Source organism: Christiangramia aestuarii, from assembly GCF_009735585.1.
Classification (GTDB): Bacteria; Bacteroidota; Bacteroidia; order Flavobacteriales; family Flavobacteriaceae; genus Christiangramia; species Christiangramia aestuarii.
On the sequence record NZ_VJVW01000004.1, the window covers coordinates 1 to 57,671 of the forward strand.

The window sequence follows — 57,671 nt, forward strand, 5'->3', positions numbered from 1 at the left end:
TTCTACCTCGCCCCAAACGGCTGTTTTTATTAACTCTCAATCTGTTACTGTGAACGCTTGCTCTGTCTCAAAGCGGGTGCAAATATACAACGCTTTTTCTTTACCAACCAAAACTTTTTAATAAAATTTTTAGTTTCTTTTTAAAAGCTTCAAACTCAGTTTGATCACCCTCAAATCCTTTAAAGAACATCGCTTCGTTTCCAAAGCGGGTGCAAATATAAAACGACTTTTCTTCTCCAACCAAATAAAATTCAAAAAAATTTTATTTAATTTTTAATGCCGCATTTGCCTCGCAAGCCTTATCAGTAGTACTTTCAGTGAACTTCTCGCCTCCCCTCGAAAGCGGCTGCAAACATACGACGACTTTTCCCTTCCAACCAAATAAAATTTAAAAAAATTTTTTAATCGGTTTTTAAAGCTTTCATCGCCCCGTATTCCCTATCAGTACTCATGTCAGTGAACTTCCGCCTTGCTCTCAAAGCGGCTGCAAATATACAGCTGATTTTTGATTGCACAATAGTTTTTCAAATTATTGGTCACTTTTATCTGAAGAGTATATTTTTCAGTAAAAAGAAGAGAAAAAAGCAATGTTTAAGCCCAGCAGTAAAAGAATCTTTCAGCAATAAAACAGTAATAAGAAGAATTCAGCAAGGGTAAATCCGGTTTTCTAGAGAAAAAGATCCCAAACCAGGCCAAATCTTACCATAAAATCGGTGTATGGATAGCCGGGGGCAGTGAAATTATCATTTCCATCAAGCAGTTCATTTAAATGCTCCAGCTTAAAAAAGATCCTGGCCTTATCCACCTTTGCATTAAAGAAAAAGTCTGCTACGGGGAATCCACCTAATTCCTGATCGTTCTGAACATAGAATTCTGCCAGCACCGGATCGTAAGCATTCATCTGATATTTGAAAAAATAATTAAAAGTAAAACCTGTTTGCAAGTACAAAGCCTGGTCGAACCAATAGTCCTTATAATAAAAGGAGTTCCTGGTAACAAATTCCGGAAGGTTCAAAACACCCACTCCCTGCAGGACATTCTGGTACATTACCGTATTAGCCAAACCGAATAAACCGAAATCAAAATCCTTTTCGGCTTTAAGTTTTAAATAACGAACCTGCTCACCTGCCTGGAAGGGCTTCACCAGGCTATCTTCGCCCAGCGCGAAATAAGTATAATTCTCGACCTGGGAAAGACTTGCAAATAAATCAACGATCTTTTCAGACTTAAAATAGGCGAATAGCCTTTGCGAGATGACATTATCAAAATCATTTCGCCAGTTGTAATTCTTATAATCGCTTTGATATAGAAGGAAGTTAAAATTAGGAGCCGTACTGTTCTGATTTATCCCAAAACGAATCAAGTTCTCCTTATCAAATTCATAAGAGGCAGTAGCGGCAAGATAATTTCCTGAGAAATCATCAGCTAGATTCAACCTGCCCTCTCCTTCAACTTTAAAGCCTCCAATTTGTTTCTTATAAGCACCACCTATATGTAGTAAATTTCCTTTAAGCTGATTACCGATGGTATCACCGGGACTTATAAAGACTGAATTATAGTAATAGTCATAATTGGTATGCCCCACTTTGAAAGAAAGATCACCGGCGATATTATTGGAATAATTCACTCCAGCTTCATTATATAGGGTTTTAAGCCTAGTTTCATCTTTTAAATCCGAGCTTTCAAAAGACTCCCCGAATATCTCGTTGACTGCATTATCCTGTTTAAACAGGAATTTCTTGTAACTATAATCGAAAGTATGCACAAGACTAAGCCTGTTAAGTGAATCTGAAGGTTTGGTGATCACATATTCATGATCAAGAAAAAACCGTTTCCCGAACAAAGTGCTCTCGGCATTTTCGAAATTCACTTCCAGTACCGACCTATCATCGAATTCAGGTTCTTTAGCAATATACTGCTCTATAGCCAAGTCAGTTAAACCGCCATTTTCCTCATTCAGCAGGTCCTGAGAAACAAAATGACCCTTGGCGTGATACCTACCGTTATCTGAATCATAACTAAAACCCATTCTCAGGTTACCCGTACTGGTTAAAATATGTTGATACTTACCAAGTGCCCTGGTACCTTTATAAGCGATGAACATGTTCAGGTTTTCTGAAGTATTGATCGTAAAAAAGGCATCCAGTTGCTGACCCTGCTCCGGTACAGTTTTGAAATAAAGCTCTGTCCACGGCGTAGGCACGTGATAATAGTAAATATCCTCGACTTCCATAAAGTTGAAATGCCTGGCACGCGCACCAAATTCGGGAAATGCTTTTTTATAATCTTTTCGTAGACTCAGGCTATTATATGTTTGCCCGGTATTAGAAAAAGAAAGCAGTTCAAAATTATCTTTTCTAAGGTAATTGAATTTATAATCCTTACGAATGCTAAGGGTGGTGTCGAGGGATATGGTATCCTTATGAATGGAAATGATCTTATACTCCTTTACTTTTGGCATGCTGTCTTTGCCAGTTTTCACCCCTTCTTCTGAACGAGACTGGTTTCCCGGCTGCCTATTTGGAGAAGGCCTTTCTGAAGGTGACGGGCTCTGCGGTATATCCGGTTCCTGAGCCCAGACATTAGAAATACTACATAAAACCAACAGCAGGAAAAGTATGTTTTTCATATAAGAAGTAATCTCCCACAAAAATATAATAATTAAATAAAGCTGTAGGAAGTTTATGAAAACAAAAAAAGCCACTTCTTTCGAAGTGGCTTTTGTATACTAAAGCATAAATTATTTAGTAACCTTCATTCTGCTCTAGGTTCGCATTTACATCAACTTCTGCAAATGGAATTGGTAAAGCAAAGTTATAGCTACCGTAGGCAGGACCTCCATGCGTTTGAAGAATTGAATCTGGAGCAGGGATATCCATTTCAGTTCTAGCAAGATCATGGAATCTAAATCCTTCAAAGGCTAATTCTTTTCTACGCTCTAAAAGGATATTATCTTTAGTTGCTTCAGAGTATGAAGAAGCACCTCTGTTCTCAGGGATCATATTTAACCAGGTAAGTGCTTCTGCAGCATTTCCTGTTTCAAGAAGAGCTTCAGCATAAACTAAAACCATCTCTTCATATCTAATCACCGCGATGTTATCTTCGTAAGGTGCAGTAGATGGGAACTTCCCAACATTTCTTAAAGCACCATCAGGATGAAGACCGATCACAGTCTCAGGAGCTAAGGCAGTTGCAGGATCATAATCTGAAACTCCTCTAATATCTCCATCTTCGTAGATAGCAGCAAGGTTAGGCAAAGCTACCACATCCCCGTATGAACCAGTTTGATAGATATTCGCTAAACCATTGATACCAGGGTTATCGGTTGGTGTATTTGCAATTTCGAAAATCGCGCTTACATCAGAATCAGTATCAAAAGCAGGAAGGAACTCATCTCTGCTTAGTACATCAAATTGTCCTGAATTAACAACAGCCTCAGAAGACTCAAGTGAAATTTGCCAGTCCTCGAAATAGTTTGCGATTCTAGCTTTAACAGCAAGAGCACCCCAGGTAGTCATATACTCTTTCGAAGGAGCATTTAGACCTTCAGACATCAGGCTTACAGCCATGTCTAGATCGTCATATGCAAATTGCTTAACTTCTCCAGCAGTATTTCTAGCTGGGAAAAGATTGTCGTTATCACGGAAAGCAGTCACATAAGGAACACCTAAAGCAGATTCTCCGCCACCACTAACGTTTTGCTGACCGTAAAACTGCAGCAGGTTAAAATGTGCTAAAGCACGTAGAGCGTAAGCCTGACCTTTGATATGGTTGATACGATCCTCGTCACCAGATAATCCCTCTGCACCAATAACAACATTGGCAGAACCAATAACGGTGTACATTCTAGCCCAAAGCGTTTCAGCAATTCCAGATTCTGAGTTAAGGTCCATCTGAGCCTCGATCACAAAACGGTTTGAGTTTGCATTCGAATAGGTATTGTCGCTCATTACCTCACCAAGGATGATAAAATCCCTACCGTAGTAATCTGAAAGAGACATACGGTTATACGCTCCGTTCAAAATTACTTCAATATCGCCAGCTGTACTAACGCTGGTTTCAATACTCTTATCCTGAGCCAGGGTAGGATCGAGATCCTCCTCGGAACAAGAGGTCATTAATCCTAAGGATAATGCCGATATTATTAGATATTTATTAAATTTCATAGTCAATTATTAAAAGTTTACGTTAACACTAAAAGAGTAAGTTTCTACAGGAGGAGTAGTCAACCTGGTGAATCCATCAGCTCTTACTTCAGGATCAAGTAGTAATCCGTCATCCTTTACCCATGTAGCAACGTTAGTTCCTCTTAAGGTCAAAGATAATCCATCTACTCCTAAATCCTCAGCCCATGTGCTTGGAAGATTATAACCAATAGCAACATTCTTAAGTCTTACATAATCCCCATCGTACAGGTGTCTTGAACTTGTAGCGTGGAAGTTATTATTCTGACCATAAGATAGTTTTGGAACATCGGTAACGTCTCCAGGCTGTTGCCATCTATCTTGTAATTCAGTAGCTCCGTTAAATGTACCTAAAGTAAAGCTGTTTGTTCTTAGGTAGAACTGAGCATATTGCTCATAGATCTTGTGTCCACCAGCGAAATAAGCATTAGCCTCTGCGAAGAAACCTTTGTACTGAATTCTGGTACCAAGACCTCCTGAATAAGTTGGAAGAGGGTTAGCTCCCTGCTCAACTCTTTCTGCCTCATTATAGTTAGAGGTAACTTCACCATCTACACCATTTAGGTACCATGTTGGAAGTCCAGTCTCAGTATCTACACCTGCCCAGGTTCTCATGAACCAGGTATCTGCAGGAAGACCTACCTGTACTGTTCTATATGAACTACCCGCTCTTAAATCGAGCTCTTCTCCGTCTGCACCTCTTGCAAGATCAAGAACCTCGTTCTCTACCGTAGAGTAGTTAGCATTCACGCTCCAAAGGAAATCCTGAGTTCTGAAGATATCTACAGAAAGCTGAGCTTCAAAACCTTTGTTCTCCATTTCTCCAACGTTTCTATCTTGGTTATCAAAACCAGTAGTTAAAGAAAGTGGAACAGGCTGAAGAAGATCGTTGGTTACCCTTCTATAGTATGCTAAGGAACCAGAAACTCTGTTATCCCAAAGACCATAATCAATACCTACGTCTAAAGACTCACCTTTTTCCCAGGTAAGATCTGGGTTACCAAATTGAGATGGGAAAGCTGCCCCCATATTGTTATAATCTGCAGAATAAGATAGAAGTGCCTGGTAAGCATTCAATCCTACAGAGTTGTTACCAGTGATACCGTAAGAACCTCTAAGTCTTAAAGTGTTGAATAAACCTCCACTCATAAAGTCTTCTCTATGTAAGTTCCAAGCAACCCCTACAGAACCAAAATCTCCAAAACGGTTTCCTGGTGCAAACCTAGAAGATCCTTCTCTTCTATAAGTAGCATCAAATACATAACGACCGTCATAGTTATAGTTCAATAGACCCAGGTAAGAAACATTGATCCAGTCTGAAAACTGTGAATCTGCATCAAAGTTCGCACTAGCAGAGTTGATATTGATCAAACCATCTGTTGGAAAGTTTTCTCCATATCCGTACAGGTAAGAATTCTGGTTGTTCTGGTATTCAAAAAGACCAGTTAAGTCAAAATTGTGATCTCCAAAATTAAAAGCGTAGTTAAGAGATCCCTGGTAAACCCAGTTGTAGTTCTTCTCATCACTAGCCTCAGACCATCCGTTAAGATCATCTGCATCACCTTCAATTCTGTTAACAAAACTCTTATATTCAGTCAACTGGTAATCAAGACTAATTCTGTTCGAGAAAGTAAGTCCATCAATAAGCTCCCAGTCTAATTTTGCATTACCAATAGCACGTGTTAACATGTTACGGGTAAAGTTATTATCTAAAACATAGAATATGTTAGGCAGGAAACCATAAGTAAGATCTGTATTTTCAGTTCCATCATCATTGAATCTCTCATTGAAAGGGTTCATAAGAGTTCTGGTGATGAAAGGGTTAGAGAAGAAAGACCCCTGCTCTAGGATAGGGTTCTGCTTTACGTTAGAAACGTTAGTAGAGAAAGAGAAATCTACGTTATCTCTTAATTTACGATCAAAATTGAAACTTCCAGTTACTCTTTCAAAATCCAGGCTATAAACTGTAGCTTCAGTGTTGTTATAACCTAAAGAGGCATAAAAACTAGATTGCTCATCTCCACCGCTGGCAGTGAAAGTATAACTTTGAGTTAGTGCATCTTCATTTTTAATATTCTGATCCCAGTTGTAACCATCGGTAGCAGGATCAAAATCTAAAATAGCTGAAGGAGCAAGACCAAAGTCTGCTGCAAGTTGGATAGCGTTATCCTGAGTAAACCCAAAATCACCATTGTCACCGTTCGCTCCATAAGAATTCACTAATGACTCAACAACTAGAGGGTATCTCTGAGAAGCTGTTAAAAAGGATCTTTTGTTATAAGCATCATTTGAGAAACCAACATTGGTGTTAAAAGAGAACTTAGTCTCTCCAGAAGCACCATTCTTAGTAGTGATCACGATAACACCATTAGATCCTCTAGCTCCATAAGCTGCAGTAGCAGAAGCATCTTTAAGTACCGTAATGCTTTCGATATCCTGACTGTTGATAGTAGACAATGGGTTAAGTGAACTAATGTTATCACTACCTGCATTGTTATTATTTACAACCGGCACACCATCGATTACGTAAAGCGGCTCGTTACTCAAAGTAAGGGAGCTGATACCACGAATACGAACATCCTGGGTAGAACCAGGAGTACCAGAAGACATGGAGATCTGTACACCGGCTACCTTACCTTGAAGGGCCTGCTCTACAGATGGAACTGGAATATCTGCCAGCTCTTCACCACCTACACTAACAGAAGATCCTGTCACCTCATCAACTCCTTTGGTGCTGTAACCTAATACAACAACCTCATCAAGGGCAGCAGCATCTACTTTTAAAGTAACATTAATCACACTGGAATCACCTACTTGTACTTCCTGTGTTTTAAAACCTACATAACTAAAAACAAGCGCTCTAGACTGGTTCATAGTTATCGAGTAATTACCATCAAAATCGGTTTGTGTTCCGTTTGAGGTTCCTTTGACAATGACGTTCACCCCTGGAATAGGCAAGCCATCACTGTCAATAACCGTCCCGGTGACGGTCCTGTCCTGTGCAAAAGCGATTTGCACTACTAACACTAGCAAAAGTGTCAGCAATCCTTGTAATCTTTTTTTCATTATTTGTTAAATTTGAATTAGCCAGCGCCAAAAATCATAATAAAAACTTAATAATCCAAACAGATATTAGCTTTAAAAGATCAATTCTTTAACATTATCGGCTGAATATCCAAAATTTAACGTTTGTCCTAGGAGAAAAACCTTGCAAAAAATCTTAAAAAAAACCTTTTATGTTAACCCCATATAATACCGCGCTAGTAGTAGCGGGCACCGACGAAGCAGGACGAGGTTGCCTAGCCGGACCCGTTACGGCAGCGGCTGTAATTTTACCAAAAGACTTCAAAAGTGAAATTTTGAATGATTCTAAATTAATGAGCCTGAAAAACCGGAACAGCCTTAAAAACACAATTGAAGATTACGCAATCGGTTTCGGAGTCGTGCATGTTTATATGGAGGAGATCGACCAGATCAATATTTTGAATGCCTCTATTCTGGGAATGCACAGGTCTCTGGAAAAATTAAGCGTGACACCAGAGATGATCATTGTAGACGGGAATAAGTTCAAGAACTACCTCGACATACCGCATGAATGCATCATCAAAGGTGACGGTAAATATCTAAGTATTGCTGCCGCTTCGGTCCTGGCCAAGACCTACCGGGACAGCTACATGGAACAAATTCATGAAGAGTTTCCCATGTACAACTGGAAGCAAAACAAGGGCTACCCTACCAAGGAACACAGGAAGGCCATCGAAGAATTCGGAACTACCAAATACCACAGGAAAAGCTTTAAACTCCTGCCAGATCAATTGAAAATTGAATTTTAAGTTTCTATTTTTGTCCTAATCCTAACCTGCTTCTATGAAAAAACTGATCTTCGTGGCCTTAGCCATATTCTTTTTTGCCTGTTCCGGAAACAAAGAGACCAAATTCAGTTTAATTGATCATATCCCCGCTTCTACCGAAGTCTTCCTATTTTCAGAGGATCTGTCCAGCTCCCTTTCTGAATTACAGAAAAACGATTTCCTATCAAAAAGCAACTTCAGCTTTAAGCAAAAACTAAATAAACAACTGGCATTTTTTAAGCATCTAGAACTGAAGCAGCCTGCCGGTATCAGTTTTTCCAACCTGGATAGTGAAACCTTCACTTATATATTGATCACCAAAAAAGATTCTTCGCTCCTTCAACTGGATTCCTTAAAAAATAAGAGCGTAGAGACTATTAAAGAAAACGGTATCAGCTTTCGGAAAATAGGGATAGATGACCAAAAATTCTTTTTTCGTGAAAAAGGGTCTTCAGCCTTTATAAGCAATTCCAAACAAAGCATACTTGATATAGATGACCAGGAGAAACTATTGGAAGATGAAAATTTCAAAAAAGCATTCAATGCTTCAGATGCAAGTAAATTATCTGTGATCCTAAGGCACGGCACCACGCAAGGACTTAACGAGATTTTTAAAAAGTTACATTTTACCGGGTTTAAAAATTTTGCCAGCTGGAGTTCTTTGGACCTTGATATCACCAAATCTTTCATAAAGATCAATGGGCTTAGTATTTCAGAAAATACCGATCAAATTGCCAGCCCCTTTTCCGGGACACAAGCCCGCAATATAGAAAGTGCGAAGGTTTGTCCCGAAGATTTCTTAAGCATGTCGGCAATAGGTTTTTCCTCTTTTCGGCAGATTCAAGACAATATAAGTAAGGCCCGAAAGGATAGCACCAGGGTGGAATACCCTAAGATCCTTGATCATACCCGGGAAATTTCCCTTATCCAACTAAAAGAAGGGACTACGCTGGTGTTAAATGCCATAGAGATTGAAGCCGCCAGGGAAAAACTGGCGGGTATGGGAAGTGTCTCGGAAAACTTTCGTGGATATGATATTATTGAACTAGAGCAGAAAATTGATTTCCAGCCTGCGCTGAATTCCCTGATGCATACCGGTGAGTTCACATTTTATACGGTCATAGAACATTTCGTGATCTTCTCACAGGATGCCGAGACTTTAAAAAAACATATTTCAGATTTCCTGAATTCTGATATTATCGCGGAGAAGTCTTATTATTCTGAAGTTATGGCTTCGCTATCTTCAGAATCATCCATGATTTTTATAACCAGGCTACCCGAATTCATCGACTCCCAGGATAAACACAATAAGACCAGTCTGAAATTTGAAAAGAACAGCCTCGCAGCCCTGCAGTTCATCAATGAAGATGGCTATTCCCATATTCATGGGGTGTTTTCAAACTCCAAAGAAGCCGCCATGGCCAGTAACGGAGCGGAGCAGGCAGCTTCTTTTAAACTGGATCATCCTCTGATTACAGATCCGTTATTCTTCAGAAATCACCGTACAGACCAGATGGATATTGCTGTTCAGGATGAGAACAACCAGCTTTACCTGCTTTCTAACAAGGGGAATATTTTCTGGAAAGAAAAGCTGGACAGCAAGATCACCAGCCCTGTTTACCAGGTAGACCTGTTCAAGAACGGAAATCTTCAGCTCGCATTTTCTACGGGTTATAATATGGAGGTACTTGACAGGAACGGGAACAAAGTAAAAGGTTATCCCATTAAATTCAATAGCCCACTTACCCAGCCTCTTTCAGTTTTCGATTACGATAATAACAGGAACTATCGTTTTGTGCTCACCCAGGATAAAAAGGTTTATATGGTAGGACCAAAAGGCAAGGCAATCAAGGGATTCGATTTCAATGCTGCATCGTCTGAAATTGTCAAGGCACCGAAACATATCAGGTTGGGCAATAAGGATTATATACTGATCGCAGAAAAATCTGGCAAGCTGAACATCCTGAGCCGACAGGGAAATATCAGAGTTCCCTTAAGCCAGACCTTTGATTTTTCAGAGAATGAGTGGTACGGACATGACAATAAATTCATTTCTACAGCGCCAACTACCGATCTAATTGAAATATCCCAACAGGGTAAGGTTTCGAAAAAAGATCTGGAACTTGCAGAAAACAACCGAATTGTAGCCAATGACCGGCACCTGGTCTACCTGAATGAAAACCTGCTGAATATTGACGGCAAAAGCATCAATCTTGATTTTGGATTATATACAGATCCCCAATTGTTCCAATTTAGAAAAAGGACACTAATAGCCCTTACCGATACCCAGACCCAAAAGGTTTATGTTTTCAATGATAAGGCAGAGCTGCTGGATGGATTCCCGGTTTACGGAACTTCTAAAGTAGATATCGCCAATGCCGACCTGGACTCCAGGCTGGAGATGCTGGTGAAGGGAGAGGAAAATGAGATCCTCCTATATAAGCTTTAGTAATTACTTACTCAGTTTCATTTCGGCTTCAAAAAGCTCGGCGAAATGCTTTAAAAGCTTTTCCTCCACTTCTTCTATGCTGATTTCCTTTCTGCCAAGTTCCACATTAAGGGAAGTAACCGCTTTTCCCTTGATTCCGCAGGGAATGATGTTATCGAAATAACCAAGGTCTGCATTTACGTTCAGGGCGAAACCATGCATGGTCACCCAGCGACTGGCCCTAACACCCATCGCACATATCTTCCTGGCAAAAGGAGTACCCACATCAAGCCAAACTCCGGTTTCTCCGGGGCTTCTTTCGGCTTTCAGGCCATATTCGGCCAGAGTAAGAATCACCATTTCTTCCAGCAGTCGCAGGTATTTATGTATATCTGTAAAGAAGTTATCCAGGTCTAGAATGGGATAGCCTACGATCTGTCCTGGCCCGTGATAGGTAATATCGCCTCCCCTGTTAATCTTATAAAAAGTGGCATTCTTTGCCTTAAGCTCCTCATCTGAGATCAATAGATTCTCTTTATCACCGCTTTTCCCCAGGGTGTAAACATGCGGATGCTCAACAAACAAAAGGTAATTATGGGTAGGAATATCGCTTTCTTCTCTCCGGTTCTTGATCTTAAGATCCAGCGTTCCCTTAAAAAGTTCTTCCTGGTAATCCCAGGTTTCCTTATAATCTTTAACTCCTAAATATCTAACTTCTACTTCTTTATTCATAACTAGGATCTGGGGTTATTCAATATAATTAATGCGGCGATCACTCCGGGCACCCAACCCAAAAGGGTCAGGATCAATACGATCAAAATAGAACCGCAGCCTTTATCGTATACTGCCAGCGGCGGAAATAATACCGAAAGGATCACTCTCCAAATACTCACTGAAAACTAATTTTTATCTGTTTGGATTTACTCTTTTAAAAAGCCGGACGTCTGTTTCAACAGCCTGCGTTCACTTATAATTCCTAATGCAAAACGGCTTATTAGCTGCAAAGATAGAATTAATATTTCGGCTTTTAATTGCGTTGTGTGGGAGGTTGATTGTCACTATATTTGCAACCGCATTTTGTTGAATGCAAAATATAATTATATGCAGCAGTTATCAGAACAGGAACAGATTAGACGAGAAAAATTATCGGCCATAAGAAAGGCCGGTATAAATCCTTATCCGGCAGAACTTTTCCCGGTAGATCATACTACCGTGGGAATCAAGGAAAGTTTTGAGGATGGAAAAAAAGTAGTGATCGCAGGAAGACTGATGTCACGAAGAATCCAGGGAAAGGCATCTTTTGCCGAACTTCAGGATTCTAAAGGTAAGATCCAGGTATACTTTAACAGAGATGAGATCTGCCAGGGCGAGGATAAGTCTAAATACAATGATTTCTATAAGAAATGGCTGGATATAGGTGATTTTATCGGGATTGAAGGAGAGCTATTCAAAACCCAGGTGGGTGAAATGACCGTAATGGTTAAGGATTTCCATTTATTAAGTAAATCCATTCGCCCGCTTCCCCTACCAAAAACCGATAAGGATGGGAATGTACATGACGGATTCAATGACCCCGAGCAAAGATATCGCCAGCGTTACGCCGATCTTGCGGTGAACCCGAAGGTTAAGGAGGTATTTGTAAAGCGTACCAAGCTTTTCAATGCCATGCGAAATTTCTTTAACGAGAAGGGATATTTTGAGGTGGAAACACCTATCCTTCAATCCATTCCCGGAGGTGCAGCGGCAAAACCTTTCGTTACCCACCATAATGCGCTGGATATTCCATTATACCTAAGGATCGCGAACGAACTTTATTTGAAGAGACTTATCGTTGGTGGTTTTGACGGGGTTTATGAGTTTTCCAAGAACTTCAGGAACGAAGGGATGGACAGGACACATAATCCGGAATTTACGGCCATGGAGATCTATGTTGCCTATAAGGATTACAACTGGATGATGGATTTCACCGAGAAGCTTCTGGAACATTGCGCGATCGCAGTAAATGGAACTACCGAGGCTACCTTTGGAGAGCACAAGATAAATTTCAAAGCTCCATATAAGCGTCTAAGCATGACCGATGCTATCAAGGAGTACACCGGTTTCGATATTACCGGAAAATCCTTGAAAGAACTTTACGATGCCGCTAAAGGAATGGGCATCGAGGTAGATGATACTATGGGGAAAGGAAAGCTGATCGACGAGATCTTCGGCGAAAAATGTGAAGGCAACTTCATTCAGCCAACCTTTATTACAGATTATCCTAAGGAAATGAGTCCGCTTTGCAAAGAGCACCGCGATAATCCAGAACTAACCGAGCGTTTCGAGCTAATGGTCTGCGGAAAAGAGATCGCGAATGCCTATTCCGAGCTTAATGATCCAATCGACCAGAGGGAAAGATTTGAGGAGCAGCTGAAGCTTTCAGAAAAAGGAGATGATGAAGCTATGTTCATAGATAATGATTTCCTTAGATCCCTAGAATATGGAATGCCTCCTACTTCTGGACTTGGAATTGGAATGGACAGATTGATCATGTTTTTAACCAATAACCAGTCTATTCAGGAAGTATTATTCTTTCCGCAGATGAAGCCGGAGAAAAAAGCGGTAGAACTGAACGATGATGAAAAGAACGTTTTCAAACTATTAAAAGACGATGAAGTTCATGAACTAAACGAAATCAAGGAACAATCTGGCCTTAGCAACAAAAAATGGGACAAGGCAGTAAAAAGCCTTAGGAAACATAAGATGATAGATGTGTTTAAGGAAGGTGAAGTGTTTAGCATTAGAGCCATCTAAATATTATCTAGCAAAAATCATATCGCTAAGCCCTGCAAATGCTGTAGGGCTTTTTTTATTATATTAGTTGGATGCAGCGAAGAATCCTCCCAAGACAGCCATCCCCAGCGGTTTCCTACCTTAACGTAGGAAGAATGCTGTACCTGGGACTTTCCCTCTTCTTTATTCAGTCTTATGTCTATTTCCAAATGCTTAAAAAAGCCATAGCAGAAGAGGATTCGGTAATGGTAATAGTCTGGCTGGTGAGCTTTATCTTTTCTTTTATCCATATTTTTTTGGTGCTTATGGATGGATGGTCGAGATTTCAGAATTATAAACGCATCAAGGACCAGTTCTACGTGCATGGGTTTGATGTACGCCTGGCGGCAAATTTCGAAGGATCAAAATGCCAGCGACAGGCGGCTCTCGTAGCAGCTACCGAACTGGGAATGGATAAAGACTTAAAGAAGTTCTTCAGGAAACGCGGAGTTAGATATTATCATTTTATCCCGTATTTCATGATCCGCGATCCTTTCTTTCCCTTTAAAAGATATTTCTGGTCACGAACCTTCCTGGAGAAAGCTTACACTCCTAAATTCGATTATCGCCAGATTTCAGCAGAGCAGGAATTATTACGCCAGGGTTTAACAAATAAGATTTAAACCATTTAAAGTTTTTTTAGTCCAAGAACTGCCGAGTGGCGGTTTTTTACTTTTCATTAAATGAAAATCCCGCCTTTATTCAAATCTATAATAACTAAAAGATAAATTATGATCAAGAACCAGAGCCTGAAGCTTTTGCTTTTAGCCCTCTCTTTATCGATGTCCAGCTGCGCTGTTTTTCAGAAACAGGAAGAAGCCCCTGCAACTGCCGATAAGGAATCCAAAAAAGAAAAAAATGGAATTAAGCCTTACGACAAGGTGATCACCAAGGACGCTAAGAGTGACAAAGGTCTCTTTACTGTCCATAAGGTCGAAGACAAATATTTTTACGAAATCCCAGATAGTCTCTTCAACAGGGAAATGCTTACCGTAACCAGGATCGCTAAAACAGCCAGTGGAATAGGATTTGGAGGTGGAAAACAGAACACCCAGGTACATCGCTGGCAGAAAAAGGATGATAAGGTTTTGCTTAGAGTAGTTTCTTACGAGATCTATGCAGCAGACTCCCTACCTGTGCACGAGGCAGTGGTAAATTCTAATTTTGAGCCTATCATCCAGTCTTTCGACGTAAAAACAACAGGAAAGGACTCTATTAATAAGACAACGGTGATCGAGGTGACCGATCTTTACACGAAAGATGTACAACCTTTGGGTCTTCCAGATCGCACCCGTAAAGAATATAAGGTATCAAGACTTGATGAAAGCAGGTCTTATATAGATACTATAAGAAGTTATCCAGAGAACATAGAAATTCGCCACGTAAAGACTTACAATGCAGGTGAACCGCCTTCTAACGAAAGCATGGGTTCTATTTCGATGGAATTCAGCAATTCCATGATCCTGCTTCCAAAGGAGCCTATGGAAAGAAGATATTACGACGAACGTGTAGGCTGGTTCACTACAGAACAAACAGATTATGGTCTGGATGCTCAAAAAAGCAAGACCGTGGAATTTCTTGACCGTTGGAGACTCGAGGTGAAAGAAGAGGATATGGAAAAGTTCAAGAATGGGGAACTTGTAGAACCAAAGGAACCTATAGTCTACTATATAGATCGTGCCACCCCGGAAAAATGGAGACCATTTATCAAAGAGGGAATTGAAGACTGGCAGGTAGCTTTTGAAGCTGCCGGATTCAAAAACGCGATCATCGCCAAGGACGCTCCCACCATGGAAGAAGATCCAGACTGGAGCCCGGAAGACGTTAGATATTCTGTTGTAAGATATCTTGCTTCACCAATTCCAAATGCGAATGGGCCTCATGTAAGCGACCCACGTTCCGGAGAGATCCTGGAATCTGATATCAATTGGTATCATAACGTAATGACCCTTTTAAGAAACTGGTTCTTTGTACAGACTGCTGCTATTAACCCCGAGGCACAGGATGTAGAGTTCAAGGACGAAGTGATGGGTAGACTTATAAGATTCGTTTCTTCACACGAGGTTGGGCATACGCTGGGATTACCGCATAACATGGGATCCAGTGTGGCTTATGCTGTAGAGGACCTGAGAGATCCTGAATTCACCAAAAAATATGGTACCGCACCTTCGATCATGGATTACGCCCGTTTCAACTATGTGGCCCAGCCAGAGGATGGTGACGTGGCCCTAATGCCGAACATTGGTCCTTATGACAAGTATGCTATTGAGTGGGGATACCGACCAATCCCTGGAAAAGAAGGAAAAGAGGAAAAAGAGATCCTTGACGAATGGATCCTGGAACATGCCGGCGACCCAATGTACCGTTTTGGAGCACAGCAAGGCGGCGGTGTGATAGATCCAAGCTCACAAACCGAAGATCTTGGAGACGATGCGATGCTTGCCAGTGAATATGGTATAGAAAACCTGAAAAGGATAGTTCCTAAACTTATCGAATGGACTGCTGAAGATGGAAAGGACTATGATGATCTTGATGATCTTTACGGCCAGGTTCTGTCTCAGTACAACAGGTACATGGGACATGTGGCTGCAAACATTGGGGGAGTTTACGAGAATTACAAAACCTACGATCAGGAAGGTGCTGTTTATACTCATGTAGATAAAGAGACTCAGGAAAGGGCAATGGACTTTCTTCAGGAGCAGCTTTTCGAAACGCCCGAATGGATGATCAACCAGGAGATCTTCAATAAGATCGAATTCGACGGAAACATCGAAAGAATCAGAAAGATGCAGCAAAGAGCCCTGAATAACATTCTTGATTTCGGAAGAATGGCCAGGCTTATGGAGAACGAGGAGATCAACGGAAAAGAGGCCTACACCCTTCTGGATATGATGACAGAGCTGAGAAAAGGAATCTGGAGCGAAGTTTATTCAGGACAGAGAATAGATCGTTACCGAAGAAACCTTCAGCGTGCTTACATTGAAAGAATGGAACATCTGATGAACGAGGAACAGGATGAGATCCCGGCAAGGTGGAGAGACTGGATCACCCGAAGCAATATTGATGTTTCCCAAAGTGATATCAGGCCTTTGGTAAGAGGTGAACTTAGCACACTGGAAAGACAGATCAAAAATTCACTTTACAGATCTGGAGATACGCTTACTCGATACCATTTACAGGATATCTTAAAGAGAATAGACCTTATCCTGAACCCTATAGAATAGGAAAAAATTAATTCAGATAGCAAAAAGCCAGCCTTGTTAAAAGGCTGGCTTTTTTCTGTTAAAGCATATTCATTTAAGGCCTTCATGTTTTAACTTTAAGTAAGTATAAACCAATAATTTCCGAGTCATGAGATACATAAGCTTATTATTAATCGCGTTATGTCTTTCCTCCATGGCGATAGCCCAGGAGAAAGAAAAAATGAATAAGTCCCATCAGCATGATATGATGGAACAACAAATAGATCATGAAGCCCGTGCTATGGTCTATGCAGATAAGATGTCCACGAGGCTTGGACTTAACATCGAGCAAAAGGAAAAGGTCCAGCAAGCCGAAATGAAGCGACTGGAAGATGAACAGGACCTGATGGCCGAAATGATGCACGAAACCGGTTCTAAAATGAAAGAGCAACATAAAAAGGTCGAACAGAATTTCAGGGAAGACATGAAAGAGATCCTTACCGATGCCCAGTATGCAAAGTGGAAACCTATGTACGAAAGAGAAATGAAGATGCATAACAGGACCGCTTATAAAAAAGGAAGTAAAAAATAAATCGGGATCAGGTCAATATAAACAGGGCGAAAGCCCTGTTTGTTTTTTATCTTATTGTCAGTTTTAAAGTTTAAATTAAACCTACTTTTAAAAACCAGCTCATGAAAAAGTATATTACGATCCTCCTAATCGCACTGGCCTCCACCGCATTTTCCCAACAGGCAGAGCAGGCAAAGGAAAAATTAGCAGATGAAGAAATTGCCGGAAGGCAGGCAAGATCAATGGCCATGCAGCTGGATCTGAATGAAAGTCAGCAGGAAAGCCTTAAAGCACTTTATATTGAAAAGCTCAGACTCAACAGAGAAGAAGATCTGGATCAAAAAGAAATGAACCAGCAACGCATAGCCGAGCTCAAGGAGATCCTAACCCCAAAACAGCTCGAAAAATGGGAGGGCTTGATGGAAAAACGCCGGAAGGGTTTTACACCCAGGTTAAGTAAAAATGAAAATAATTAGAGCATCCTAACTGGCTCCTACATTATTGTACAAAGAATTTTACGATAAGCCCGCCGGCCAACCAGATATAACAGGCGAAAGCCAGGTATTTTAGGGTTTTCTCAAGAGCCTTGCTCTTAGGTGCCATCTCTTTCATGAACATCACATCATCCCTTTTAAAGAATCCAAGATATACCAGGTAACCCGAAATTGCCAGGAAGGCCATATTCAACCAGAAAGTATAATCTATTTTAAAGTATTCGCTATCCTGTATCTTGACAGAAGAAGGATCTGGTAACATATCAAAAAGATTGAATCCATAATGCAAGGCCAATGAAGCTCCAATCAAAGAAGTAAACAAAAGGAAAAGGATAAAAAAGCTCATTTTCCAACCATAATATTTCGCATTGATCCGAAGGATTGGAAACACTACAAGATCGCTAAAAATAAAGGCCATCACCCCGGCAAAACTCACTCCTTTACTAAATAACAGAGCCGCCAGCGGAATATTTCCCATAGAACCAATAAAGGTCAGGAACGCGGCTACCGGGCCAACTACGATATGTTCCATGATGGTGAAGAATCCGAAATCAGTAGTTCCCTGTCCGCTATTGATGAACAGAGTTTCAAAAAAAGAATCAGGAACGAAAGCCGCCACGATCCCCGCTACGGTAAAGCCTACACTCACATCTTTCCAGACCATCTTCCACTCCATCCCGTATTGCTGAGCTACCTTGGCCCAACCGGTCTCCGTCTTTATTTTCTTTTTCCACGACTTGGAACTATCATCTTCATCGTCCTCACTATCCAGTCTTTCTCTGGCCTTTTTAATAAGTTTTTTAGGATCGATGATCCTTACCAGCAGCCAGCTGATAAGAATTAGAATAAGTCCGCCCACATATTCACCTACAACGAATTGCCAGCCAAGAAAAATGGAGATGATAATACCTAGTTCGATTACCAGGTTGGTCGAGGCGAGCAGGAAAGCAATCGAAGAGATGAAGCTCGCTCCTTTTTTAAACAAACTTTTGGTAGAAGCCAGAGCTGCGAAACTGCAGGAGCTACTAATAAAACCGAAAAAAGCACCAAGCAGCACTCCTTTCCCTTCACCTTTTCCCATGGTTTCCTGCATCTTCTTCTCGGTCACAAAAACCTGGATACAACTACTTATCACGTAACCCAGTGCGAAAGCCCATAAGGCCATCCAAAAAAATCCGCTGGTCGTGTATGCGGCTTCTCCCCATTTGCTTAAAAAATCCTGCATAAATAAAATTCTCTAATTTTTATTGTTTTCCCAAATAGATCTCTCACTGCGTTCGAGATGACTCCGTTTTTATTTATATCAGATCCTGAAACAAGTTCAGGATGACGTTTTTACTGAATTTGTCCTTTCGAAAGAGTCCGGCAAATTCGGGACTATTGAGAAATCTCAACTTCTCTCGGATCTCTCAGGTAGTTCGAGATGACATTTGCACTCTCATAGACCCTGAAATAAATTCAGGGTGACGTTATTAACTTTGTTGTCATTAAATTAGATTCCTCACTTCGTTCGGAATGACATATTCTTTTTACAATTTCGCATTTCTCAACCTCAGCGCGTTGCCGATCACCGACACCGAGCTAAAACTCATCGCCAGCGCAGCGATCATGGGCGAAAGCAGTAATCCAAAAAACGGATAAAGCACCCCTGCTGCGATTGGCACTCCCAGAGTATTATAAATCAGCGCGAAGAACAGGTTCTGCTTGATATTCTTCATCACCTTTTCACTAAGCCTAATCGCTTTTAAAACACCTTTTAGATCGCCTTTCACTAAGGTGACCTCTGCACTTTCAATAGCAACATCGGTCCCCGTTCCCATGGCAATTCCAATATTTGATTGGGCTAGTGCCGGGGCATCATTGATACCGTCTCCGGCCATGGCGACTTTTCTACCTTCGGCCTGAAGCCTTTTTACCTCATCCATTTTATTCTGCGGAATCATTCCCGCTTTGAAGTCGGCAAGGTTTAATTCTTTAGCCACCGCAGAAGCAGTTTTCTCATTATCCCCGGTTAGCATGATCACTTTAATTCCTTCTTTCTGAAGTTCATCCAAAGCTTCCCGACTTGTCTTCTTGATCTTGTCTGAAATGGTTACAAAGCCAACCACTTTAGAATCTACCGACAGGTAAGAAACGGTTTTCCCTTTTTCCTGTTCTGCCGAAACCTTTGCCAGAACCTCTTTAGAGATCTCCGCATTCTCGACTTGCATTAGTTTGTCATTTCCCAGCGCCAGTGCCTTTCCTTCAAATTTCGCTTCCACCCCTTTTCCAGTTACCGAATTGAAATCTGAAGCTTCTCCATACTCAATATTTTCCGCTTTCGCATAATTCACCGTCGATGTTGCCAACGGATGTTCACTTTGAGCATTCACCGAAGCAATAAGACGTATGATCTCTTTTTCAGTAAAATCTGGAGATACTGAAACAACTTTCTCCACAGAGGGCTTTCCTTCGGTGATGGTTCCCGTCTTATCAATGATAAGCGTATCGATCTCGTTCATTTCTTCCAGCGCCCGGGCATTCTTGATCAGCACCCCGTTCTTCGCGCCTTTCCCCACTCCTACCATTACCGACATTGGAGTAGCCAGACCCAGAGCGCAGGGACAGGCAATGATCAAAACGGCAATAGCATTCACCAGAGCGTATACATAAGCAGGTTCCGGTCCCCAGATCGCCCAGGCGATAAAGGTCAGAACTGAAATAAGCACCACTATTGGTACAAAATAGGCCGAAATTCTATCGGCTAGCTTTTGAATAGGCGCCTGGGAGCGACTTGCCTCATTCACCATTTTAATGATCTGGGCAAGCAAGGTTTCATCTCCAACTTTCTCGGCAGTCATGGTGAAACTCTGGTTTCCATTGATGGTTCCTGAGCTAACCTTATCACCTTCTTTTTTATCTACCGGGATAGGCTCTCCAGTGATCATGGATTCGTCGATACTGGATTTCCCCTTCTTAATAGTTCCATCCACCGGGATCTTATCGCCGGGTTTTACTCTTAAAACATCTCCTTTCTTAATCTTATCTACCGAAATAGTTTCCTCCTTCCCATCTACGACTCGCACGGCAGTATTCGGAGCCAGTTTCAATAATTCCTTAATTGCAGAATTTGTCCTGCTGTGTGCACGGGCCTCCAATACCTGACCCATCAATACAAGAGTTAGAATGACCGTAGCCGCTTCAAAATAAACATGCACGGTTCCCATTTCAGTCTTGAACTGAGCCGGAAAAAAATCTGGAAATATCAGCCCGAAAACACTAAAAACCCAGGCCACCCCTGCTCCAATTCCAATAAGGGTAAACATATTTAGATTCCAGGTCTTTATAGATCGCCAGGCTCTCTCGAAGAACATCCAGGTGGCATAGAATACCACTGGCAGGGAAAGTACAAATTGCACCCAGTTCCAGGTTTTCATTCCGGCCAGGTCATAGAGTGGATTGTCCGGGATCATTTCAGACATCGCGATCAGGAAGATGGGCAAGGTGAAAGCAACGGCTATCCAGAATTTCTTTTTGAGAGCCTTATAACCCTTTTCTTCAGCGGAAGGTTCCGGCTCTAAAGGCACTAATTCCATCCCGCAAATAGGGCAATCCCCGGGTTCGTCTTTGACAACCTCCGGGTGCATGGGGCAGGTAAACTGAACTTTTGTAGCAGCGCTTACCTCTTCAACGAGATCCATTCCACATACGGGGCAATCACCAGGCTTATCATAAGTTTTATCCCCTTCACAATGCATGGGACAATACCATGTACCGGTTCCCTTTCCTTCAGTTTTGGTTTTCTTTTTTGTTTCAGGATTTGGTGGAGCCTGTTCTCCCGGCTTCATAATATGGTAATTCCCACCATCCTTTTGCAGAGCCTCCTCAAATTTTTCAATTTTGATATGCTCTATCATGCTGATCTCGGCTTCGGCTTTTTCAAGATCGACCTTAGCTTCGATTACGCCTTCGACCTGACTTAAAGTTCTTTCAACATGAGCCCTGCAACCATTACAGGTCATCCCTGTTATTTTATAAGTATGGGTCATAGGTTTTCCCGAGTGCTTTTCAGCATCTTCAGGTAGCGTTATATGATAATTTCCTCCTTCACTGGCCAGGGCATTCTCAAGCTCATGTAGCGGAACATGCTTTTTCATCTCTACTACCGCTTCAGCTTTCTCGAGATCTACGCTAACACCAGTTACCCCTTCGACTTTAGAAAGAGTCTCCTCTACATGGCTTCTACAACCATTGCAGCTCATTCCCGTTATCTCATATGTATGTTTCATTTTTTCTAAATTCTTACTACAGAATTTCTATTGATTAATAGCACTACTAATTTAGTGCGGAAGGGAGGAAAAGAATTTATATTTTTTGGTAGGATACTTTCAAATATCCGAAAAAAAGAACTGCCTGAGTTCTATTCTTGAAATCAGGCAGTAAATTCTTTTAGGCCAGGAAAGATTCACATGCCTTTACGCATTCCTGGCAGGCTTTTGCGCAATCTTTGCAATGTTGTGCTTCGTGCTTTCCACATTCGTCTGCACAGGCCTGGCATACTTTCTTACAATATTCCACGAGACCTTTTACATCTTTATATCCTGTGGCTAAAACCTGGTTTAAACTTGAACAAACTTCTGCACAAACCCTGTCGGTTCTAATACAATCGACCATTTTTTTCACATTGTCCTCATCCAGGCAGGCATCTGCACAATAATTACAATGGTTAATGCAATTTCCGAGTGCGCTAATCAACTTCTCATTTCTCATAACTATTTGATTTATTGGTTATACTCAAATTTAGAAATGACGTCTAAGCTTCACTTTTAAAATAATGCTAAGTTCTTTCAGTTTTAAAGCTTTTTAACTGAATCTGGCATTAATTAGGATTTTTTTGCATCCAGTTGTTCCCATTTCCAGCCATCCTGCCATACCAGCGATCTAAAAAGTCGGCGATGCTTATGAATCTCAGAAGAATATGTACTATCTTCTGTCTTTGCGAGCAATTGCTTTTCAGAAAGTTTTTCGGTTCCTGAACCGGGCGGATCTTCCTTCACCAGTTCTATATGGGTAACCTCAGCGATGACTTCAAAATAATTTTCAAAAGCTACGAACAAGGGTTTCAAACTTTCAGGTTCGGGTTGAATTTCCTGTTTCACCTCCTGAGAGATGAGAAGTAAGGTTTCATATAGTCTGGCCAGTTGAAGGATAATGGCATTCTTGGATTTATTATTATGAAAGTAATGGATCACGGGATAAGCCCTGTGTTGCTGACTATATTTGATGATGGAATCTGAAAGGTCATCAACCTTGCTGGTAAGGTGATCAAAATTTTCGCCATTCCAGCCACTTATAATTATTTCTTCGGGACTGCTGCCCAGCGTACTTAACTTTATCCCCAGTTTTCGCTGATCTATCACTGCCGAAAGCACAGGCACAAAATAAGTGACCGACATGGTAAGCAGGATAAGCCCGGTAAAAGAATAAACAGAGCTTAATATTTTCCAGATATCGCCTGTTGCAATATAATCACCCATCCCGAGAGTCGAAATACTAAAGCCACTGTAATAAATAAGCTGCCAAAGATTTGCAGGCATCTTGCTCGTGCTGTCGATGATCGCGCCCGGGTTCGCATAAAGGATCAATACAAAACTCATCCATAGAAACAATACCCAGATAAGAACAATAGAAATTAATAGAATATAACCTGCCTGGGATAAAATTTTTGACCTACCATTTCTGCCTGAAACATACAGGAAACATTTCCAGAAAATATGTGCAAAGCGGCTGGTAAGCCATCCGCCTCCCTGCATAGAAAGGGTGGTTTGCAAAATATCTATAACGATGGCAAAATACAGGACAATTCCTGAGATCATAAAAACAAGCATAGGTCTTTTTTGGTTGAGATTTCGCCAAAATAAGAATTCAAAAGGGAAGTAAGTTTTATAGAAACGCTAAAACCTTGAATGTATAAAGCATCAGATAGAATCCAGGCTCTTCCTGTTTTTACCTGACTGTTTCCGGTATTCTGAAGGTGTGTGACCTGTAGCACTTTTAAAGGAAGTAGATAGATAAGCTGGAGTTGAATAACCCAGATTATCGGCGATCATGGCTATGCTCCAGTCGTCATAATCCAGTAATTCCTTTACCCTTTCAATACGCACAGCGTTATAGAATTTCTGGATACTCTGGCCTTCACTTTCGGTAAAAACATGGGTAATATGGCTGTAATCATAATTCAGCCTGGAAGTGAGTACACTGGAAAGTTTTTCGCTGCTTGCCTCTTCGGAATACACATTATCAATGATAAGCGATTTGATGTTATTGATCAGTTTTTCGTTACGGTCTTGTAGGATCTCAAAACCAACTTTCTCAAATTCCTTATCCAGTTCCTTCCTTTCTTTCGGTTCAAGTTCACGGCTAAGTACAGCTTCACCGAGCTTAACTACCTTAAAAGGAATATCCATACGCCTGAGTATATCCTCTACGGTCATGATACATCGCTGGCAAACCACATTACGAATATTGATCTTCTTTTCCACCTGGAAATCACTTTTACTGCAAGATGCCGGGGCCGGTATACTACCGGCCCGGATCTTTTGTTCTTACTATTGGATGGTCTCTTCTACCCTTCCGCATTTAAGCATCCTGTCACCAAAATACGGATTTCTTATTTGATCGGAATTTGAATACCAGTAATCTCCCTTACCTTCAAAAGCCATAGGGCAGAACTGCTTATAGATTTTTCCTGAAGAAATTGCCTGCTTTAACACCGGATCCATTGCAGCCGTCAATTCTGAAAATGCTTCTCTTTGCTTATTCACATCATTTTCCCCGGCAATATTTCCGGCGATCTTTGCGATCTCGGGATTATTTTCTTCAAGACTTACCTGAAGTTCTTTGGCAGCTTCTGAAGCAGCTTCAGCATCTGTCTGCACCAATGCATCTTTCACCTCAAGATACTGGTTAAAAACCTGCTTTACTCCGTCATTCTTAAATTCGGCTGCAGCCACAGTTTTTTCAGAATGCGAGTGTCCTGAATTTTCAGAATGTGTATGATCTGAATTCTCATGCATTTCGTGATCTTCATGAGAAACTGTCTCTTCTTTTTCTTTCTTTGAATCTCCGCAAGAGTACATCATTAAACTCCCCGCAACTAAACTCATTGTTATTAAACTTCTAAATCTTCTTTTCATTTTTCGAATTATTAATTATTGATTTTTGACGTATTTAATTGTTCCTGATAACAGGATTTTTCCTCTTCTTTTTCTTTTTTGGCTGAACGACTTTCCGAACCGTAGGCGATGAAATATACCATAGCAGGAATCCACTTAAAACGGTAATAAGTCCTAGCAATGAAAATGCCCGAAGCAGCATATTATTGAAATCGTCCCTTCCCTCATAATCCATGGTATGGGTCATCCAAAGGAAATCAAACCAGCGCCAGTCACGATGTCTAACCGTATTGAAATTACCGGTAAGTGCACCTACATAAGCCTTCAGGTGTTCATCGGTATCGTAAGAAATGACCCAGGCTGGCAGTAAACGTTCTCTATATTCATGATGCTTCCCGGTTTCCGTGATCCTTTCGATTCCGGAAACCTTTAGGTCATCTTTCATATATCTGGATGCTACATCCAGTGCCTGTTGTTCAGTAATCTCCGAAATCCTTTCCCCGGAACGCGCGTCCATCAGTATCTCCTTATTCACATAATAGTAAGGGCTTCCTGAAATTTCCTGAAGTTCCACCGTGACAATTTCCAGACTGGGATCAAGCTCGGTTGGACTCTTTAAATTTGAAAAAGCCGAATGCTCAGGCTCTTCCTTCTTAAAATGGTCACCGTGGATCTCATCGATATCAGTCCAGCTAAAATAAAGCCCACTTACTGTCCACATTATAAATTGTATTCCAATAAATATCCCCAGGTAGCGATGTGCCTTGCGGATATTCATAGCCGTCTTTCTTTTTACTATCATTTAAAATTTAAATTATTGTTGCTCATACAATTGATGTCCCTATATCTTATCTTTTACCTCTCCACAGCTCAACATAGAAGCTCCATAGTACGGATTTTTAACTTCGGTTGACAAACTAAGCCAGTCCGCACCCTGGTTGCTGTTCGCCATCGGGCAATGCTGAATATACATCCCATCCATAGGTTTGGTGGATTGGGCAAGATCGATCATGGTATTAGAAAGGCCAATAAATTCCTGCCTGGCCGCATCGATGGAAGTGGCATTTACAAGCCGGTCTGTTACCATCTGAAGTTTTGGAATACTGATCTTAAGCACCGAATTTACCTCATCACTTAAGGCCGCTACCTTTACCTGGTCTATTGCCTGCTGAAGTTCTTTACCTTCGCTTTTTGCCTTCTGAAAATCATCATTTACCAAGGCGTCCTTCAATTCCAGGTAATTGCTGAAAAGTGGTTGCAAAACCGATTTCTCTTCTTCAGAAACCTCCAAAGCCTGATTCCCAATATTCGGGTTCATCATGCTTGGTTTTCCGGCTAACTGAACGGCCGCATCTACGGTGAAAGTTCCATTCACTACGATCTGCTCTCCCGGCTTCAATCCGCTTTCCACTATATAGGAGTCTGCCAATGCAGGCCCAAGCTTCACTTCTCGCATTTCAAAGCCGGCACCTTTGTCCATTTCGGTTTTTACATATACCACCGAACGTTCTCCGGTCCAAAGAACAGCCGATTCAGGGATCACGATACGATCCTCCCCGGTAGATTCCAGCTGATTCTCCACTACGCCGCTCACGAACATTCCGGGCTTAAATTTTCCATCCTTATTGCTCACTTCTATCCTAGCGGTAGCCACCCTGGTATTATCGTTCAATAGAGGATCTACAAAACTGATCTTTCCTTCAAAGGTTTCTCCCGGAATGGATTTCACAGTATATTCTACCGTGCTGCCTTCCTCTACCCAGTTCAGGTCACTTTCATACAGGTCGAACTGTATCCAGAGCTGATCCAGGTTTGCGATCTGGTAGATAGGCATTCCCTGTTCAAGATGGTCTCCAGGTTCGGCCATAAGTTCTGTCACCACACCGCTAACATCAGCTCTAATGGAAAACCGTTGGATTGGCTCACCTTCGGCCAGCATTTTGTCGATCTGGGCATCGCTTATTTTCCAGTTTCGTAATTTTTGCTTTGCCGCAGCGAACAGTTCCGGTTGGGATTCCTTGATCTCCTGCGCCTGTAATAATTCGGCCTGGGCGGTTACTAACTCAGGAGAGTAAATGGTAGCCAGGGTTTGCCCTCTAGAGACCTTTTCACCGGTGAAGTTCACCATTAGTTTTTCGATACGCCCGGGTATATGCACGGTTTGAGTGTAGTCATTACGTTCATCCACCACTACTTTGCCGTTCAGTCGCAATTCTTTGCCCATTTCTCCTCCTCCAACGGTCATGGTACTGATGTTCGCCAGTTTCATTGCATCTTCGCTCATCCTGAACATATCTGAATCCAGTCCTCCTTCATCTTCAGAAAGCGGGATAAGGTCCATTCCGCAGATGGGACATTGTCCCGGCTCCGGCTGTCTGATCTGGGGGTGCATGGAGCAGGTCCAGGTTTCGGCTTCTGAATCTGAAACGGCCGAATGATCGTGTTCATCCCCGGCGGTTTCATTCCCGCCGAAGAATAACCAGCCAAGAAAGATGCCCAAACCCAGGACGCCTATGGCCAGAAATATGTTTTTTCTATTCGTTTTCATCTGTAGTATTTTTAAATGATAGGTAGTCTAATCTGGCGGCTGCTTTATAGCCGTTGACATGTGCCTCGATCTTTTGGATCTTCAACATCAACAGGTCCTGGTTCATTTGCAGTACCTCCTCGAAATCTGAATTGGCATTGCTGAATCCCGAGATAAGTAATTTATTGGCCTGGTTTGAGGAAGTAATCTGCCTGTCATAAAGGTCATTTAAACGCTCAGCTTTCCGAAGTTCATAACTAAGCATTTCTGCCTCACTGCTTAGTTCATTGACCATTGCCCGTTTTTCCTGTTCTGTAGCCTGGGCCATCAGTTCGGCCTCCTGTCTCGCGGCCTTATATTTTTTTCTGAAAATAGGCAGACTAATATTGAACATAGGCATGATCGCATCCTGGCCGTTATCCATCGGGTTGGCATCCGTTCTTTTTGAAATGATCGAATAATCTACCCCAAGCCCCAGCATAGGTAAGCCTTCCTTTTTTGAAAGTTCGATCTCGTTCTCAAAAGCTTCTTTTTCGAATTCCAGTGCCGAGATACTAGGATGTGCTTCAAAATTCGAAATATTCCCAATTACTGCATCATATTCCAGATCATTCCCCACCTCAACAAGGGCTGTTTGCGACCTGTTGAGCAGAATATTGAATTGCCTTTTCTTTGTTTCCAGTTCTTCCTTCATCAAATCTATCTGCGTGAGCAGTTCTTCCCTTTTAATGTCTACCTTAACCACATTCACCATTGGGGCCCTTCCTGCCTCAAAACGATTCAGCGCAAGCTTCCTGTAAGAATTCAGGATTTCCAGGTCTTCCTCCATCACCTTCAGAGTATTTTCGATCCTGAAGATCTCGGCATATTCAGCTTTTACTTTGACAAAAAGATTTTCACGAACCTGCAGGAAATCCTGGAATTTCGCTTCGGCCATCAGCTCTGCGGAAGTTTTCTTCAGCTTATTGGTTCCAAACCAGGGGAACATCTGCATTAAGGAAAATCTTGCCTCCTGTGCCCCCAGCCTGGTTTCGATCATTCTTCCAAATGCGCTCATGGTCAGCGTAGGATCTGGAAGTGAGGAAACCTGAGGAGCTTTTTGTAGAGCCGCCTCGAACCTGGTGTATGCTGCTTTCACCTCAGGATTATTTTCTGAAGCCACCTGCAGATATTCATCTATTTGCTGAGCCTGACCCTGGAACAGGGAGAGCATCAAACAAAACAAAACGAGTATAAATTGATTAGTTTTCATTCGCTGGCTAATTATTAGTTTCTAAATTTCTTTTTACCACGGTTTCGCGCCAGTAAGCCTGTAATACCGGTACCACGAAAATGGTCATGATCTGTATGATCATTCCACCCACGATCGGGATAGCCATTGGCACCATGATATCAGATCCTTTCCCAGTTGAGGTAAGTACGGGGAAAAGTGCGATTATCGTAACTGCTGTAGTCATCATCGCAGGACGCACCCTTTTCTGACCGGCTTCGAGTACGGCATCGCGTACTTCCGCCACCGTATTTGGTTGCCTCTTTTCAAAGACCTGGTGAATGTAAGTACCCATTAGCACCCCGTCATCTGTAGCAATTCCGAACAAAGCGATAAAACCGACCCACACGGCCACACTCAAATTCACTTCCTGTATCTGGAACAGGTTGCGCATATTAGTGCCGAATACGTCGAAATCCATGAACCATCCCTGGCCGTAAAGCCAGATCATGATGAATCCCCCGGCAAATGCCACGAAGACACCTGAAAAATGGATGGTCGAAGCAATGACTGTTTTAAACTGAAAATACAATAACAGGAAGATGATGATCAAACACAGCGGGATCAAAATTGATAGCCTTTTTACCGCTCTTACCTGGTTTTCATAATTTCCGGAAAATTTAAAATTGACCCCTTCAGGCACAACCAATTCTCCATTATCTATCTTTTCCTGAATAAAGTTCTGAGCATCGATTACCACGTTCACTTCAGCATAGCCGTCACGTTTATCGAATAATACATATCCCACCAGGAAGGTCTCTTCACTTTTGATCATTTGCGGCCCACGCACGTATTCCAGATCAGCCAGCTCGCCCAATGGTACCTGAGCTCCCGTGGAAGTCGGCACCAGGATTCGCTTTACGGCTTCCGGGTTATCCCTTAGCTCCCGCGGATAACGCACTCTAACCGGGAATCTTTCCCTACCCTCTACGGTAGAAGTGATCTCCATCCCGCCAATGGCAGTTTCGATGGTTTGCTGCACATCTTCAATGCTTAAACCGAACCTGGCAATAGCATTACGGTCGATATCGATCTCCAGGTAAGGTTTTCCTACTACCCTGTCTGCAAATACAGCTTCAGATTTTACGGAAGGTACTTGTTTCAACAGGTTTTCTAGCTGGATCCCAAAATCCTGAATCGTTTTCAGATCCGGGCCATATACCTTGATACCCATAGGAGCCCGCATCCCCGTTTGCAGCATGACCAGCCTGGTCTCTATAGGCTGTAATTTTGGAGCAGAAGTCACCCCGGGCAGTTTAGTCCTCTGTACGATCTCATACCAGATGTCATCTGGACTCTGTATATGATCTCTCCAATTCCTGAAATACTTTCCGTCTTCATCGGGAATTAACTGCTCTCTCTTTATATTTTTTGCAATAGCGTCTGTATTGGACAGGCTATCTCCGGTTGTAAGAATGAACCTTTCATCCTGGTCAACCTTAAAACGCATGGGTTTCCCATCCTCGTTAAGTGCATATTCCGGTTTGTAGTTTATAATATTTTCGAACATGGAGACAGGAGCAGGATCCAGGGCGCTTTCAATACGGCCTAGTTTACCTACAGAAATTTCCACTTCCGGTATATTGGTCACCGCCATATCCAGCTTTTGAACGGTCTCCTTGGTATATTCTATCCCAGCATGAGGCATGGTGGTTGGCATCAGCAAAAAGCTACCTTCATTCAGTGAAGGCATGAATTCCTTGCCAACCCCGGGAAAGGTATGCGTAAGACCAGACCAGACTTTGGTTTGATTTATATCCACACCTACTTCCTCCAACCCATCATCCACGAAACCAAAAAGTTTTGGAAACCCGAACCAGATCATAGCACCTAAGAATATCGTGATTAATGGCAGAGCGAAGAACTGTGCTTTGTGGGTGAGACACCAGTTAAGAATAGGCTCATAATATCTGACTACCGCTAGAAGCATAACCAGGGTAAGCCCGATAAGGATGATCACGAAAATATAATTGGAAAAAAGGCTCTTTTCGAAACCAAGTGGCATCCACTCTTCAGCAAGGAAGAGGATGGTCACTAATAAGGTAATTCCAATAATGATCTGTGAAGAATATTTCCCAAGTATATCAGGGCTTCTGTCTTCAAATAGTTTCAGCAAACCAATTAGCGTTAGTGCCAGCGGTAACCAGAAGCTAAAGATCAAAGCCAGCAGGATCCCTCCAATAACCAGACTGAGGTTCCAGGCCAGTTTAGTTTTCTTTTTGTCTACCCTTACATTGAAAAAGAAATAAGAGAGCATAGGTAACACCAATACCCCAATTATAAAGGCTGCTCCAATGGCAAAGGTCTTGGTAAAAGCCAGGGGTCGGAATAATTTTCCTTCGGCATTTTCCATGAAGAAGACCGGTAGAAAACTAACGATTGTGGTAAGCAAGGCAGTAGTTACGGCAGGAGCCACTTCAACGGTAGCATTATAAATGATTTCAAGCAATCTTTTACCTTTGGCATTTTTGTTTTCCGGCATTTCCAGCCAGCGAATCGTATTTTCAACGAAGACGATCCCAACATCTACCATCACCCCAATAGCGATAGCAATTCCCGAAAGAGCCACGACGTTAGCATCTACTCCCAAATAGCGCATCGCGATAAAAGTCATAAGAACCGCAATGGGCAATAAGCTTGAGATCAATACTGAGGCTCTCAGGTTCAAGACCAGTACGATGATCACAATAATACTTATCAGAATTTCATGGGAGAGTGCACTTTCCAGCGTACCTATAGTTTCGTTGATAAGCTGCGTCCTGTCATAAAACGGAACGATAGTCAGTTTCGAAACCGTTCCATCTTGTAGGGTTTTCGAAGGTAATCCTGCTGAGATCTCGGCGATCTTATCTTTTACATTTTGAATTACCTGTAATGGGTTAGAACCATACCTGGCCACCACAACTCCTCCGGCAACATCGGCACCACCCTTATCCAGGATGCCTCGTCTTTCGGAAGGTCCTAAATGTACCCTGGCGATATCCCTAATGAGGATCGGTTTGTTTTCCCTGGCGACCACCACCGTATTTTCGATATCCTCGATGGATTCGATATATCCCAGTCCGCGAACCAGGTATTCCACCTTATTCACCTCAAGGGTTTTGGCGCCGGCATCACGATTAGAATTCTTAACCGCCATCATCACCTGATCGATGCCAATATCGAAAGCCTTTAAAGCATCAGGATTTACATCTATCTGGTACTCCTGCACATAACCACCAACCGAAGCAACTTCAGATACTCCCTGGGTGCCGCTAAGACCAGGCTTCACATAGTAATCCTGGACCTTCCTAAGTTCGTGCAGGTCCCAACCGCCGGTCACATTACCTGCCGAGTCCCTGCCTTCAAGCGTATACCAGTAAACCTGTCCCAAGGCAGTAGCATCTGGCCCCAAAGAGGGCTGAACTTCAGAAGGCAAAAGATTAGCAGGAAGCGAGTTTAGTTTTTCAAGAACCCGGGAACGAGACCAGTAGAACTCTACATCTTCTTCGAAAATGATATAGATACTGGAGAAACCGAACATGGAAGAACTCCTGATAGATTTCACTCCCGGGATTCCCAGTAGCGAACTGGTAAGCGGGTAGGTGATCTGGTCTTCGACATCTTGCGGAGAACGGCCGGGCCATTCGGTAAATACGATCTGCTGGTTTTCACCAATATCGGGAATGGCATCTACCGGCACCGGATCATTCGGCAGAAAACCGGTGTCCCAGTTAAACGGTGCAGTAACCAATCCCCAGCCTACCAGGAAAAGGACCAGCAATACCGTAACCAGCCGGTTATAAAGAAAATATTTAATGATTCTATTGAACATATATTTGATGATTTGAAAATTCAGAATAGCCCAGGCTTAGCCTAAACGCATAACAGAATGGTCCTGACGGCAAAAGCCGGACAGCACCTCAATCAAATCGATCAAATAAGGAAGACCTGGTCTTCCAGCTGTATATCTGTGACCAGTAAGGGTGGGGAATAATCTTTAAAAGGAATGACCTGTTTGGGCAGGCTTTCAAAGAGTTCAAAATAAGTATAGGTGAAAGTTGTAATGAATAGCTGCTGATGAAAATCGAAAGAATCAAAAGAGATCTTCAGTTCGTCCTGACCTTCTACAGAAACCTTTTCATTGGTACAGCAATGATTCTCTGCTTCAGCACTCATTTGCATTCCGCAGGTCTTCGCTTTTGAGAATACCGCCTTATCTACCAGGTGGCTTCCGCAGAAATGTTTATCTACCGTAAAAGACATTGTAGACAACATCACCAAAAAGGCCATGGATAAAGATAGTATATGTTGAAAAGCTTTTTTCACTGCTTACAAAAATACATTTTTTTTAATAATCAGCAGTTTAGATCATTTTTTCTATAACTACAGCTGTCAAAATTACAAACTTCGAACCTAATTTAATTTTAAAATTTGGGAATAACATTTCAAAAAATCACCAAGTAAAGCTGGCCCAAAAAAGAAATCATCTCGAGAAAAAATCAGGCTTGAAATATTAACGAATAATCGTAATTTTATGTAAATCAATAATTTAAATCACTTTTAGAGATGGAAAACGAAAAAATCATAGCCGTAGTTGGAGCTACCGGCGCACAGGGTGGCGGGCTTGTTCGGGCGATCCTGAACGATCCCAAAGGAGGTTTTAAAGCAAGGGCGATTACGAGAAACCCATCTTCAGATAAAGCTAAGGACCTGCAAGCCAAAGGAGCTGAAATTGTAAAGGCAGACCTAGACGATAAGGAAAGCCTGGTGAAAGCATTTAAGGGAGCATACGGAGCCTACTGCGTCACCAACTTCTGGGAGCATTTTTCTCCGGAAAAAGAAATGCAGCAGGCCAAGAATATGGCCGAAGCAGGCAAAGAAGCCGGGCTAAAACATATCATCTGGTCTACACTGGAAGATACCAGGAAATGGATTCCCTTAGATGACGACCGTATGCCAACCCTGATGGAGAAATATAAGGTTCCTCATTTTGACGCGAAGGGCGAAGCAGATGAATATTTTGTCGAGAGCGGTGTCCCCTACACCTTACTATTCACTTCCTTTTACTGGGATAACTTTGTGAATTTTGGCATGGCTCCCCAAAAAGGTGAGGATGGCGAGCTGGCGATCACATTCCCTATGGATAATAAAGAACTACCGGGAATCGCTGCTGAAGATATAGGGAAATGTGCCTATGGTATCTTTAAGGCCGGGGACAAATACCAAAACAAGATCGTAGCCATTGCCGGGGAACACCTAACCGGGAAGGAAATGGCTGAAATATTTTCAGAAGTCTATGGCAAAAAGATCAAATATAATGCGGTGAAACCCGAGGTTTACAGGAGTTTTGATTTTCCGGGGGCAGATGACCTGGGGAACATGTTCCAGTTCAAGGCCGAAGAAGAGGAATATTTTTGTACCATCAGGGATGTGAACGCAACCCGGAAACTGAATCCTGAATTGCTGACCTTCAGGGAATGGTTAAAGCAGAACAAGGACAAAATGGAAGTATAACAACCGCTTATTTGAAACCTCTCAGTTTATAATAGTAGAATGCAGGTAGGAGGATAAGTAAAAATAAAGGATGAATTAAGAACCTCCTCACATAGAAAAGTGCGAGGTAGTGTTCCCTTTCAATATTCAGCACCAGGAAGATAAACACGGCCGTGGCGGCTACATACAGGATGGCATAAAGCAGGGCCGAAAATTTCAGCATATTCATATCCCTGAAGCTAACATAGATTATCGCCAGGGAAATAACTGTATTCAGGAAATACCTTAGGCTAAGATTGATCATTAATTTGGCCATGTCCATAGGCGGAATAATGCCCAGCAGGTAATCTGATTTAAAGAACTGGATTAGGGGATCGTAAAAAAGATCCTGCTCGAAGAACCTTAACGCTGCCAGGAGAAGTACCAGAAGGCCTATTTGAAGGGCTCGAAATTTATTTTTTACTGCTTTCTCCATTCTGTGTAAATTCTAACCCAGATTAACCAGAGGATAAACACAGTTCCGTAGATCGCCAGGGGGAAAAATATGGAGTGCATAAAACCTGAATATTGGGGATATTCATAAATACTTACGGCCAGGATCACTATCCTTAGAATGTTCATCACATAAATGATGACCGATCCGGCAAAGAGGAACAGCAAGGTCGAGCTCGTTTTTCCGAAGAAAGCCAGCACGAAAGAAACAAAAAGAATGATGATACTGGCAGAATTGCAACCTTCAACGATACCGGCTAAAAAATAGTCCTCTACCATGAGTTTCATGGAAAGACCGGTGTAATGCATAACCACCTCCACCTCGTAGCCTAGAGCCTGCATTACGGTTCCGCTTTGGCGTGCCACCAGCTGGGTAAGAGGATCTGGCACCGGGTTTTCCGTATCATAAATAAGCAGGAAACCATTATAAAGGCTCGAGAACAGAAAATAGCTCCCCAGAAAAATGAAAATAAATCGGAGGACCAGTCGATATTTATGAAATAAACCGAGCAAATTCTGAGGGGTTTTTAACAAATTTATAGAAATCAAAGCCTCACTTTACATTAGAAATTGAATACTTTTGCACCAAAGATTGTTAATATGACTTTTGATAAACTTAGACCACAGGTAGAAGAGATCCTTCAGCAGAAAGAAAAGAGCGTAGACTCACGACTTACAGAAGTTTGTGAGCTACTGGAAAAGAACATTCCTTATTACGATTGGGTAGGTTTTTACTTTAAGAACGGAGATAAGGACGAGTTGAAACTGAAGTCTTTTGCGGGTGAACCTACAGATCATGAGATCATTCCTTTTGGAAAGGGTATCTGCGGCCAGGTAGCAGTCTCTAACAAGAATTTCGTGGTGCCAGATGTAAAGGCTCAGAACAATTATATTGCCTGCAGCATACATGTGAAGGCCGAGATCGTGATCCCACTTTTCGTAAATGGCGAAAATATTGGCCAGATCGATATCGATAGCCATACCGAAGATCCATTTTCGCATGAAGATGAGCTTTTCCTGGAATGGGTAAACAAAAAAGTTGCAGAGATCCTATAAGGAATAACTGCTTCTTAGATATAACAAAACCCATAGATGTCTATGGGTTTTGTCATTTTTGGTAGTTAGTTTTTAGTGTATACCGTAGTTCTATACCTGTAAGGCGATCGTTATAAATAGAAAAACAAAGAATCCGATGAGTTGCAGAATAGAGTTTAAATACTTCTTTTCAATTTCATTTCCCATTTTTCATAGCTTTTTCCAAATGTAAAAAAGCTAAACCTTGAGAATTAGGCATTTAACGAACTTTAGTTCTTTTTAGAATAATTTAAGCTAATATGTGTAAGAATTAGGGAAAGCTTTAACGAGACCTTTACATTCCGGTACGAATAGCTTCCACAGGATCAAGCTTTGAGGCCGATATTGCAGGAATGATCCCAGAGATCAAACCAATCAATGCCGATACCGCTGTTCCTATCAGGATATTCAATGGAGATAATACGAATTCAAAATCTCCCGTAAACTGGGAAGCGACTATAGAAACCAGCCAGACGATGAACAACCCAACCATCCCTCCAATCACCGAAAGGATGATGGCTTCAAAAAGGAATTGAGACAAAATGAACTTATTCTTGGCTCCAAGAGATTTTTGGATCCCGATAAGATTGGTCCTCTCCTTCACGCTTACGAACATGATGTTGGCGATGCCAAAGCCTCCAACCAGTAAGGAAAACCCGCTAATCACCAGCCCTATAATATTCAACTGTCCGGTTATATTATCTATAAAATCTGCAAATCCCTGTAATTGATTCACGAAGAAATTATTTATCTCGCCGGGTTTTATGCCCCGCATATTTCGTAATTGCTGTTCCAGCATAGCCACGAATTCGTCATTATCTACCCCGTCTTCCGGCTTTAGAACGATCTGAGGAAATACGGTTCCCTTGGTGGTTCCATATACCCTTCGGGCAAAATTCGCCGGCACAAAGGCCTGGCCATCCCGGGATCCGGTGAACAATGATTGTCCCTGTTTCTTCATCACCCCGATCACGGTAGCCCTTTTTCCGAAGATCCTGATCTCACGTCCCACTCCATTAGAGTCTCCAAAGAGATTCTTAGCTACCTCGTGACCCAAAACCACGACTCCTGCCCCGCTTACCGCTTCAGGTTCATTGAAAAACCGACCTTCTTCCAGTTCAAAAGCCTCGATATCGTAATATTCATGGGTCACCGCGCCAATATCCACACCGGCACTGGTCACGTCCTGATACTTTAGGGCCGCACCTCCGGGCACACCCAGGGCAAAACTTATGGCCTCAAGATTGGGAAGACTTTTCTTTAGGTACTGGTACTCTTCATAGGTGACATCTGGAAACTGTTCCCGTTTCCAGCGCGGGATATCTGAAGGGCCAAAATTGAACCTCATCACGATAATCGTGCTATTATCAAGAGCGCTAAGGCTTCCGGTAATATCTTTTTTAAGGGAATCTACAGCTGCCAGCACCGCGATGATCGAAAAAATACCAATGGTCACCCCCAGTAGAGAAAGAAAGGTACGCAGGCGGTTATTTTTAAGAGCGCTAATCGCAAAATTAAAACTCTCTTTGAGTACGCGTAAGTAAATAAGCATGGTATGAAATCAGCTGTTTTTGGATGATTTAAAGATAGGACGCAGCATCTAAATATTCGTTACAAAATTTATTGATATTTCGGTGTATCCACTTTCAGATTTTTAGCTTAATTGGTTACTTTTGCAGCTTTAACAAACACAACACAATGAGCGAATTAAAACAAGCGAAATCTGCCCTAATTTCAGTTTTCAGCAAAGACGGATTAGAACCCATCGTTAAAAAACTTAACGAGCTGGGAATCACCATCTACTCTACCGGAGGAACCGAGAAATTCATCAGGGACCTTGGGATCGAGGTGATCCCTGTGGAAGATGTAACTTCTTATCCTTCTATTTTAGGCGGAAGGGTAAAGACTCTTCACCCTAAGGTTTTTGGAGGAATTCTGAACCGTCAGGACCATGATGGTGACGTAAAGGAGCTGGAGCAATATGAAATTCCGCAGATAGACATTGTGATTGTGGACCTTTATCCTTTTGAAAAGACCGTTGCCTCGGGCGCTTCTGAACAGGATATCATAGAAAAGATAGATATTGGCGGGATCTCACTTATTCGTGCCGCTGCCAAGAACTTCAAGGATGTTACCTGTGTATCTTCAGTTGACGATTACCAGGAATTCCTTGACCTGCTGAATGAGAAAAATGGAGAGACCAGCCTGGCCGATAGGAAGAGATTCGCTACCAAGGCCTTCAATATTTCCTCTCATTATGATTCAGCAATTTTCAACTATTTCAATGCTGAAGCTGAAGTGAATTCTTTCAAGCAAAGCGAATTGAAAGGCAAGGAACTTAGATACGGGGAGAACCCACACCAAAAAGGTACTTTCTACGGTGATTTCGAAAATATTTTCGACAAGTTGCACGGAAAGGAACTTTCATATAACAACCTTCTGGACGTTGATGCCGCGGTTAACCTAATGAACGAGTTCAAGGGAGAGGCACCAACATTCGCTATTCTAAAGCACAATAACGCCTGTGGCCTGGCCCAGCGCGACACTATTCACCAGGCTTATGTAGATGCCCTGGCCGGCGACCCGGTTTCGGCATTTGGAGGAATTCTAATCAGCAATGTGGAAATTGACGCCGAAACTGCTGAAGAAATCCACAAGTTATTCTGCGAAGTGGTGATCGCTCCATCATTTTCAGAAAAAGCGCTGGAGATCCTGAAAGGTAAAAAGAACAGGATCCTTTTGGTCTTAAAAGATATTGAACTACCAAAAAGCCAGGTAAGAACCTGTCTCAATGGAGTTTTGGTTCAGGATAAAGATCTTAAGACAGATTCGCTGGAAGATCTGAAACTGGCCACGAACAATAAAGCGACAGATGAGGAGTTATCTGACATGATATTTGCATCCAAAATCTGCAAGCATACAAAATCGAACACTATCGTCCTGGCGAAAAACAAGCAACTTTGCGCCAGCGGGACAGGCCAAACCTCGAGAGTGGACGCCCTGACCCAAAGCATAGAAAAGGCAAGGTCTTTTGAATTCGACCTTCACGGAGCCGTAATGGCCAGTGACGCCTTCTTCCCGTTCCCAGACTGCGTGGAGATCGCAGGGAATGCCGGAATTACAGCAGTAATTCAGCCCGGGGGATCCATCAAGGACCAACTTAGTATCGATTATTGCAATGAAAATAATATCGCGATGGTGATGACAGGAACGCGCCATTTTAAACATTAATTTTAGTACATTTACCCGAACCTCAATACTTAAAATACACTATGGGATTTTTTGACTTTCTCATTGAAGAAATTGCAATCGACTTAGGTACCGCCAACACCCTGATAATTCATAACGATAAAGTTGTTGTAGACAGCCCCTCAATAGTAGCCCGCGACAGGACCTCTGGCAAGATAACTGCCGTAGGTAAGGAAGCGGCCATGATGCAGGGGAAAACTCATGAGAATATCAAAACCATTCGCCCCTTAAAAGATGGGGTTATTGCCGATTTTGATGCCAGTGAAAAAATGCTCACCATGTTCATCAAGGAGATCCCGGCACTTAAAAAGAAACTCTTTACCCCGGCCCTGAGAATGGTGATCTGTATACCTTCCGGGATTACCGAGGTGGAAATGCGTGCCGTAAAGGAAAGCGCAGAGAGAGTTAATGGTAAGGAGGTTTACCTTATACATGAACCTATGGCTGCTGCAATTGGTATTGGGGTAGATATCATGCAGCCAAAAGGGAACATGATCGTAGATATAGGTGGTGGTACTACCGAGATCGCGGTGATCGCACTAGGAGGGATCGTTTGTGATAAATCTGTAAAGATCGCCGGGGATGTATTTACCAATGACATTGTATACTATATGCGTACGCAGCACAACCTTTATGTAGGTGAGCGTACTGCTGAAAAAATAAAGATCCAGATAGGTGCGGCGACTGAAGATCTTGAGGTTCCGCCAGACGAGATGAGCGTTCAGGGTAGAGACCTGTTAACCGGGAAACCGAAACAGGTGAATATCTCTTACCGTGAGATCGCCAAGGCCCTGGATAAATCTATCTTAAGGATAGAGGATGCGGTGATGGAAACCCTGTCTCAAACTCCGCCGGAACTTGCTGCCGATATCTATAATACCGGTATCTATCTTGCAGGTGGAGGCTCCATGCTTAGAGGCCTCGACAAACGTTTGTCCCAGAAAACAGATCTACCGGTTTATATTGCTGAAGATCCGTTAAGGGCGGTGGTTCGTGGTACAGGTATCACCTTAAAGACACTGAACCGCTATAAAGGGATTTTGATCAAGTAGGAGAAGCTTAATTTATGCAGCAGATTTTCAATTTTCTTATTCGGAATAAGAATTCGATATTATTCTTAATCCTGTTTGCTGTATCTATTTTTCTCACCATTCAGAACCATGCCTTTCATAAAAGTCGGTTCGTTAGCTCTGCCAATTATGTTACCGGCGGTGTTTACAATTGGTCCAATAACATCAACACTTACCTTCACCTGGATGAATATAACGAGAGGTTGCTGGAAGAGAACAACAAGCTTCGCAACATCATCTCGAATATACACGACAGTATTTCAGTAGAAAAACAACTGGATAGTACTTCCTTCGAAGGGGATTACCTGTTTCGTACCGCCCGGGTGATCAATAATAATTTCTCAAAGATCGATAATTACCTTACCCTGAACCGTGGTGAGGAATCTGGTATCAAACAGGAATACGGGGTCATCACCAGCCAGGGAATCGTGGGCATCGTAGACCGGGTAAATGATAATTATTCCCGGGTGATCTCCATTTTGAACAGCAGGTCCCGTATAAATGCCCAGCTGAACAATACGAACCATTTTGGTAGCCTGGTATGGAATGGGAAAGACCCTAATATCGTGCAGCTTATCGATGTGCCCAGACAGGCGCCACTTCAGAAAGGGGACACCATTATTACCGGGGGACGCTCCCTGATCTTCCCTAAAGGATTGCCAATTGGAAGCATACAGGATTTCAGCCTTGACCAGACCCAGAGCTATTATACGATCAATATCAAGTTATTTAATGATATGACCAATATTGGTTATGTATACGTGATAGAGAATGTGAACAAGGAGGAAATAGAAAAATTACAGGATAACAATGAACAGTAAGCTTTTTTCAAATATCGCCAGGTTCATCGTACTTGTTTTTCTGCAGGTCCTTATCCTGAATAATGTAAACCTTGCAGGGTACATTAACCCGCATCTGTACGTTTTGTTCATCCTGCTTTATCCGTTTGCCGGCAACCAGAGTTTATTCCTGTTCCTGTCTTTCCTGCTTGGACTTAGCGTAGATATTTTTGAGGACAGCGGCGGAATCAATGCTGCGGCCTGCCTGGTGGCAGCTTTTGTAAGGCCTAACCTGCTCAGGTTCTCCTTCGGGATTAGCTATGATCACCAGAACATTCGCCTGGCAGCCACTCCATTCGGGGCGAAATTAAGCTATGTTTTCCTGATGGTACTCATCCATCATTTCGTATTATTTTCCTTGGAAATGTTCAGCTTAAATCATATACTTCTTATTCTGAAAAAAACACTATTTTCCAGTTTATTTACTGTTGTCCTTACACTATTAAGTCTTAGTTTATTTAGCAAAAAGTATAGATGAGAAAAGTTTTACTATACATAACTATACTCACCACAGGCCTTATTTTTATTGGCCGCCTTTTCTACCTTCAGGTAGTTGATACTTCCCTTGCCATTAGGTCCCAGGATAACGCGATAAAAGTCGTTTACGACTACCCGCAGCGAGGTTATATCTATGACCGTGATGGGGAATTGATGGTTTCTAACCAGCCGTCTTATGATGTGATGGTTATCCCCAGAAACCTGAAGCCTTTTGACACTACCGAATTCTGTAATATTCTGAATCTCGCCCGGGAAGATCTAGAAAAGAAACTGGATAAAGCGAGGATCTATTCACCATTACTCCCCTCGGTGGTGATCCCACAGCTCACCAAAAGCGAATATGCCATCCTGCAGGAAAAAATGCGGAAGTATGAAGGTTTCTATATTCAGAAAAGATCGCTCAGGGATTACCAGGTAGATCATAGTGCCAATGTGTTGGGCTATATCGCTGAAGTAAACCAAAAGATCATAAATGAAAACCCCTATTATATTTCGGGTGACTTGATTGGCCGCGCGGGGGTTGAAAGTCAATATGAGGAATTGCTTAGAGGCGTTAAGGGGGTAAAACATATTCAAAAAGACAGGTTCAACAGGGACATAGGCCCTTACAAGGATGGGATTTATGATACGCTCCCTGAAAAAGGTAAAGACATCACTTTAACCGTAGACAACGACCTGCAGGACTACGGAACTAAATTGATGAAGAACAAACGCGGTGGAATCGTTGCCTTGGAACCCGGAACAGGTGAAATCCTGGCCCTTATTAGCGCACCCAACTATGACCCAGCAAAACTGGTGGGTAGAAGCCGGTCCAGGAACTACTGGGAACTTTATACCGACTCTATTGCCAAACCCCTATATGACAGGGGGCTTTTAGCAGAATACCCTCCAGGATCACCTTTTAAAACTCTTAATGCCCTCATTGGCTTGCAGGAAAATGTTGTAGACACCGATGATAGTTTTTCCTGTAACCATGGTTACGCCTACGGCCGTGGCCGTAAATTAGGCTGTCACGCGCATAAAAGCCCCCTATCCATGATCCCCGGGATTGCCCAATCATGTAACGCCTATTTCGCGAACGTCTACCGCAGAATCATCGAAAAATATCCTACCCCGCAGGACGGGATGGATGCCTGGAACGAACACCTAAAAAGCTTCGGACTGGGACAGTTTATGGGTAACGACCTAAGCACCGGAAGACCGGGAAAGATCCCAGATTCAGATTATTACAACAGGATCTACGATTATCCTACCTATAAATGGTATGCTACTGCGACCTTATCAAACGCTATTGGTCAGGGTGAGGTATTGATGACCCCTATTCAGCTGGCGAACATGGCTGCAACCATAGGGAATAAAGGCTGGTATTACACCCCGCATATCCTGAAAGAGATCGACGGCACCCCCATTAAGGAAGAAAAGTTCACTAAAAAGAATTATACCACCATAGAGGCCAAACACTTCGAACCGGTAATTGCCGGAATGCACGAAGTATATAAAAGTGGTACTGCCTCTACCCTTAGGATCCCTGGTGTGGAGATCGCAGGAAAGACAGGTACTGCCGAAAATTTCACGAAGATTAACGGAAAAAGGGTGCAGCTTACTGACCATTCTATTTTCGTTGCCTTTGCCCCTGTAGACGATCCTAAGATCGCCATTGCCGTTTTCGTTGAGAATGGTTACTGGGGAAGCCGGTATGCAGGACGTATGGCCAGCCTAATGATCGAAAAATACCTGAAAGGTACGATCACCCGGACAGATATGGAAAGCTGGATCATGAGCCACAGCCTTGAAGACGAATACGCAAAACCACTTAGCGGAGAACCTTTTATAATCAATCAGTAAATGGCGAAGAGCAGCGCGGGATTTGACTGGATCAGCATTTTTATTTATTTAGCATTAATCTTATTTGGCTGGGCCAATATATATTCGGCATCACTAGGCAGCAGTTCCGGTTCATTTTTCGACCTTTCTCAACCATACGGAAAACAAGCTCTTTTTATAGGCCTGAGCATTTTTCTGGTAGTGATAATTCTTTCTATTGAAGCCAAATTCTACCAGCGGTTCTCCAGCGTGATATACTTAATTTCGCTATTATCCCTCGCAGGATTGTTCGTTTTTGGTAAGACAATATCTGGAGCTACCTCCTGGTATTCTTTCGGCAGCTTTGGAGTTCAACCCTCTGAATTTGCCAAATTCGCTACTGCCCTGGCGCTTTCAAAATACTTAAGCGATATACAGACCAATATCAGAAGACTGGACCACCAGGTTAAGGCTTTTATTATTATAGCCCTGCCCGCGATTCTTATCGTTCCACAGCCAGACCCCGGTAGTGCCCTGGTTTACGCAGCATTCTTTTTTCCCTTATACCGGGAAGGCCTATCCGGCTTTTACCTGGTCACAGGCCTTTCGGCGGTTTCAGTCTTTATACTCACCCTTATCATAGGCCCTATTTGGGTTAGCGTCGCAGTACTAACGCTTGGAATATTATTGTTCTTCAGAAAACGCAAAAAAAGGCCCGGAAAGGTACTAATTACCTTATTCGTGCTGATCTCTATTGGGCTTAGCTTTTCGGTGAACTATATTTTTGAAAATGTTTTTGAACAACGTCACCGGGACAGGTTCAATATCGTCCTGGGGAAAGAAGTAGATTCCAGGGGAATAGGTTATAATACTCACCAGAGCGAGATCGCCATAGGCAGCGGAGGCTGGCTTGGAAAAGGCTGGACCGAGGGAACCCAGACCAAAGGTCATTTTGTCCCGGAACAGCATACAGATTATATCTTTAGTACCGTTGGAGAGGAATGGGGATTCGTAGGCAGTACCATGGTAGTCCTGCTTTTCATGGCCCTGCTCTTAAGGCTTATTATGCTTGCCGAAAGACAAAGAAACCAATTCTACCGGGTGTATGGATATTCGGTGATTGGAATCCTGTTCCTGCACTTTCTGGTGAATATAGGAATGGTAATTGGAATCTTCCCTACCGTTGGGATACCACTCCCCTTCTTTAGCTACGGAGGATCCGGATTATGGGGCTTCACCATCTTACTTTTTATCTTTATCAAGCTGGATTCAGACAGGTTATCCTACTAGGAACATTTATCGGCCAATAGCAGAATTGCCGCTACAACCAGAATAAGGACGGGATAGATATACTTTCTTTTCATATTATAAGCCATAAAAAAACCCGGAATTCAACTTCCGGGTTTTTTATTATATACTAGATTTTAATTCTTCACTTTTTTGCCATCTACATCGGCAACTTTATTTCTGGTGATATTGTTCATCTTCATATCTGCCAGTACGTTGATAGCTTCTTCAATATAAACATCCTTACTCAGGCTTTCATGCCATCTTTCTCTCTTCTCTTTAAGGACCGTATCGGTCACAAAAAGTTCTTCTTCGTAAGGAAGGGACTTATAAGTAAGATCTGTTTTATAATCCTTGATCGCATCGAACTGCTTGGCCATCTCTCTATCCTTTTCCGCTGCTTCTGCATATTCGGAATAGCTCAGAGGATAACTGCTTTCTTCACTCTGGGATTTTACCCATTTCGCGTTCTCTTCGATAAGCCTCAATTGTTCGTTCTGGCTCATTCTGTCTTTACTAGCCTGTATAGCTTCATCATAGCCTACATATCCATTCCAGATATCATATTTAGCGGCATCGATCTTATCCCATGGTAGTGGGTTTTCCTGGTCCTTTTCTCCAATATCCACAAAGCTATACCTGTCTGGAACTACTACATCACTCTTCACACCTTCAAGCTGGGTTGATCCACCATTCACACGGTAGAACTTCTGAGTAGTGATCTTAAGGGCCCCCATATCGCCCATATCGTTATTTCTAAGCCACCTGTTAAGGTCTATCACATTCTGAACAGTTCCTTTACCATAGGTTTGTTTACTACCAATGATAATAGCTCTTTTATAATCCTGCATCGCCGCAGCCAAAATTTCAGAAGCTGAAGCCGATAATTCATTTACCAGGATCACTAGTGGCCCATCCCAAAGTACCTGCGGATCTTCATCCTTAAGCACTTCTTTACGCTGACCATTAGATTTTACCTGTACGATTGGTCCCTCTTCAATGAACATCCCGGCGATATCTACCACCGTTTTCAGGGAACCACCACCGTTATTCCTAAGGTCAAGAACAAGACCCTCCATTCCTTCTTTTTTAAGGCGGATGATGTCTTCTTTGATATCTGAAGCGGCATTACGCTCATTATAATCGGTCATATCAAAATAAAACTTCGGAAGGTTTATCACCCCGTAATTCCTGCCGTCTTTCTTCACCATGGAAGCCTTGGCATAGGTTTCTTCGATCTCGATCACATCACGTGTTAAGGTCACTTCCTCGATGTTCCCCATTACTTTCTTACGAACCGTAAGAGTTACCTTAGTATCTTTCGGGCCCTTAATAAGGTCTACCGCATCATCAAGTCTCATCCCCACGATACTTACGGCTTCTTCTTCATCTTCCTGCTTAACTTTAAGGATCACATCACCTTCAGTGATCTCTTCACTTCTCCAGGCCGGTCCGCCGGAAATTACCTCAGTAATTGTAATATTATCACTATCCTTAACCAAACGAGCTCCAATTCCCTCAAGTTTTCCAGACATGGCTATATCGAACCTGTCCTTGTCCTGGGGAGCGAAATAGAAGGTGTGCGGATCGAATTCCTCTACGATTGAGTTGATATAAACCGTGAAATAATCCTCTCTTTCAAGATCATCGGTAAAATCATAATACCTGTTGATATTCGAAAGAGTGGTTTCCCTTGCTTCCTTCTCCAGTTCGACATCAGTCTTCATGGTATAAGAAGAATCTTCTTCTTTTTTGGTCTTTTCGTCCTGCTTAAGGTCGTGGTAGGTAATAAGGGTATTAAACTTTAACTGTTCTTTCCATCTCTGCCTCATTTCCTCTTTAGAAGAAACATAGTCTACATTATCGTAATCTGTTACGATCTTTTCGTTTTCAGTAAAATCGAAGGGTTCAGAAAGGATTTCCTTATAAAGGGACCTTGCTTCTTCCATACGTTTTCCTAAACGATTGTAGGTAAGATTAAAGAATTCAATGTTCTTATTCTTTATTTCATCATCGATCTTTTCTTTATAGGCGTCGAATTCCTCTATATCCTTTTCATAGAAAAAACGTTTAGAAGGATCCAGATTCTCCAGGTAATCCTCATAAACATTTGCTGAAAAATTGTCATTAATATCCTTAGCATCATAATGTCCCTGGTTAAGAACATAGGTAATTAGATCTATAAGAAGTTTATCCTTATTGGGGTCATCAAAATTCTTGGTAGTAAAACTACAAGAGGCTGCAGCCATCAGGAGAACAACTGCTAAAATCTTAAAATTCCTTTTCATAACTCGTTTTAATTTCGTCATCGTTTGGTTACCCTTATTATAGTAAAAACTGTGCCAATAACTTAGAAACAGGCAACTAATTTGTAACACTACTAATATAAGCTTTCCATATTTAAATTCTTATTTTAGCAGAACCAAATTATTTATGCATGGATAAGAAAAAACCATTGATCCTGGTTACCAACGATGATGGTATAACCGCACCGGGAATCAGGACTCTAGTGGATGTGATGAAAGAACTGGGAGATGTAGTAGTAGTGGCTCCAGATAGCCCACAAAGCGGGATGGGTCACGCGATCACCATAAGCGACACGTTGTTTTGTGAACAAGTCACCATTAAAGAATCCTACAAACATAAAGAATACAGCTGCTCTGGAACCCCAGCAGATTGTGTAAAGATCGCCACCCAGGAGATCTTGCATCGTAAACCAGATCTTTGCGTAAGCGGGATAAATCATGGTTCCAATTCATCGATCAATGTTATCTATTCTGGTACCATGAGTGCGGCTGTCGAAGCCGGGATCGAAGGCATCCCCGCGATAGGTTTTTCTCTGTTAGATTATTCTTTAAATGCCGATTTCGAGCCTACACGTAAATTCATAAAGAAGATCACCAGGAACGTGCTTAAGAACGGACTTCCTAAAGGAGTAGTGCTTAATGTGAACTTCCCTAAATTGTCTGAAGCCGAGATCAAGGGTATCAAGGTTTGCCGACAGGCTAATGCACACTGGGAAGAAGAATTCGATAAAAGAACAAATCCGCAGGGAAGAGAATATTACTGGTTAACAGGTACCTTTGTTAACAAGGATGAAGGTGACGATACCGACGAAAGAGCTCTGGAAGAAGGCTATGTATCTGTAGTTCCGGTACAGTTCGACCTCACCGCCCACCATTTTATTAAAGATCTAAGCAGCTGGTCCCTGGATGATTAAACAAAATATCATTACCGGATTTTTAACGGGTCTTGCAGCAAATATCGCGGGAGTCCTTCTGTATGTTACTCTTTTCAGCCAGTCAGACCTTGATGCTACTTTAAAAGACGCCATAGAAAATGATTACCTGGGCAAGATCGTGGCACTTGGAGCCATCATGAACTTCCTTCCATTCTTTGTCTTCCTCAAGAAGAAGCAGAACTATCATGCCCGCGGGGTTTTACTGGCGACGATAAGCGTAGCCATTGCCGTGGCCATACACAAATTCATATAAAATGAAGTATTATATCATCGCCGGGGAAGCTTCGGGAGACCTGCACGCCTCCAACCTTATGAAAGCCCTTAAAGAAGTGGATTCCGAAGCCGATTTTCGATTCTGGGGCGGTGATCTTATGGAAAAACAGGGAGGCACGCTGGTAAAGCATTACAGAGAGCTGGCATTTATGGGATTTTCTGAAGTGATCATGAACCTGAGGACCATCTTTAAAAACATTAGTTTTTGCAAGGAAGATATACAGGCTTATGATCCCGATGTGATAATTTTTGTGGACTATCCGGGATTCAACATGCGTATTGCCGAATGGGCCAAAAAAGAAGGGTATCGCACGCATTACTATATTTCCCCGCAAATTTGGGCCTGGAAAGAGAACAGGATCAAAAAGATAAAACGCGATGTTGACGAGATGTATGTGATCCTTCCTTTTGAAAAGGATTTTTACACTCAAAAACATGATTTTCCCGTGCATTTTGTTGGACATCCGCTTCTGGATGCCATCGAAAACAGGCCACCGGTAGATGCCGAGGCCTTTAAAAGAAATCACGGGCTTGATCATAGACCGGTCATTGCTCTTCTTCCGGGAAGCCGTAAACAGGAGATCGAAAAAATGCTGAATGTGATGCTTAGTATCACATCAGAATTCGAAGATTATCAGTTCGTGATCGCCGGTGCCCCCAGCCAGGATGAGGAATTCTATAAGGGATTCATGAAGAAGTCCAATATCGGCCTTATCATGAATAAAACCTATGACGTCCTGGGAATTGCACACGCAGCGCTGGTAACTTCGGGAACGGCAACCCTCGAAACCGCGCTATTCAAGGTTCCGGAGGTGGTATGCTATAAGGGCAGTTATATTTCCTATCATATTGCCAAACGCATCATCAACCTGGATTATATCTCGCTAGTAAACCTAATCATGGACCGAGAGGTGGTAAAGGAACTTATCCAGAATGAATTTAATTCAAAGAATCTTAAGGCCGAACTCAGTAAGATCCTGGATAAAAAGAACCGGAAAAGGATCTTCGAGGACTATTACCAGCTAGAGCAAAAACTTGGGGGAAGCGGTGCCAGCAAGAACACTGCTGAACTCATCTATAAAAAAATTAAGGCATAATATGCGGGCTCTCAATTGGCATAAACTTCTGCTCGTAGGCTTAGTTGCAGTACTTTTTGCATCCTGTGGCTCGAGGCGAAAAGTAATCACCACCAAACAAGAACAGGACAGAATCACCCAGGTAAGCCGTGAACCTGAGCGACAACCTGAAAATGAACCGGTAGAAAACAAGGCTTATAAGATCGTGGAAACTGCCCTTAAATTCGAGGGTACACGTTACAAATACGGCGGAATGGACAAAAAAGGAATGGACTGTTCCGGCCTGGTCTATGTTTCCTTCCTAGAAGAAGGCATTTCCCTGCCCCGAACCTCAAGAGATATGTCCCTGAGGGGAGAACGATTATACCTTAAGGAGGTCAATGTGGGAGACCTTCTTTTCTTCGAGACTAACAAGAACCGGAAGGTGATCAACCATGTAGGACTGGTAGTAGAAGTCAACGAGAAGGGGATCTACTTCATACATTCATCCACTTCAACGGGAGTGATTATTTCCTCACTTTCAGAAACTTACTGGAACAATAATTTCGTCATGGCGCGCCGGGTGATCTGATTTTTACTTAACTTTTGAAGGTAATTCACACTTTTTGAAAAACCTTCAGTTCATATTCCTGCGTTTATGCATGTACCTTGTTGCGGGCATGCTGCTGGCATTTTATACCGAGGCTGATATCAAGATCGTTTTCACCGGCTTCGGAATAATTCTTCTATTATCCATCCTGGCGTATATCAGGGCCCGCAACCAGCTGTTTCCCGATTCTCTTTTCGGGATCACCTGCTTCCTGATGATCTTTTCACTGGGATTCTGTACCGCTTATTTCAATAAACCAGAAAACCAAACCGGGCATTATATAAAGTATTTTTCACAGCCAACCGATAGTTTAATGATTTCGGGAATCATTACCGAAGAATTGAAACCAACAAAGTTCTCCCGCCGGTTCATCCTGGAAACCAGGGAGCTGATCTCACCTGGAAAATCTATTGCAATTACAGGAAAGGTGCTGTTAAATATATTGGCAGATTCCACCCAAAACAAGACTACAAGACCCGGACATATAATCCTAAGCAGGTGGAAACCTGAAGAAATTAAAAAGCCTTTAAATCCATTTCAGTTCAACTATGGGAAGTACCTTAAACAGCTTAAAATAGAGAGAGAGATCCAGATCAAAGATTCAGGGATCAAGATCATTGGGGAAAAAGATGATATATCTACTCAGGCCTGGCATAGCAGGGAGAGAATCATTTCAGGACTTAAAAAGCATAATTTCGGTGCTGATGAGCTGGCGGTCTTCCAGGCCCTGATCCTCGGTCAGAGAAGAGAAATCAGCGACGAGCTTTATAAGAATTATGCTGCTGCTGGAGCGATACATATTCTGGCGATCTCGGGCTTACATATCGGCATTCTTTTGCTAATGCTTAACTGGCTATTGAAACCCCTGGACAGGTCCAGAAAAACAAGGCTTCTAAAGATCATCCTGATACTTCTTCTTCTCTGGAGCTTTGCATTCCTCACCGGTTTAAGCGCCTCGGTAGTACGTGCCGTATGCATGTTCTCATTTATTGCTGTTGGGATGCAAATTAAAAGGAAGACCAGCAGCCTGAATTCAATCTTTCTTTCGCTTTTTTTTCTTTTATTAATAAATCCCTATTATTTGTTCCAGGTCGGCTTCCAGTTAAGCTACCTGGCCGTCTTGAGCATTATCATTTTCCAACCAATCATTTATAAGCTCTGGACCACTAAGATCCAGCCGGTAGATTACTTCTGGAAACTTACCTCGGTCAGCTTGGCTGCTCAGATAGGCGTGGTCCCGCTTAGCCTTTATTACTTTCATCAATTTCCCGGAATGCTCCTTTTAACCAACCTCATTATTTTACCGTTTTTGGGAATCATATTAGGGATGGGAATACTGGTGATTATACTTTCAGTTCTGGGGATATTACCCGGAATAATGGAAGAAATATTCAGTATTATCTTGAAAGGCCTCAACGTATTTATTGAATTCATCGCCGGAATTGAAAGCCTGGTTTTTTCAAATATTCATTTTTCTCTACTTCAATGCCTGTCACTTTTCCTGGTCATTTTAAGCCTTGTAATACTTTCGAAAAAAGTAGATTTTTATCGTATAAGCTTTTTTTTGATTTCTATCCTTATTTTTCAATTGGCCAGCTATTATGAGAAATGGCAGTTGCCCTATTCTGAAAGTATAGTTTTTCACAGCTCCCGCAGCTCCATGATAGGTAATAAGATTGAACAAAGCCTGCATATTTATTCCAGGGACTTCCTTCAGGAAAACCTTTTAAAGGACTATTCCAGGGAAAGGAATATTGACAGAATCATAAAGAAGAAGCCAGAAGATATTTTGGAACTTTCAGGAAAACTATGCCTGGTGGCAGATACCTCTTCTAATTATGAGATTCATAACTTCAAGCCAGAAATTCTGATCTTAACTGGTTCTCCAAAGGTAAATTTGGAGCGTTTGATAGATCAGTTACAACCCAAACAGATCGTGGCAGATGGCAACAATTTCAGGTCCTACATTGAACTATGGAGGAAAACTTCAGAAAATACAAAAATCCCTTTTCATCATACCGGTGAAAAGGGAGCCTATATTATTGAAAATAAAAACTAAGATCAGCTGGAAAAGGTACCTTCAAATTCTTCCTGGTATTTTTTCCACTCCTCGTCTGTTTTCACTTTTTTATAATCGTCTGTAGCAAAGATCTTCAAAAAAATCTCCAGCTTCTGCGGAGTTAGATAACCTTTTACAGGCGTTAAAAAGCCGGCATTCTCATCGAAAAAGACCATGGTAGGATAAGCTGAAATGCCCATAGCCCGTGCGAATTCGTGTACCGAATTACGTCCTTTCTTCTCGGGATCAAAACCCGGGTTCTTGAAGACCTTATCCTTGAATTTGATCACCTCATTACCCTCAGCATTGAATTTTACCGGGTAAAAGTGCTTATTGATATATTCTGCCACATCCTTGTTCCCAAAGGTATTTTTGTCTAACAGCTTGCAGGGGCCACACCAGGTGGTGTAAGCATCTACAAAGATCTTTTTAGGCTTCTTCTTCTGTGCCTCCAAAGCTTCATTCATGCTCATCCAATTGATCTCCTGGGCCGTCATAGCCGAAACAGAAACTAACAAGAATGTAAAAAGGAATATTTTTTTCATGACATAAATTTACCTAAATCCAATGGAAACAAAAAGCGTTCCTAAAGTTTTAGGAACGCTTTCAGATATATATTGCTGTTAAAAAAATTACCTGATTCCGTGCATTAGTCTTTTTAGTACAGGGTTAAGGAGAGCTACCAGTAAACCTCCCGCGATAGGAACTATCGTAAAGATCAGGAAGAAGGTAGAAAGGTCATATTGCTGGGTAACTTCCTCGATCATTCCTCCCAAGGAACCGGCAAGCTTGTTCCCAATCGCAATAGCCAGGTACCACATCCCGAACATAAAAGCGATCATTCTGGCTGGCACCAATTTACTTACATAAGAAAGTCCCAGAGGAGACAAACAAAGCTCTCCCAGGGTATGTAAAAGATAAGCCAGTATCAACCAAATCATGCTCACTTTCGCACCATCTACGACGCCGCTGGAACCCCAGGCCAGTAATCCGAAGCCAAGACCTAAGAGGATAAGGCCAAAGCAATATTTAAAGGCTGCTGAAGGGTTATATTTACTTTCCCACCACTTCGAAAAGAAAGAGGCAAAAACGATTATAAAGAACGAATTAAGTATACTGAACCAGGAAACAGTGATCTCGGTAGCATCTGCAGAAAATTCCCTGTAAAGCATCCAGAAGACCAGCCCCCAGATACTGGCGAAACAGATCCCAAGGATAATATTAGAACCAGGGATCTTCGCGAAAGTCTGTTTCCAGAGCAAATAAAGAACCCAGGTGATAATCGCCAAAGGCACCACGGTTAGCAAGGCGTTTATAATATTAAATATGGTAGCCGAATTGCCCAAAAGTACGCGGTCTACGTTATCCCTGGCAAAAATGATAAGAGAAGATGCTCCCTGTTCAAAAGCCATAAAGAAGAAAACCGTAAAAATAGCAAAAATGATCACCGCGATAAGTCTATCCCTAACGATCTTGGTATACCTGGAAATTCTTGAGATTACCAGGATAAGAAATAGAACGAGGCCAATAAGCACCATCCCGATAGGTCCGGAAAGCGGCTCCCCTCCAAAATCGAAAGGCATCACTACCGGCAACAAATTAAAATCGGCAATTCTTGATAGTGGATCGTTGATTAGATAGGTAAATCCAATTCCGGCAGAAGCAACCACGAGAATCTTATCCAAAAGTGTAAAAGGATTCGGCTTATGAGCGACCCCAGTCTTCTCTTCTTCCTTCAGATGTTTTGCTTCAAGTTCCTTATCTGGCACCCCTCCTATCTTTCCGAAAAGAGGTTTGGCCAACCAGAACTGAAGTGTTCCTAAAAGCATGAATATTCCCGCAAGACCAAAGCCCCAGCTCCAGCCAATCTTCTCGGCCAGGTATCCACAAAGCATCATTCCGAAGAAAGCGCCAGCGTTCACTCCCATATAGAAAATGGTATAGGCACCATCCTTCTTTTCTGGTTTACCCTCGTACAATTCGGAAATAATGGAAGTAATATTCGGCTTAAAGAAACCGGTACCTACCACCAGCAGGCCAAGACCGAAGTAAAGAGATATTTCGGTTTCAAGGGCCATGGAGGCATGACCAAGGGTCATGATCGCAGCACCAATGATTACCGCCCAGCGATAACCTGTGAACTTATCTGCAATGAGACCACCTAAAATCGGGGTTAGATATAGTAAACCCGCATAGGTTCCGAACAAGGCCCCAGCATTTTCAGCAGACCAGCCCCAGCCGGGATTGTCTACTCCAACAATGGCCATGGTAAGGAAATTCACCAGTAACACCCTCATTCCGTAGAATGAGAAGCGTTCCCACATTTCAGTAAAGAAAAGAACAAAAAGCCCGGCGGGATGTCCCAGGACCTTACTTTTAAAAAAGTCGTCCTGGAAGTCTGTTGATGCTTGTGCGCTCATGAGATGAAGATTAGTTCTTTACATCTGCTAACTCATACTCCTCCTGCTCGGCAAGCTCTCTTTCGTTATCCTCAACTCCGTGAGTTAATCGTTTTAGCGGTTTCAACATGATCAAAACAATGGTCGCAAAGGCCACGGTAAAGATGGTAATACCTGAGAAAATTGCGATATCCCCGGCTTCTGAAGCGAATTCTCCAACGATCCCGGCAACTTTATTACCTAATCCTGTAGCTGCGAAATATACTCCCATCATTAATGAGGCATATCTTACCGGCGCAAGCTTTGTAATGAATGAAAGTGCCACCGGAGAGGAACAAAGCTCACCAATGGTATGGAAAAGGTAGGCCAGTACCAGCCAGTACATTGCAGATGCTCCATTAGCTTCAAATTGTAGGGCTGCAAATACCATGAATACGAAACCAAGACCCATGATGATAACCCCAGTCGCCATTTTGAAGATGGAAGAGGCTTCTTTATTTTTCAGTTTTCTGCGAGCCCAGAAGTTTGCTACTACCAGACCAAAAATAATGATGAACATCGCGTTCAATGACTGGAACCAGGATGCAGGAACCTCGTTCCCGATTAATGGTAAAGAGAAAGGTAAGGTTCTGTCTGTATTATCCAGCGCATAGATGTTCATTAATCCACCAGCCTGTTCAAAAGCTCCCCAAAATACGATCACCAGGATAAAAGATAGCAGCATTACCACGTATCTGTCTTTCATCACTTTTGTAGTAAGATCCTTATAAACCATCATCATCATGGAGATAACTAGAGTAAGGAAGATAAAAAGGAGCCCATAAGCGATTCCCATATAATAGAACCCTACCAGGGAAGCTCCTAGCAGGATCATGGAAACCGTAAGTTGAACCGGCGATTTGAACAGGTCCTGGAAAAGATTTCCAAGTGAAGCCCCTTCATCTCTTTCAACCTTTGAAAGGAGGTTACCAACATTCTTGAGGTGTTTTTGTCCCAGAAGATAAACAATCAAACCTAAAGCCATGGCGATCCCGGCAAGACCAAAACCATAATGCCAACCTATGTTCTCACCAACATAACCTACGATCAAACTCGACAGGAATGCTCCAAGGTTGATCCCGATATAGAAAATGGTGAAACCTTTATCTCTTCTAATATCACCTTCTTTGTAAAGTCCACCTACCATGGTAGAGATATTTGGCTTAAGGAAACCTACCCCTGCAATAATAAGTGCAAGCCCCGTATAGAAGGCCCACATTTGTTCCACGGCCAGAATACCGTGACCGGCAACCAGAACGATTCCCCCAATGAGTACGGCCTTTTTCTGACCAAAGACCTTATCTGCGAGAATGCCCCCGGGAATAGACGCGACATAAACAAGCATGGTATACCAGCCATATAAAGCCAGTGCCTCAGCCTGGGTCCATCCCAAACCTGCATTTCCTTCAGTAGTCGCACTTACCAGATACAGGACCAAAATTGCGCGCATCCCATAATAGGAAAAACGCTCCCACATTTCAGTAAAAAATAAAATGTAAAGCCCCACCGGATGCCCGAAAAGCTCTTTTTGTTTTACACGTACGTCTCTAGTTGCCATTTATTTCGAATTGTTTTAATTATAGTTTCTCTAGTATAAAATCGGTCATCATGGTGTAAAGATGTAACCTGGTGTTACCTCCGTAAATACCGTGGTTCCTGTCTGGATAGATTGCCCAGTCGAACTGCTTGTTCGCCTGAATAAGCTCTTCCACCATTCTCATGGTATTCTGAACATGTACATTATCATCTCCACCTCCGTGAATAATAAGATAATCTCCCTTTAGTTTTTCGACATGGTTCAGCGGGGAGTTCTCATCGTAACCTGAAGGGTTTTCCTGAGGGGTTCTCATGTATCTTTCAGTATATACCGAATCGTAGAATCTCCAGCTGGTTACCGGCGCTACCGCGATCGCTGCTGAAAATATATCGTTACCTTTCAGGATAGCGTTAGATGACATAAATCCTCCATAGCTCCATCCCCAGATCCCGATCCTGTCGGCATCGATATACGCTCTTTCTCCAAGTTGTTTTGCCGCTGCGATCTGGTCTTCCACTTCATATTTCCCGAGTTCCTTATAGGTCACCTTTTTGAAATCGGCACCTTTAAAACCGGTTCCCCTACCATCAACGGTCACAATTATATAGCCTTTATTGGCCAGTAACTGGTGCCAGTAGTCATTGCTGCTGAAATAAGAATTAGAAACCGACTGTGATCCAGGTCCGGAATATTGAAACATCAACATTGGGTATTTCTTGGTCTCATCAAAATCTGTTGGTTTGATGATAGACATATTCAGATCGTTTCCATTCACATTGATGGTCGTAAGCTCTTTTGGTGCGAAATCGTAGCCGGCATTCTTCTCCAGAAGTGCCTTGTTGTTAAGGATCTCACGAACCTGCTTACCATCTTTAGACCTGTGCAGGGTATACACATTTGGTGTATCTACATCTGTAAAAGTATTGATGAAGTAAGTATAATCTGCGCTAAAAGAAGCAGAGTTCATTCCGTTTCTGTCGGTAAGTCTCTTTTTGTTCTTGCCGTTTGGTTTGATGGAATACACATCACGGTTTACACTTCCGTTCTCGGTGCTCTGGTAATAGATCACATCGGCCTTTGGATCATATCCATAATAATCGGTCACTTCCCAGTTACCACTGGTGATCTGCTTCTGAAGCTCCCCATCTTCGTCGTAAAGGTAGATATGGTTATACCCATCCTTTTCTGAAGTCCAGATAAAGCTGTTGTTCTCTAAAAAGGTCAGGTTATCTGTAATATCTACATAAGCCTCATCCTGTTCGTTGAGGATAAGTTCAGCTTCGTTATTTTCAGCGTCTATGAACATAAGGTCAAGATTGTTCTGATGCCTGTTAATTACCTGTACGCTCAGGATCATAGGGTCCTGGGTCCATTTAATACGAGGGATATAGAAGTCACCAACCGCATTTTCATTAACCTTTTCAGCTTCTTCTGCTACATCATACTTGTCTCCAAGATCGATCTCTTCTGAAGTTTTTGACTTCACATCATACATATGAAGGCTTATCTCAGAATTCGCTTCCCCGGCCTTAGGATATTTGAATACTTCCTGGCTAGGGTAAAGGTCCTTTTTGAAAAGGTCCATGGAAAACTCAGGCACTTCAGATTCATCGAACTTCAAATAGGCGATCTTTTCACCGCTTGGATTCCAGGCATAGGCTTTTACGAAAGAGAATTCCTCTTCGTAAACCCAGTCGGTCACCCCATTAATGATGCTATTAATCACTCCATCTTCGGTAACCTGGGTTCTGTCACCGCTTTTAAGGTCGAGAATGTAAATATTGTTTTCGAAAACGTATGCTACTTTGGTCGCATCTGGAGAGAAAGAAGCTTCCTGAATCTTCTGGTCACTTACTTTTTGAAGTGATTTAGAATTCACATCGCATACGTAATAGATCTCTTTGGTAGACCTTCTAAAGATAGGTTCCAATTCGGTTGAAAGTAGGATCTTACTTTCATCTTCACTGAACTTAAAATCCTGGAAGGCTTTGATATCATTCAGGTCTGCGCTGTTCACCAGCGTCCTGGTCTTTTTTCCGGTCTTGTAACTATATACATCGATACTGGTAGTTCCAGCCTGCCTGTCATAATTCAAAACCACATATTCTTTTCCGTTATCGAGGGATTGCAGGGATTGAAGCCTTTCTTGGCGGAATGTTCCATTCCAGATTTCTTCAAGGCTTACTTCTTTTTTTTGTG

Annotated in this window: 44 protein-coding genes (1 of these 44 running past the window's edge); 20 read left to right on the forward strand and 24 right to left on the reverse strand. The window is 42.3% G+C overall.

Going from position 1 to position 57,671, the window contains the following annotated elements:
- Nucleotides 1-667: 667 nt before the first annotated feature.
- The 3 genes from FLP08_RS10455 to FLP08_RS10465 form a co-directional block, all read right to left on the reverse strand.
- Nucleotides 668-2,629: a putative porin gene (locus FLP08_RS10455; protein WP_156276685.1), complete on the reverse strand. Its 1,962-nt coding sequence runs from the start codon at nt 2,627-2,629 to the stop codon at nt 668-670.
- A gap of 115 nt (nt 2,630-2,744) precedes the next feature.
- Entirely contained in the window at nt 2,745-4,166 is a 1,422-nt protein-coding gene (locus FLP08_RS10460) for a RagB/SusD family nutrient uptake outer membrane protein (RefSeq protein ID WP_156276687.1), read from the reverse strand.
- A 9-nt stretch (nt 4,167-4,175) separates the two neighbouring features.
- Nucleotides 4,176-7,250: a SusC/RagA family TonB-linked outer membrane protein gene (locus FLP08_RS10465; protein WP_156276689.1), complete on the reverse strand. Its 3,075-nt coding sequence runs from the start codon at nt 7,248-7,250 to the stop codon at nt 4,176-4,178.
- Between the two features lie 170 nt (nt 7,251-7,420).
- Between FLP08_RS10465 and rnhB the strand changes: the two genes are divergently transcribed.
- Together rnhB and FLP08_RS10475 are read left to right on the forward strand one after the other, a co-directional pair.
- Entirely contained in the window at nt 7,421-8,017 is a 597-nt protein-coding gene (rnhB, locus tag FLP08_RS10470; RefSeq protein WP_156276691.1) for a ribonuclease HII, read from the forward strand.
- Between the two features lie 34 nt (nt 8,018-8,051).
- A complete protein-coding gene (locus FLP08_RS10475; RefSeq protein ID WP_156276693.1) occupies nt 8,052-10,484 on the forward strand; it encodes a hypothetical protein in 2,433 nt (810 codons plus the stop codon).
- 3 nt (nt 10,485-10,487) lie between these two features.
- Here the strand turns inward: FLP08_RS10475 and lipB are convergent, their stop codons facing one another.
- Together lipB and FLP08_RS10485 are read right to left on the reverse strand one after the other, a co-directional pair.
- Complete coding sequence (gene lipB / locus FLP08_RS10480) at nt 10,488-11,195, reverse strand: lipoyl(octanoyl) transferase LipB (protein WP_156276695.1); 708 nt, start codon at nt 11,193-11,195, stop codon at nt 10,488-10,490.
- A 2-nt stretch (nt 11,196-11,197) separates the two neighbouring features.
- Nucleotides 11,198-11,356 carry a YqaE/Pmp3 family membrane protein gene (locus FLP08_RS10485; protein ID WP_162431027.1) on the reverse strand — a complete coding sequence of 53 codons (159 nt, stop codon included), beginning with the start codon at nt 11,354-11,356 and terminating at the stop codon, nt 11,198-11,200.
- A 208-nt stretch (nt 11,357-11,564) separates the two neighbouring features.
- Between FLP08_RS10485 and lysS the strand changes: the two genes are divergently transcribed.
- The 5 genes from lysS to FLP08_RS10510 all read left to right on the forward strand — a co-directional run bounded on the left by lysS (nt 11,565) and on the right by FLP08_RS10510 (nt 17,503).
- A complete protein-coding gene (lysS, locus tag FLP08_RS10490) occupies nt 11,565-13,256 on the forward strand; it encodes a lysine--tRNA ligase (protein ID WP_156276697.1) in 1,692 nt (563 codons plus the stop codon).
- 71 nt (nt 13,257-13,327) lie between these two features.
- On the forward strand, nt 13,328-13,897 hold the full coding sequence (locus FLP08_RS10495; RefSeq protein WP_156276698.1) for a hypothetical protein: 570 nt from the start codon (nt 13,328-13,330) through the stop codon (nt 13,895-13,897).
- A gap of 108 nt (nt 13,898-14,005) precedes the next feature.
- On the forward strand, nt 14,006-16,498 hold the full coding sequence (locus tag FLP08_RS10500) for a zinc-dependent metalloprotease (RefSeq protein ID WP_156276700.1): 2,493 nt from the start codon (nt 14,006-14,008) through the stop codon (nt 16,496-16,498).
- A 127-nt stretch (nt 16,499-16,625) separates the two neighbouring features.
- Nucleotides 16,626-17,048, forward strand: coding sequence for a hypothetical protein (locus FLP08_RS10505; RefSeq protein WP_156276702.1), 423 nt, complete (start codon nt 16,626-16,628; stop codon nt 17,046-17,048).
- A 101-nt stretch (nt 17,049-17,149) separates the two neighbouring features.
- On the forward strand, nt 17,150-17,503 hold the full coding sequence (locus FLP08_RS10510; protein ID WP_156276704.1) for a hypothetical protein: 354 nt from the start codon (nt 17,150-17,152) through the stop codon (nt 17,501-17,503).
- A gap of 22 nt (nt 17,504-17,525) precedes the next feature.
- On the opposite strand, the gene FLP08_RS10515 is transcribed toward FLP08_RS10510, so the two are convergent.
- The 11 genes from FLP08_RS10515 to FLP08_RS10565 form a co-directional block, all read right to left on the reverse strand.
- On the reverse strand, nt 17,526-18,746 hold the full coding sequence (locus FLP08_RS10515; protein ID WP_156276706.1) for a permease: 1,221 nt from the start codon (nt 18,744-18,746) through the stop codon (nt 17,526-17,528).
- Between the two features lie 304 nt (nt 18,747-19,050).
- Complete coding sequence (locus FLP08_RS10520; RefSeq protein ID WP_156276707.1) at nt 19,051-21,789, reverse strand: heavy metal translocating P-type ATPase; 2,739 nt, start codon at nt 21,787-21,789, stop codon at nt 19,051-19,053.
- Between the two features lie 160 nt (nt 21,790-21,949).
- A complete protein-coding gene (locus FLP08_RS10525) occupies nt 21,950-22,270 on the reverse strand; it encodes a four-helix bundle copper-binding protein (protein ID WP_156276708.1) in 321 nt (106 codons plus the stop codon).
- A 113-nt stretch (nt 22,271-22,383) separates the two neighbouring features.
- On the reverse strand, nt 22,384-23,388 hold the full coding sequence (locus FLP08_RS10530) for a potassium channel family protein (RefSeq protein ID WP_156276709.1): 1,005 nt from the start codon (nt 23,386-23,388) through the stop codon (nt 22,384-22,386).
- A gap of 90 nt (nt 23,389-23,478) precedes the next feature.
- Nucleotides 23,479-24,042: a helix-turn-helix domain-containing protein gene (locus FLP08_RS10535; RefSeq protein WP_341485012.1), complete on the reverse strand. Its 564-nt coding sequence runs from the start codon at nt 24,040-24,042 to the stop codon at nt 23,479-23,481.
- A gap of 66 nt (nt 24,043-24,108) precedes the next feature.
- A complete protein-coding gene (locus FLP08_RS10540; protein ID WP_162431028.1) occupies nt 24,109-24,666 on the reverse strand; it encodes a DUF3347 domain-containing protein in 558 nt (185 codons plus the stop codon).
- 64 nt (nt 24,667-24,730) lie between these two features.
- The gene (locus tag FLP08_RS10545; protein ID WP_162431064.1) at nt 24,731-25,474 is read right to left on the reverse strand and encodes a PepSY domain-containing protein; all 744 of its coding nucleotides are present in this window, start codon (nt 25,472-25,474) and stop codon (nt 24,731-24,733) included.
- A 42-nt stretch (nt 25,475-25,516) separates the two neighbouring features.
- Nucleotides 25,517-27,223 (reverse strand): efflux RND transporter periplasmic adaptor subunit, encoded by a 1,707-nt coding sequence (locus tag FLP08_RS10550; protein ID WP_156276712.1) that lies wholly within the window; start codon nt 27,221-27,223, stop codon nt 25,517-25,519.
- Complete coding sequence (locus FLP08_RS10555) at nt 27,210-28,454, reverse strand: TolC family protein (protein ID WP_156276713.1); 1,245 nt, start codon at nt 28,452-28,454, stop codon at nt 27,210-27,212. Before FLP08_RS10555 ends, FLP08_RS10550 begins: the two co-directional genes overlap by 14 nt.
- Before the next feature lie 7 nt (nt 28,455-28,461).
- Entirely contained in the window at nt 28,462-32,286 is a 3,825-nt protein-coding gene (locus tag FLP08_RS10560) for an efflux RND transporter permease subunit (protein ID WP_156276714.1), read from the reverse strand.
- Nucleotides 32,287-32,387: 101 nt separating this feature from the next.
- Entirely contained in the window at nt 32,388-32,780 is a 393-nt protein-coding gene (locus tag FLP08_RS10565) for an HYC_CC_PP family protein (RefSeq protein WP_162431030.1), read from the reverse strand.
- 240 nt (nt 32,781-33,020) lie between these two features.
- On the opposite strand from FLP08_RS10565, the gene FLP08_RS10570 reads away from it, so the two are divergent.
- The gene (locus tag FLP08_RS10570) at nt 33,021-33,968 is read left to right on the forward strand and encodes an NmrA/HSCARG family protein (protein ID WP_156276715.1); all 948 of its coding nucleotides are present in this window, start codon (nt 33,021-33,023) and stop codon (nt 33,966-33,968) included.
- 7 nt (nt 33,969-33,975) lie between these two features.
- Here FLP08_RS10570 and FLP08_RS10575 read toward each other — a convergent pair whose 3' ends face one another.
- On the reverse strand, nt 33,976-34,422 hold the full coding sequence (locus tag FLP08_RS10575) for an exosortase F system-associated membrane protein (protein WP_156276716.1): 447 nt from the start codon (nt 34,420-34,422) through the stop codon (nt 33,976-33,978).
- Nucleotides 34,407-34,952, reverse strand: a complete 546-nt coding sequence (xrtF, locus tag FLP08_RS10580) for an exosortase family protein XrtF (RefSeq protein WP_156276717.1) — start codon at nt 34,950-34,952, stop codon at nt 34,407-34,409. The genes FLP08_RS10575 and xrtF overlap by 16 nt, the downstream gene beginning before the upstream one ends.
- Nucleotides 34,953-35,039: 87 nt before the next feature.
- Between xrtF and FLP08_RS10585 the strand changes: the two genes are divergently transcribed.
- A complete protein-coding gene (locus tag FLP08_RS10585) occupies nt 35,040-35,495 on the forward strand; it encodes an XrtF-associated fRMsr-like GAF protein (protein ID WP_156276718.1) in 456 nt (151 codons plus the stop codon).
- 313 nt (nt 35,496-35,808) lie between these two features.
- Here the strand turns inward: FLP08_RS10585 and FLP08_RS10590 are convergent, their stop codons facing one another.
- Nucleotides 35,809-37,065, reverse strand: coding sequence for an ABC transporter permease (locus tag FLP08_RS10590; RefSeq protein WP_156276719.1), 1,257 nt, complete (start codon nt 37,063-37,065; stop codon nt 35,809-35,811).
- Nucleotides 37,066-37,211: 146 nt separating this feature from the next.
- On the opposite strand from FLP08_RS10590, the gene purH reads away from it, so the two are divergent.
- Genes purH through rodA form a run of 6 tightly spaced genes read left to right on the forward strand, consistent with a single transcriptional unit; the run spans nt 37,212 to nt 44,262 of the window.
- Nucleotides 37,212-38,744, forward strand: coding sequence for a bifunctional phosphoribosylaminoimidazolecarboxamide formyltransferase/IMP cyclohydrolase (purH, locus tag FLP08_RS10595; RefSeq protein WP_156276720.1), 1,533 nt, complete (start codon nt 37,212-37,214; stop codon nt 38,742-38,744).
- Nucleotides 38,745-38,785: 41 nt separating this feature from the next.
- Nucleotides 38,786-39,814: a rod shape-determining protein gene (locus tag FLP08_RS10600; protein WP_026914537.1), complete on the forward strand. Its 1,029-nt coding sequence runs from the start codon at nt 38,786-38,788 to the stop codon at nt 39,812-39,814.
- A gap of 14 nt (nt 39,815-39,828) precedes the next feature.
- Nucleotides 39,829-40,653, forward strand: a complete 825-nt coding sequence (mreC, locus tag FLP08_RS10605) for a rod shape-determining protein MreC (protein WP_156276721.1) — start codon at nt 39,829-39,831, stop codon at nt 40,651-40,653.
- A complete protein-coding gene (gene mreD, locus FLP08_RS10610) occupies nt 40,643-41,149 on the forward strand; it encodes a rod shape-determining protein MreD (protein WP_156276722.1) in 507 nt (168 codons plus the stop codon). The genes mreC and mreD overlap by 11 nt, the downstream gene beginning before the upstream one ends.
- Nucleotides 41,146-43,014, forward strand: coding sequence for a penicillin-binding protein 2 (gene mrdA / locus FLP08_RS10615; protein ID WP_156276723.1), 1,869 nt, complete (start codon nt 41,146-41,148; stop codon nt 43,012-43,014). Before mreD ends, mrdA begins: the two co-directional genes overlap by 4 nt.
- Nucleotides 43,015-44,262, forward strand: a complete 1,248-nt coding sequence (gene rodA, locus FLP08_RS10620) for a rod shape-determining protein RodA (RefSeq protein ID WP_156276724.1) — start codon at nt 43,015-43,017, stop codon at nt 44,260-44,262.
- 134 nt (nt 44,263-44,396) lie between these two features.
- Here rodA and FLP08_RS10625 read toward each other — a convergent pair whose 3' ends face one another.
- A complete protein-coding gene (locus tag FLP08_RS10625) occupies nt 44,397-46,547 on the reverse strand; it encodes a carboxy terminal-processing peptidase (protein WP_202912765.1) in 2,151 nt (716 codons plus the stop codon).
- A 149-nt stretch (nt 46,548-46,696) separates the two neighbouring features.
- On the opposite strand from FLP08_RS10625, the gene surE reads away from it, so the two are divergent.
- Genes surE through FLP08_RS10650 form a run of 5 tightly spaced genes read left to right on the forward strand, consistent with a single transcriptional unit; the run spans nt 46,697 to nt 51,497 of the window.
- Nucleotides 46,697-47,479, forward strand: a complete 783-nt coding sequence (gene surE, locus FLP08_RS10630) for a 5'/3'-nucleotidase SurE (RefSeq protein WP_156276726.1) — start codon at nt 46,697-46,699, stop codon at nt 47,477-47,479.
- Nucleotides 47,472-47,753, forward strand: coding sequence for a hypothetical protein (locus tag FLP08_RS10635; RefSeq protein WP_156276727.1), 282 nt, complete (start codon nt 47,472-47,474; stop codon nt 47,751-47,753). The genes surE and FLP08_RS10635 overlap by 8 nt, the downstream gene beginning before the upstream one ends.
- Nucleotide 47,754: 1 nt before the next feature.
- On the forward strand, nt 47,755-48,870 hold the full coding sequence (gene lpxB, locus FLP08_RS10640; protein WP_156276728.1) for a lipid-A-disaccharide synthase: 1,116 nt from the start codon (nt 47,755-47,757) through the stop codon (nt 48,868-48,870).
- 1 nt (nt 48,871) lies between these two features.
- Entirely contained in the window at nt 48,872-49,420 is a 549-nt protein-coding gene (locus FLP08_RS10645; protein WP_156276729.1) for a C40 family peptidase, read from the forward strand.
- 34 nt (nt 49,421-49,454) lie between these two features.
- A complete protein-coding gene (locus tag FLP08_RS10650) occupies nt 49,455-51,497 on the forward strand; it encodes a ComEC/Rec2 family competence protein (RefSeq protein WP_156276730.1) in 2,043 nt (680 codons plus the stop codon).
- 2 nt (nt 51,498-51,499) lie between these two features.
- Here FLP08_RS10650 and FLP08_RS10655 read toward each other — a convergent pair whose 3' ends face one another.
- From FLP08_RS10655 to FLP08_RS10670, 4 genes are all read right to left on the reverse strand, one after another.
- Nucleotides 51,500-52,042, reverse strand: a complete 543-nt coding sequence (locus tag FLP08_RS10655) for a thioredoxin family protein (protein ID WP_156276731.1) — start codon at nt 52,040-52,042, stop codon at nt 51,500-51,502.
- Between the two features lie 87 nt (nt 52,043-52,129).
- Complete coding sequence (locus tag FLP08_RS10660) at nt 52,130-53,917, reverse strand: peptide MFS transporter (RefSeq protein WP_156276732.1); 1,788 nt, start codon at nt 53,915-53,917, stop codon at nt 52,130-52,132.
- A 10-nt stretch (nt 53,918-53,927) separates the two neighbouring features.
- A complete protein-coding gene (locus tag FLP08_RS10665; protein WP_156276733.1) occupies nt 53,928-55,493 on the reverse strand; it encodes a peptide MFS transporter in 1,566 nt (521 codons plus the stop codon).
- A gap of 19 nt (nt 55,494-55,512) precedes the next feature.
- A protein-coding gene (locus FLP08_RS10670; RefSeq protein WP_156276734.1) for a S9 family peptidase crosses the window boundary here: on the reverse strand, nt 55,513-57,671 show its 3' portion. It continues 58 nt past the right edge of the window; only the last 2,159 of its 2,217 coding nucleotides appear in the window; the start codon falls outside the window, past its right edge; it ends in the stop codon at nt 55,513-55,515.

Excerpts from the sequence above, each read along its gene's own strand:
- FLP08_RS10455 (WP_156276685.1), bottom strand. The coding sequence starts at position 2,629 with ATGAAAAACATACTTTTCCTGCTGTTGGTTTTATGTAGTATTTCTAAT.
- FLP08_RS10460 (WP_156276687.1), bottom strand. The coding sequence starts at position 4,166 with ATGAAATTTAATAAATATCTAATAATATCGGCATTATCCTTAGGATTA.
- FLP08_RS10465 (WP_156276689.1), bottom strand. The coding sequence starts at position 7,250 with ATGAAAAAAAGATTACAAGGATTGCTGACACTTTTGCTAGTGTTAGTA.
- rnhB (WP_156276691.1), top strand. The coding sequence starts at position 7,421 with ATGTTAACCCCATATAATACCGCGCTAGTAGTAGCGGGCACCGACGAA.
- FLP08_RS10475 (WP_156276693.1), top strand. The coding sequence starts at position 8,052 with ATGAAAAAACTGATCTTCGTGGCCTTAGCCATATTCTTTTTTGCCTGT.
- lipB (WP_156276695.1), bottom strand. The coding sequence starts at position 11,195 with ATGAATAAAGAAGTAGAAGTTAGATATTTAGGAGTTAAAGATTATAAG.
- lysS (WP_156276697.1), top strand. The coding sequence starts at position 11,565 with ATGCAGCAGTTATCAGAACAGGAACAGATTAGACGAGAAAAATTATCG.
- FLP08_RS10495 (WP_156276698.1), top strand. The coding sequence starts at position 13,328 with ATGCAGCGAAGAATCCTCCCAAGACAGCCATCCCCAGCGGTTTCCTAC.
- FLP08_RS10500 (WP_156276700.1), top strand. The coding sequence starts at position 14,006 with ATGATCAAGAACCAGAGCCTGAAGCTTTTGCTTTTAGCCCTCTCTTTA.
- FLP08_RS10505 (WP_156276702.1), top strand. The coding sequence starts at position 16,626 with ATGAGATACATAAGCTTATTATTAATCGCGTTATGTCTTTCCTCCATG.
- FLP08_RS10510 (WP_156276704.1), top strand. The coding sequence starts at position 17,150 with ATGAAAAAGTATATTACGATCCTCCTAATCGCACTGGCCTCCACCGCA.
- FLP08_RS10515 (WP_156276706.1), bottom strand. The coding sequence starts at position 18,746 with ATGCAGGATTTTTTAAGCAAATGGGGAGAAGCCGCATACACGACCAGC.
- FLP08_RS10520 (WP_156276707.1), bottom strand. The coding sequence starts at position 21,789 with ATGAAACATACATATGAGATAACGGGAATGAGCTGCAATGGTTGTAGA.
- FLP08_RS10525 (WP_156276708.1), bottom strand. The coding sequence starts at position 22,270 with ATGAGAAATGAGAAGTTGATTAGCGCACTCGGAAATTGCATTAACCAT.
- FLP08_RS10530 (WP_156276709.1), bottom strand. The coding sequence starts at position 23,388 with ATGCTTGTTTTTATGATCTCAGGAATTGTCCTGTATTTTGCCATCGTT.
- FLP08_RS10540 (WP_162431028.1), bottom strand. The coding sequence starts at position 24,666 with ATGAGTTTAGTTGCGGGGAGTTTAATGATGTACTCTTGCGGAGATTCA.
- FLP08_RS10550 (WP_156276712.1), bottom strand. The coding sequence starts at position 27,223 with ATGAAAACGAATAGAAAAAACATATTTCTGGCCATAGGCGTCCTGGGT.
- FLP08_RS10555 (WP_156276713.1), bottom strand. The coding sequence starts at position 28,454 with ATGAAAACTAATCAATTTATACTCGTTTTGTTTTGTTTGATGCTCTCC.
- FLP08_RS10560 (WP_156276714.1), bottom strand. The coding sequence starts at position 32,286 with ATGTTCAATAGAATCATTAAATATTTTCTTTATAACCGGCTGGTTACG.
- FLP08_RS10570 (WP_156276715.1), top strand. The coding sequence starts at position 33,021 with ATGGAAAACGAAAAAATCATAGCCGTAGTTGGAGCTACCGGCGCACAG.
- FLP08_RS10575 (WP_156276716.1), bottom strand. The coding sequence starts at position 34,422 with ATGGAGAAAGCAGTAAAAAATAAATTTCGAGCCCTTCAAATAGGCCTT.
- FLP08_RS10585 (WP_156276718.1), top strand. The coding sequence starts at position 35,040 with ATGACTTTTGATAAACTTAGACCACAGGTAGAAGAGATCCTTCAGCAG.
- FLP08_RS10590 (WP_156276719.1), bottom strand. The coding sequence starts at position 37,065 with ATGCTTATTTACTTACGCGTACTCAAAGAGAGTTTTAATTTTGCGATT.
- purH (WP_156276720.1), top strand. The coding sequence starts at position 37,212 with ATGAGCGAATTAAAACAAGCGAAATCTGCCCTAATTTCAGTTTTCAGC.
- FLP08_RS10600 (WP_026914537.1), top strand. The coding sequence starts at position 38,786 with ATGGGATTTTTTGACTTTCTCATTGAAGAAATTGCAATCGACTTAGGT.
- mreC (WP_156276721.1), top strand. The coding sequence starts at position 39,829 with ATGCAGCAGATTTTCAATTTTCTTATTCGGAATAAGAATTCGATATTA.
- mreD (WP_156276722.1), top strand. The coding sequence starts at position 40,643 with ATGAACAGTAAGCTTTTTTCAAATATCGCCAGGTTCATCGTACTTGTT.
- mrdA (WP_156276723.1), top strand. The coding sequence starts at position 41,146 with ATGAGAAAAGTTTTACTATACATAACTATACTCACCACAGGCCTTATT.
- rodA (WP_156276724.1), top strand. The coding sequence starts at position 43,015 with ATGGCGAAGAGCAGCGCGGGATTTGACTGGATCAGCATTTTTATTTAT.
- FLP08_RS10625 (WP_202912765.1), bottom strand. The coding sequence starts at position 46,547 with ATGAAAAGGAATTTTAAGATTTTAGCAGTTGTTCTCCTGATGGCTGCA.
- surE (WP_156276726.1), top strand. The coding sequence starts at position 46,697 with ATGGATAAGAAAAAACCATTGATCCTGGTTACCAACGATGATGGTATA.
- FLP08_RS10635 (WP_156276727.1), top strand. The coding sequence starts at position 47,472 with ATGATTAAACAAAATATCATTACCGGATTTTTAACGGGTCTTGCAGCA.
- lpxB (WP_156276728.1), top strand. The coding sequence starts at position 47,755 with ATGAAGTATTATATCATCGCCGGGGAAGCTTCGGGAGACCTGCACGCC.
- FLP08_RS10645 (WP_156276729.1), top strand. The coding sequence starts at position 48,872 with ATGCGGGCTCTCAATTGGCATAAACTTCTGCTCGTAGGCTTAGTTGCA.
- FLP08_RS10655 (WP_156276731.1), bottom strand. The coding sequence starts at position 52,042 with ATGAAAAAAATATTCCTTTTTACATTCTTGTTAGTTTCTGTTTCGGCT.
- FLP08_RS10660 (WP_156276732.1), bottom strand. The coding sequence starts at position 53,917 with ATGAGCGCACAAGCATCAACAGACTTCCAGGACGACTTTTTTAAAAGT.
- FLP08_RS10665 (WP_156276733.1), bottom strand. The coding sequence starts at position 55,493 with ATGGCAACTAGAGACGTACGTGTAAAACAAAAAGAGCTTTTCGGGCAT.